The organism is Sphingomonas sp. P4_G3 (genome assembly GCF_056401105.1).
In genome coordinates this window covers 111,848-169,518 of sequence record NZ_JBFUJZ010000010.1, presented here as the reverse complement: position 1 = coordinate 169,518, position 57,671 = coordinate 111,848, and the positions used below count along the sequence as shown (strand labels likewise).

Annotated in this window: 41 protein-coding genes (2 of these 41 running past the window's edge); 12 read left to right on the top strand and 29 right to left on the bottom strand. The window is 64.4% G+C overall.

Going from position 1 to position 57,671, the window contains the following annotated elements:
• On the top strand, positions 1–2,450 hold the 3' portion of the coding sequence (locus AC1DQQ_RS19665) for a bifunctional acetate--CoA ligase family protein/GNAT family N-acetyltransferase (RefSeq protein ID WP_478046475.1). It extends 232 nt beyond the left edge of the window; only the last 2,450 of its 2,682 coding nucleotides appear in the window; its start codon lies off the left edge, out of view; it ends in the stop codon at positions 2,448–2,450.
• Entirely contained in the window at positions 2,447–3,025 is a 579-nt protein-coding gene (locus AC1DQQ_RS19660) for an NAD(P)H-dependent oxidoreductase (RefSeq protein ID WP_478046473.1), read from the top strand. The genes AC1DQQ_RS19665 and AC1DQQ_RS19660 overlap by 4 nt, the downstream gene beginning before the upstream one ends.
• 26 nt (positions 3,026–3,051) lie before the next feature.
• On the opposite strand, the gene AC1DQQ_RS19655 is transcribed toward AC1DQQ_RS19660, so the two are convergent.
• From AC1DQQ_RS19655 to AC1DQQ_RS19625, 7 genes are all read right to left on the bottom strand, one after another.
• Positions 3,052–4,302: an MgtC/SapB family protein gene (locus tag AC1DQQ_RS19655; RefSeq protein WP_478031819.1), complete on the bottom strand. Its 1,251-nt coding sequence runs from the start codon at positions 4,300–4,302 to the stop codon at positions 3,052–3,054.
• Between the two features lie 2 nt (positions 4,303–4,304).
• Positions 4,305–5,126 carry a universal stress protein gene (locus AC1DQQ_RS19650; RefSeq protein ID WP_478031818.1) on the bottom strand — a complete coding sequence of 274 codons (822 nt, stop codon included), beginning with the start codon at positions 5,124–5,126 and terminating at the stop codon, positions 4,305–4,307.
• 10 nt (positions 5,127–5,136) lie between these two features.
• On the bottom strand, positions 5,137–5,511 hold the full coding sequence (locus tag AC1DQQ_RS19645) for a hypothetical protein (protein WP_478040744.1): 375 nt from the start codon (positions 5,509–5,511) through the stop codon (positions 5,137–5,139).
• A gap of 65 nt (positions 5,512–5,576) precedes the next feature.
• Entirely contained in the window at positions 5,577–6,176 is a 600-nt protein-coding gene (locus tag AC1DQQ_RS19640; protein ID WP_478046471.1) for a Crp/Fnr family transcriptional regulator, read from the bottom strand.
• A gap of 136 nt (positions 6,177–6,312) precedes the next feature.
• Positions 6,313–6,705, bottom strand: coding sequence for a response regulator (locus AC1DQQ_RS19635; RefSeq protein WP_478031815.1), 393 nt, complete (start codon positions 6,703–6,705; stop codon positions 6,313–6,315).
• 53 nt (positions 6,706–6,758) lie between these two features.
• Positions 6,759–7,373: a response regulator transcription factor gene (locus AC1DQQ_RS19630; protein ID WP_478031814.1), complete on the bottom strand. Its 615-nt coding sequence runs from the start codon at positions 7,371–7,373 to the stop codon at positions 6,759–6,761.
• The gene (locus AC1DQQ_RS19625) at positions 7,366–8,886 is read right to left on the bottom strand and encodes a PAS domain-containing sensor histidine kinase (protein WP_478031813.1); all 1,521 of its coding nucleotides are present in this window, start codon (positions 8,884–8,886) and stop codon (positions 7,366–7,368) included. The genes AC1DQQ_RS19630 and AC1DQQ_RS19625 overlap by 8 nt, the downstream gene beginning before the upstream one ends.
• Positions 8,887–9,026: 140 nt before the next feature.
• On the opposite strand from AC1DQQ_RS19625, the gene AC1DQQ_RS19620 reads away from it, so the two are divergent.
• Positions 9,027–9,674, top strand: coding sequence for an OmpW/AlkL family protein (locus tag AC1DQQ_RS19620; protein WP_478040742.1), 648 nt, complete (start codon positions 9,027–9,029; stop codon positions 9,672–9,674).
• A 49-nt stretch (positions 9,675–9,723) separates the two neighbouring features.
• Here AC1DQQ_RS19620 and AC1DQQ_RS19615 read toward each other — a convergent pair whose 3' ends face one another.
• The 4 genes from AC1DQQ_RS19615 to AC1DQQ_RS19600 form a co-directional block, all read right to left on the bottom strand.
• The gene (locus AC1DQQ_RS19615) at positions 9,724–10,536 is read right to left on the bottom strand and encodes a universal stress protein (RefSeq protein WP_478046469.1); all 813 of its coding nucleotides are present in this window, start codon (positions 10,534–10,536) and stop codon (positions 9,724–9,726) included.
• 73 nt (positions 10,537–10,609) lie between these two features.
• Complete coding sequence (hemN, locus tag AC1DQQ_RS19610) at positions 10,610–11,953, bottom strand: oxygen-independent coproporphyrinogen III oxidase (RefSeq protein ID WP_478046468.1); 1,344 nt, start codon at positions 11,951–11,953, stop codon at positions 10,610–10,612.
• Positions 11,954–12,329: 376 nt separating this feature from the next.
• Complete coding sequence (locus tag AC1DQQ_RS19605) at positions 12,330–12,998, bottom strand: NAD(P)H-dependent oxidoreductase (protein WP_478046466.1); 669 nt, start codon at positions 12,996–12,998, stop codon at positions 12,330–12,332.
• A gap of 16 nt (positions 12,999–13,014) precedes the next feature.
• Positions 13,015–13,797: a universal stress protein gene (locus tag AC1DQQ_RS19600; protein ID WP_478046464.1), complete on the bottom strand. Its 783-nt coding sequence runs from the start codon at positions 13,795–13,797 to the stop codon at positions 13,015–13,017.
• 350 nt (positions 13,798–14,147) lie between these two features.
• Between AC1DQQ_RS19600 and AC1DQQ_RS19595 the strand changes: the two genes are divergently transcribed.
• Positions 14,148–16,166 (top strand): TonB-dependent receptor plug domain-containing protein, encoded by a 2,019-nt coding sequence (locus tag AC1DQQ_RS19595; protein ID WP_478046462.1) that lies wholly within the window; start codon positions 14,148–14,150, stop codon positions 16,164–16,166.
• 88 nt (positions 16,167–16,254) lie between these two features.
• Here the strand turns inward: AC1DQQ_RS19595 and AC1DQQ_RS19590 are convergent, their stop codons facing one another.
• A complete protein-coding gene (locus AC1DQQ_RS19590; protein ID WP_478046460.1) occupies positions 16,255–19,083 on the bottom strand; it encodes a TonB-dependent receptor in 2,829 nt (942 codons plus the stop codon).
• A gap of 306 nt (positions 19,084–19,389) precedes the next feature.
• Here AC1DQQ_RS19590 and AC1DQQ_RS19585 point away from each other — a divergent pair, with 306 nt between their 5' ends.
• A complete protein-coding gene (locus tag AC1DQQ_RS19585) occupies positions 19,390–20,706 on the top strand; it encodes an MFS transporter (protein ID WP_478046458.1) in 1,317 nt (438 codons plus the stop codon).
• Positions 20,703–22,532 (top strand): DUF8034 domain-containing protein, encoded by a 1,830-nt coding sequence (locus tag AC1DQQ_RS19580; RefSeq protein ID WP_478046456.1) that lies wholly within the window; start codon positions 20,703–20,705, stop codon positions 22,530–22,532. Before AC1DQQ_RS19585 ends, AC1DQQ_RS19580 begins: the two co-directional genes overlap by 4 nt.
• 3 nt (positions 22,533–22,535) lie before the next feature.
• On the opposite strand, the gene AC1DQQ_RS19575 is transcribed toward AC1DQQ_RS19580, so the two are convergent.
• From AC1DQQ_RS19575 to AC1DQQ_RS19525, 11 genes are all read right to left on the bottom strand, one after another.
• On the bottom strand, positions 22,536–24,083 hold the full coding sequence (locus tag AC1DQQ_RS19575) for a carboxylesterase/lipase family protein (RefSeq protein ID WP_478046454.1): 1,548 nt from the start codon (positions 24,081–24,083) through the stop codon (positions 22,536–22,538).
• Positions 24,080–24,970: a LysR family transcriptional regulator gene (locus AC1DQQ_RS19570; RefSeq protein ID WP_478046452.1), complete on the bottom strand. Its 891-nt coding sequence runs from the start codon at positions 24,968–24,970 to the stop codon at positions 24,080–24,082. The genes AC1DQQ_RS19575 and AC1DQQ_RS19570 overlap by 4 nt, the downstream gene beginning before the upstream one ends.
• 17 nt (positions 24,971–24,987) lie before the next feature.
• A complete protein-coding gene (gene kdgD / locus AC1DQQ_RS19565; RefSeq protein ID WP_478046483.1) occupies positions 24,988–25,920 on the bottom strand; it encodes a 5-dehydro-4-deoxyglucarate dehydratase in 933 nt (310 codons plus the stop codon).
• Positions 25,921–26,169: 249 nt separating this feature from the next.
• Positions 26,170–27,720, bottom strand: coding sequence for an alpha-N-arabinofuranosidase (locus tag AC1DQQ_RS19560; protein WP_478031798.1), 1,551 nt, complete (start codon positions 27,718–27,720; stop codon positions 26,170–26,172).
• 247 nt (positions 27,721–27,967) lie between these two features.
• A complete protein-coding gene (locus tag AC1DQQ_RS19555) occupies positions 27,968–28,735 on the bottom strand; it encodes a FadR/GntR family transcriptional regulator (RefSeq protein WP_478031796.1) in 768 nt (255 codons plus the stop codon).
• Between the two features lie 80 nt (positions 28,736–28,815).
• Positions 28,816–30,366 carry an MFS transporter gene (locus AC1DQQ_RS19550; RefSeq protein WP_478046451.1) on the bottom strand — a complete coding sequence of 517 codons (1,551 nt, stop codon included), beginning with the start codon at positions 30,364–30,366 and terminating at the stop codon, positions 28,816–28,818.
• Between the two features lie 85 nt (positions 30,367–30,451).
• A complete protein-coding gene (bglB, locus tag AC1DQQ_RS19545) occupies positions 30,452–31,567 on the bottom strand; it encodes a beta-galactosidase BglB (protein WP_478046449.1) in 1,116 nt (371 codons plus the stop codon).
• A 101-nt stretch (positions 31,568–31,668) separates the two neighbouring features.
• On the bottom strand, positions 31,669–34,722 hold the full coding sequence (locus AC1DQQ_RS19540; protein WP_478046447.1) for a beta-galactosidase: 3,054 nt from the start codon (positions 34,720–34,722) through the stop codon (positions 31,669–31,671).
• Positions 34,715–35,029 carry an L-rhamnose mutarotase gene (locus tag AC1DQQ_RS19535; protein WP_478046445.1) on the bottom strand — a complete coding sequence of 105 codons (315 nt, stop codon included), beginning with the start codon at positions 35,027–35,029 and terminating at the stop codon, positions 34,715–34,717. The genes AC1DQQ_RS19540 and AC1DQQ_RS19535 overlap by 8 nt, the downstream gene beginning before the upstream one ends.
• Positions 35,030–35,100: 71 nt before the next feature.
• Complete coding sequence (locus AC1DQQ_RS19530; protein WP_478046444.1) at positions 35,101–36,621, bottom strand: rhamnogalacturonidase; 1,521 nt, start codon at positions 36,619–36,621, stop codon at positions 35,101–35,103.
• Between the two features lie 150 nt (positions 36,622–36,771).
• Positions 36,772–39,858, bottom strand: coding sequence for a TonB-dependent receptor (locus AC1DQQ_RS19525; RefSeq protein WP_478046442.1), 3,087 nt, complete (start codon positions 39,856–39,858; stop codon positions 36,772–36,774).
• 13 nt (positions 39,859–39,871) lie between these two features.
• Between AC1DQQ_RS19525 and AC1DQQ_RS19520 the strand changes: the two genes are divergently transcribed.
• Both AC1DQQ_RS19520 and AC1DQQ_RS19515 read left to right on the top strand, forming a co-directional pair.
• On the top strand, positions 39,872–40,180 hold the full coding sequence (locus AC1DQQ_RS19520) for a hypothetical protein (RefSeq protein WP_478046440.1): 309 nt from the start codon (positions 39,872–39,874) through the stop codon (positions 40,178–40,180).
• 87 nt (positions 40,181–40,267) lie between these two features.
• Positions 40,268–42,202 carry a rhamnogalacturonan lyase gene (locus AC1DQQ_RS19515; protein ID WP_478046438.1) on the top strand — a complete coding sequence of 645 codons (1,935 nt, stop codon included), beginning with the start codon at positions 40,268–40,270 and terminating at the stop codon, positions 42,200–42,202.
• A gap of 48 nt (positions 42,203–42,250) precedes the next feature.
• Here AC1DQQ_RS19515 and AC1DQQ_RS19510 read toward each other — a convergent pair whose 3' ends face one another.
• Genes AC1DQQ_RS19510 through AC1DQQ_RS19500 form a run of 3 tightly spaced genes read right to left on the bottom strand, consistent with a single transcriptional unit; the run spans position 42,251 to position 45,263 of the window.
• On the bottom strand, positions 42,251–43,240 hold the full coding sequence (locus tag AC1DQQ_RS19510; RefSeq protein ID WP_478046437.1) for an alpha/beta hydrolase: 990 nt from the start codon (positions 43,238–43,240) through the stop codon (positions 42,251–42,253).
• Entirely contained in the window at positions 43,240–44,472 is a 1,233-nt protein-coding gene (locus tag AC1DQQ_RS19505) for a rhamnogalacturonan acetylesterase (protein ID WP_478046435.1), read from the bottom strand. The genes AC1DQQ_RS19510 and AC1DQQ_RS19505 overlap by 1 nt, the downstream gene beginning before the upstream one ends.
• On the bottom strand, positions 44,463–45,263 hold the full coding sequence (locus tag AC1DQQ_RS19500; RefSeq protein ID WP_478046434.1) for a rhamnogalacturonan acetylesterase: 801 nt from the start codon (positions 45,261–45,263) through the stop codon (positions 44,463–44,465). The genes AC1DQQ_RS19505 and AC1DQQ_RS19500 overlap by 10 nt, the downstream gene beginning before the upstream one ends.
• A 355-nt stretch (positions 45,264–45,618) precedes the next feature.
• On the opposite strand from AC1DQQ_RS19500, the gene AC1DQQ_RS19495 reads away from it, so the two are divergent.
• Both AC1DQQ_RS19495 and AC1DQQ_RS19490 read left to right on the top strand, forming a co-directional pair.
• Positions 45,619–48,333 carry an exo-rhamnogalacturonan lyase family protein gene (locus AC1DQQ_RS19495; RefSeq protein WP_478046432.1) on the top strand — a complete coding sequence of 905 codons (2,715 nt, stop codon included), beginning with the start codon at positions 45,619–45,621 and terminating at the stop codon, positions 48,331–48,333.
• 28 nt (positions 48,334–48,361) lie between these two features.
• Positions 48,362–50,272 (top strand): hypothetical protein, encoded by a 1,911-nt coding sequence (locus AC1DQQ_RS19490; RefSeq protein WP_478046431.1) that lies wholly within the window; start codon positions 48,362–48,364, stop codon positions 50,270–50,272.
• A 59-nt stretch (positions 50,273–50,331) separates the two neighbouring features.
• Here AC1DQQ_RS19490 and AC1DQQ_RS19485 read toward each other — a convergent pair whose 3' ends face one another.
• On the bottom strand, positions 50,332–51,117 hold the full coding sequence (locus AC1DQQ_RS19485) for an IclR family transcriptional regulator (protein ID WP_478031779.1): 786 nt from the start codon (positions 51,115–51,117) through the stop codon (positions 50,332–50,334).
• 137 nt (positions 51,118–51,254) lie between these two features.
• On the opposite strand from AC1DQQ_RS19485, the gene AC1DQQ_RS19480 reads away from it, so the two are divergent.
• Positions 51,255–52,196 (top strand): 2-dehydropantoate 2-reductase, encoded by a 942-nt coding sequence (locus tag AC1DQQ_RS19480; protein WP_478040724.1) that lies wholly within the window; start codon positions 51,255–51,257, stop codon positions 52,194–52,196.
• 56 nt (positions 52,197–52,252) lie between these two features.
• Here AC1DQQ_RS19480 and AC1DQQ_RS19475 read toward each other — a convergent pair whose 3' ends face one another.
• A complete protein-coding gene (locus tag AC1DQQ_RS19475; protein ID WP_478046429.1) occupies positions 52,253–53,605 on the bottom strand; it encodes an oligogalacturonate lyase family protein in 1,353 nt (450 codons plus the stop codon).
• A 116-nt stretch (positions 53,606–53,721) separates the two neighbouring features.
• Positions 53,722–56,757 carry a TonB-dependent receptor gene (locus AC1DQQ_RS19470; protein WP_478031774.1) on the bottom strand — a complete coding sequence of 1,012 codons (3,036 nt, stop codon included), beginning with the start codon at positions 56,755–56,757 and terminating at the stop codon, positions 53,722–53,724.
• Positions 56,758–57,175: 418 nt separating this feature from the next.
• Between AC1DQQ_RS19470 and AC1DQQ_RS19465 the strand changes: the two genes are divergently transcribed.
• Positions 57,176–57,671, top strand: the 5' end (the start) of a protein-coding gene (locus tag AC1DQQ_RS19465) for a PepSY-associated TM helix domain-containing protein (protein ID WP_478031773.1). It continues 713 nt past the right edge of the window; only the first 496 of its 1,209 coding nucleotides appear in the window; it begins with the start codon at positions 57,176–57,178; its stop codon lies off the right edge, out of view.

Genomic DNA, 57,671 nt, shown 5'->3' with positions numbered 1-57,671 from the left:
CCGCCGCGACCATTCCCGCGATCATCGGACAACTAGGAACGATCGGCACGCGAGTCGTGACCGTCATTTCGTCGGTCCCCCACGACGCCACCGCGCGCCAAGCGATGCTCGACGCCGCGCGGCCGCACGACGTTCGCCTGATCGGGCCCAATTGCCTGGGATTGCTGCTGCCGCATGCCCAGCTCAACGCCTCATTCGCACCGCGCAATGCGACCGCTGGACGGCTCGCTTTTCTGTCGCAAAGCGGCGCGCTCGTCTCCGCCATGCTCGACTGGGCAGCCCATCGTCATGTCGGCTTTTCGGGCGTGGTATCACTGGGCGACATGGCCGATGTCGATCTCGGCGACCTGATCGACTTCTACGCCGCCGATCCGCGCACCGATACGATCCTGCTCTATGTCGAGCAGGTTACCAATCCTGCCAAGTTCATGTCGGCGGCGCGCGCGGCGTCGCGCATCAAACCAGTGATCGCGATCAAGGCCGGGCGCACCGCGGGTGCTGGCAAAGCGGCGTTCTCACACACCGGCGCGCTGACCGGCTCCTACGACGTTTATGCCGCCGCCTTCCACCGCGCCGGCATCATCCTGGTCGATACAATGGGTGAATTGTTCGATGCGGCGCAGATCCTGTCGCGCTATCGCCCGCCTTACGGTGATCGCCTGGCGATCGTCTCGAACGGCGGTGGCGCTGGCGTGCTTGCGGCCGATGCGTTGCCCGGTGCGGGCGCGAGCCTTGCGACCTTGTCGGGAGCAACGATCGCCGCGCTCGATCCCGACCTGCCGGCAGGATGGTCGCGCGCCAACCCGATCGATGTCGTCGGCGACGCGCGGGCCGAGCGTTTCTCGGTCGCCACGCGCGCGGTCCTCGCCGATCCGGCGGTCGATGCGGCGTTGATCATCCATTGCCCGACCGCCGTCGCGACGGGCGAAGAGATCGCCAGGGGTGTCATCGCCGCACGAACCGACGCGGGCGCGGCTAAGCCGGTGATCGCCTGCTGGATGGGACCCCGCAACACCGAAGCGGCGAGAATGCTGTTCGATGCCGTCGGTATTCCCGTGTTCGACAATCTGGACGATGCCATCCGCGCCTTTGGCTATCTCGCCAAGGCGAGTGCGGCACGCGAGGCGCTGATGCGCGCGCCCGCGCATCAGCTCGTCCCTGCCAGCGATCGCGCCCGGGCGCGTGCCGTCATCGTCGGGGCCCGCAATGCGGGCCGCCAGCAACTTTCGGCAACCGAGGCCAAAGCCGTGCTCGGCGCTTATGGCATTCCGGTGGTCCAAGGCATGCTCGCCCGCGACTGCGATACCATCGCCCGCGTCTGCGCCGACCTTCCGCCGCCTTATGCTGTGAAGGTGGTCTCCCCGCAATTACCGCACAAGTCCGATGTCGGCGGTGTCGCGCTCAACGTCGCCACCATCGAAGACGCGCAGCGCGTCGCGGCGGATATGGCGACCCGGTTGGGACACGAACATCCTGAAGCGTCGATCACCGGATTCGAGATCGAGACTATGGTCAATTCCCCCTCCGGCCGCGAATTGCTGATCGGCGTCGCGCGCGATCCGACCTTCGGGCCGGTGATCGCCTTCGGCGCCGGCGGCAAGGCGGTCCAGATGACACGCGACGTCGCCTTCGGGCTGCCCCCGCTCGACAGCGTGCTGGCCGGGGAAATGATCGAAGGAACGCGCGTGGCGACCCTGCTTGGCGCCTATCGCGACGTGCCCGCGGTCGACATCGACGCCGTCTTGCGTGTGCTCAACGCGGTGTCGGCCCTGGTCATCGACCTGCCCGAAATCGCCGAGCTCGACATCAATCCGCTGCTCGTCGACGAGCATGGCGCGATCGCGCTCGACGCCCGGATCGGCCTGTCGCTCGACGACACCGGTTCGCGGCTCGTCATCCGGCCGGCGCCGATGGAATGGACCGCCGATTTGACGACGCGCGACGGCGTGACGATGCACGTGCGGCCGGTCCTGCCCGACGACGAGGAAGCGCTGGCCGATCTCTTCCACCATGTCACCACTGACGATTTGCGGTTCCGTTTCCTGACTGGCCTGCGCGATGTCGGCCGCGACCGGCTCGTGACGATGACCCAGATCGATTACTGGCGGACGATGCACTTCCTGGCCTTCGCCCCCGATGGCACCGCGATCGCGTCGGCGCTGCTGGCGTGCGATCCGGATCGCGAACGCGCCGAACTGGCGGTTTCGGTCCGCAGCGATTTCAAGGGCAAGGGCGTCAGCTGGACCCTGGTCGAGCACGTCGTCCGCTACGCCGAGGCCGAGGGTATCGGCGCGATCGAGGCGGTCGAGAGCTGCGAGAACCGGGCCGCATTGACGCTCGAACGCGAAGCGGGCTTCGCGCCGGTGCCCGGCACCGACCTTGGATCGGAAGTATTGCTGCGCCGCACGTTGCGGCAGCCTGACGCGGCGGAGATGGAACCGGCCGAATGAAGCGCCGCATCCTGGTGATTGACGGTCATCCCGATCCCGATCGGGCCAGGCTGATCCATGCGCTGGCCGATCGCTATGCCAAGGGCGCCCTTGCCTGGGAGCATGAGGTACGCCGGATCGATCTCGCCACGGCGGACATCCCGATCCTGCGATCGAGGGAGGAATGGGCAAAACAGCCGCCCTCGCCCGCGATCGTCGACGCCCAGGCGTCGATCGCCTGGGCCGACCATATCGTCTTCTTCTATCCCCTCTGGCTCGGCGACGTGCCGGCGCTGCTCAAGGCGTTTCTGGAACAGGTCATGCGGCCGGGATTCGCGCTGAATGACCAGGGGTCGCTGGGCGGTGGTCTGTTGCGCGGCAAGTCGGCCACGGTGGTCGTGACGATGGGGATGCCGGCAGCCTTCTATGCCCTGTGGTTCCGCTCGCACAGCGTGAAGAGCCTCGAACGCAACATCCTGAAGTTCGTCGGGATCGGCCCGGTCCATCACATTCTATACGGTGCCGTCGAACAGAATGCGGCGAAGCGCGAGCGGTGGCTCGACAACATGTTCGTTCTGGGAACGGGCGGAGGCTGAAGCGAGTTCGTGACCCCGTGCGCCGATCAGGCACGGAACCAGATGACCGTTGCCGCGACCACGATGACTGTAGCGCAGGCGAAGAGCGGTAACGCGGCCACTGCGCCAGCCCGATTGCGCGACAGGACAATGGTGACGATTGCCTTCAACACCATGTTGGCAGCGACAGGGGCAGCCAAGGCCGGACCCGCCAACATCGCCTGCTCACCGACCGTCAATGACGAGAAAGCTAGAACCGCGGCATCCACATCGGCCATGCCGGTCGCGGTATACACGATCAGCGAGCCGGAAGAGCCCAACGCGGACGATGCCAGTCGCGCGCCAAGAGTCGCGACCGCGGCGATCGCGGCGAAGGTCACCGCCGCGCCGAGTTCGAGCGGGTTGCCGACAGGCGTCCATTCCTCGCCGGCGGGTACACCGCCCTTGCCCGCCCAAACCGCCGCCGCGGCGAGTACCGCCAGGCCGGGCAGTATCGCATAGGCAGAATTGGCGAACGCTGCCGGCGCCAGAACGGCAATCAGCACCAGGACACGCAGCCCACCGACGATCGAGGCGATCAGCAAGGAGACCCTGAGGGGACCCGTTTCACCGAGATTGCTCCGCATCCGCCGGGCAAGAGCGGCGGTTACCGCGGTCGACGATACCAGCGCCCCGACGGCTGCGGTCAGCATCGGGCCTTTCCCGCGCGAGATATGGTGGCCGGCAAGATAGGCGGCGAACGAAATGCCGCTCACCAGCACCACGACGAGCAGCAGATGATGCGGATTGATCGCGCCGAACGGTCCCATGCCGCGATCGGGCGCAAGCGGGAACAGGACCAGCGCGACGATGGCAAACTCCGCTGCCGCGCGCATCTCCTGAGCAGTAAGATCGCCGACTAATTTGTGAAGCCGCTGGCGCGACGACAGGAGGAACATGACGACCGCGGCAGCGGCCAACGCCGCCTCGGGCTGGCCGGAAGCCGCCAGCGCACCCAGGCCCAGGACGAGCAAACCGGCGATCGCGCTGGTCGCGCTCTGACCGTCGCGTGCCCGCGCCTGACGCGTATAGCCGACGATCAGCACGATGCCGCACAACAACACGAGCGCTACCCCGATCGGTTCGGTGACGAGCGCGGCCGCGCCGCCTGCAATCCCCAGCAACCCGAAAGTCCGGATGCCTGCCACACGGTGACCGTCATCGGCATCGCGCCCGGTCCAGCCCCTTTCCAGGCCGACCAGCAGGCCGATCGCCCCGGCATAGCCGAGGGACAGCAGCGATTGAGCGGGGTCGGGCATCGCTATCGCGACAGCAGGACGGGGATCCGTGTCTGGTTGATCAGTCCTGCGGTGACGCCGCCGAACACCAGTTCGTGCAGTCGGCTGTGCGCGAACGCGCCGGCAGCGAGCAGATCGGCCCCCAGTTCGAGGGCATGGGTCTGGAGTTGTTCGGCGACATCGTGACGCCGTTCCAGCCACACCGATCCCACTTCGAACCCACGATAGCCGAGATAAGCGGCAACCGCTCCGTGCCCATGCGGGTCATTCTCGCTCGCCGGCCGGTCGCCGCAGCTTACCACATCGACGCGAGCGCCCGGCGCGAGCAGGCCCACCAGATCGTGGAGCGCGCGAACGGCTTCGGGGCAGGATTTCCAGGCCAGAACCGCATGATTGACCGTGGTCAGCGAGCGCCCCGGTGGCAGAATGAGCAATGGACCGCCCGAGGCTAGCGCGAGCATTTCGGTGACACGGCGGTACAGATAAGGGATTGCCCAGGTCTCGTGCGAACCGACAACGGACAGGTCGGAAATTGGTCGCGCCCGTCGAACGTCGCCGGCGAGCCAGGCAACATCGTCGAACATACCGCGTATGTCGACGTCGACCGTCGTTCCACCCAGCATGGCACGAAGCTTTTCGACCTGTTTCTCGGAATCGGCCTGCAGAATCTGGTCGGGGAGATACAAAACGCCAAACGGCGCGAGATCGGGCGCGGCGAGCGGCCCGGGCGTCAGCAGATAGACGACCAGGCGCGCATCCATGCGCTCCGCCTGGGCCAAAATGGTGCGGACGAACCCGGCGCCACTCTCGACGTCATCCAGCACCGCCAACATCGTTCCGGTCATGGCATCATCCTTAGGCTGGAAGGGAAATCTCGTCGCGTCGCGTCACTTTGAAACAGAGATCCTCGCCGTCCTGCTCGCGCACCGTCAAATAGGCCCCGACAGCGAGCGGATGCGTTTCGAGATGGAAGATCGGTTCGTCGTCGGCGTCGCCCGGAGCATAGGAAAAACGCCAGCTCGCGCCGTTGTGGATCAGATACCCGTTCCGCTCAGGCTCGTCCGGCCAGGATCGCAATATGGTCGTCCGATCGGGGTGAGCGCGCATCGCCGCAGCGTCGATGGTTCCGTCATCGCAAAGCGGGGCGCGGAGGAGATAGCAATGCGCCGCCGATCCGTCGGGAAAGGCTTGGCTGCGGGCGAGGTCGAGGCGGATGGTGTACCAGGTCATGCCGGCGACTCTGCACCTGCCCGGCGGCCGCGACGATGCGTAGATTCCCGGATTTAGATCATTCTTCAGGCGGCCAATCGGGCCAGTCCGACATCGTCGAGCACCTGGAACAGACGGGTCCCGACGAGCTGGATGATGCCAGCCCGTTCGAACCGGCGGATTTTCCGGCTCACCGTCTCGATCGTCAGGCCGAGCAGGTCGGCCATTTGCTGGCGGTTGAGCGACATGGGGGTAGCCCCGGTCATATCGCATGGCGTTGATCGACGCATATCGACCAGCAGTGATGCGACACGTTCTTCGGCAGTCTTGCGGCCTAGTGAAAGGATCGATCGTCGCGCGGTGTCCAGGTCGTTCGAGAATCGCCGCAAGAGTGATGTGGCGATCTCGGGATAGCAGACAGCCAAGGCATGCAGATCCGCGCTCCGGTAGACGCAGACCGTCGTGCTGGCCAAAGCGGTCGCGCGATGGGTCCATTGGTCGGCAAACAATTCACCGACGAAGGAACCGGGCCAGGCAACGCCCAGAATCTGCTCGCGTCCGTCGCGCAGCGAAGCGGTGAGCTTGAGCGCGCCGTCGCGCACATTGCCGACGTCATAGGTCTCGTCGCCTTCCCACGACAGCACCTCCCCGCGCCGCAATCGGCGCACGCGCCCGATGCGTGCCATCTCGCCCAGGACGTCCGGCGGCAGGTCGGCGCAGATCGATTGCTGCCGGCCGGCGCATTGCGCGCAACGCGATTCCGGCGCCGGGACGGCACGGCTCCGCGTGTCGGGCCAAGCGAGCGCAACGGCCGACATGGCGTTAACCTGCCAGCACTCGGATGAGTTCGTGTTGGCGCAGCGGCTTTTCGAGCACCGCGTCGAATCCGGCGGCGCGCGCCGCTTCGGCCAGCGTCGGTGAAGGAAAGGCGGTGATCAGAATCGCCTTGCCTTTCCAGTCCGCCCGGCGAAGCGCACGCAGCACGCTGATCCCGTCGCCGTCCGGAAGACGATAGTCGGCGATCAGCACGTCGGCATCGTCCATCATATTGCCTTCGAGCACGGGAGCGGCGCCGGCGAACGAGCGCACATCATAGCCGCGCCAATGGAGCAGCATCTGCAGCGAGCGGCGGACGGCCTCGTCGTCTTCGATCAACAATACGACACGCTGGGCTTCGACCGCTGGGTCTGGTTGTGGGAGTGCGCCATTGCTCATGACGCTCTCGTCGCACGGCCGTTCAGGTGCGTCGTTACGTAATGATCCGAAGATCAGCTCTCCAGGCCCGCTGCGAACGCGATGCGCAGCGCTTCCGACAGACTGCGCACCTCCAGCTTGGTCATCAGATTGGCGCGATGCACCTCGACCGTGCGCGGCGAAATGCCCAAATCATAGGCAATCGTCTTGTTGGGATGCCCCCGCGCCAACCCCTGCAGGACCTCCTGCTCGCGCGCGGTCAGCGCGGCGATCCTGACTTCGGCGTCGTGCGCGGTCGTGGTGGCGTCTTCGCGCCGTTCCAGTTTGGCGAAACCCGCATCGAGCGCGACCATCAGCTGGTTTTTTTCGAACGGCTTTTCGAGGAAGTCGACCGCACCCGCCTTCATTGCCTGCACAGCGATCGAGATGTCGCCGTGGCCGGTCAACACGATCACCGGGAGCACGATGCCGTGCTCGTTCAATTCGCGCTGCACTTCCAGCCCGTCCATACCGGGCATGCGGACATCGAGCAGCACGCAGCCGGGGTCGGCGTGCTTGGCTTCCTTCAGGAACTCGACGCCCGACTGATAGGTGCGCGTATCGAAGCCGGAGGTACGCAGCATGAAGCTCGCTGAACGGCGGATCGCGTCTTCGTCATCGACGATATGAACCAGCCGTCTGTCACTCATCTTCGGGTTCCCCGCTCTGGATGGTGAAATGGAATATAGTGCCGCCCCCGACATTGTCTTCTGCCCAGATGCGACCGCCATGCGCTTCCACGATCGTGCGGCAGATCGACAGCCCCAGGCCCATCCCGCTTTCCTTGGTGCTCGCGAACGCCTGGAACAATTGGGGCGCGAGCGCCGGATCGAGTCCGCCGCCGGTGTCGGCGACCGACACGCGGATCATGCCATTGGGCTCGGAGACGGTCGACACCGTGATGTCGCGAACGGCGCGATCGGCGATCGCGTCCACGCCGTTGCGGATCAGGTTCACCAGCACCTGTTGGATCTGGACGCGGTCGACAAAGGCTTCGCTCGCTCTCGGATCCAGTTTGAAGAAGGCGCGGACGCCGCGCTCGCGCGCGCCCGCCAATGCCAGCCGGCTGGCGTCCTCGATCATCGCGGGAAGGTTTTCGATATGCTGCGCGACTTCGCCCCGCGCCACGAAATCGCGTAGGCGCCGCACGATCTGGCCGGCGCGGAGCGCTTCCTTCGCGGCTTCCTCGACCGCCTCTCTGACGAACTCTTCGTTCGTCTGATCGTGCCGGTCGAGCAGCTCGCAGGCTGCCTCCATGTAATTGGCGATCGCGGTCAGCGGCTGGTTGAGCTCGTGTGCCAAAGTCGACGCCATCGTCCCCATCGCACTGACCCGCGACACGTGAATCAGCTCGGATTGCAGTTCCTTGAGCCTGAGCTCCGCCTCCTGTTCGGCGGTCAGATCGCGGATGAACCCGGTGAAGATGCGGTGCCCGTCGGCATTGGCCTCGCCGACCGACAATTCCATCGGAAACGAGCTGCCGTCGCTACGCTGCCCAACGACGATCCGTCCGATGCCGATGATGCGGCGCTCACCGGTCGCCTTGTAGCGCGCGATATAGTCGTCGTGCCGGTCATGATCCGGATTGGGCATGAGCATGCTGACGTTGCGGCCGGCAACCTCTGCCTCAGTATAGCCGAACAGCCGCTCCGCAGCGGCGCTGAACGACACGATCACCCCCATCTCGTCGATCACCACCATCGCGCTCGGCACCGTCGCCAGGATCGACCGGACGTGCATCTCCCGCTCGGCGAGGCCCTGTTCGATCGCCTTGCGCGCGGTGATGTCATGAACGCTCTGACCGAAGCTCCTGATCGATCCATCTTTGTTGCGCAGCGCGAAGATGGTGACGTCGGCGAGGAATTCGGACCCGTCCTTGCGGATGCGCCATGCCTCCATCCGCCGAGGGGCAGAGGCCGCCGCCGCGGCAGCCCGATCGCTCATCGGCCGGCCAGCCGCAACGTCCTGCTGCGTATAGAGGAGCGCCACCGATCGGCCCTTGACCTCGTCCGCTTGCCATCCCGTCAACAGTTCGGCGCCATGATTCCAACTTGCGATTATGCCATCGGGCGACGTCAGAAAGAGCGCGCGGTCGGTCGCGCCTTCCACGAACAACGCGAGTTCGAAGTCGAGCGAGGCGTCGCGCGATTGGGGGTCGATCATATGCATATCGTGTTGGTCCCCTAATCGATCATGCCGCCAATGGTGGCCATCCGGAGATTTACTTAGCCGACTTTATTGCGCGCGATCAAAGTGTCCGCGCGCATTCGTCCCTAGCGACACAGCCCCAACAGGAGGTGTGTATGACGAAGTTGATGCTACTCGCCGGGATGAGCGCCGCAATGCTCGCGACCCCCGCTTTCGCCAAGGAAGGTGATGTGCTGGTTCGCGCCCGCGCGATCGTGGTCGCGCCGAACGAACGCTCCGGCTCGGTCTCCGGCATTCCCGGTAGCAAAGTCGGGGTCGGCGACAGCGTCATGCCCGAAGTCGATTTCACCTATATGGCGACCAATCATATCGGCGCGGAGCTGATCGTGGCGACGACCAGGCACAGCGTGTCGGGCCGCGGGACGATCTCCGCCCTGGGGGATGTCGCCAACACCTGGGTGCTGCCGCCGACCCTGACGCTGCAATATCACTTCGCGCCGGATGGCAAGGTGCGGCCTTATCTAGGCGCCGGCATCAATTATTCGGTCTTCTATTCGTCGAAAGCGACGCCCTCGCTCAACGCAGCTCTGGGCACGACCAAGGTCAAGCTCGGCGACAGCGTCGGCTACGCGCTGCAGGCCGGCGTCGACGTTCCGGTGAGCGAGAAGGTCTTCGTGAATTTCGACATCAAATATATCGACATGAAGACCACCGCCCGCCTGACCAGCGGCGCCACCGTCCGCACCGCGCGCGTCAAGATCGATCCGATCGTCGCCGGCATGGGCATCGGGGTCCGGTTCTGAGCGGGTCGGAAGAAGGGGGCGATAGCGTCGCCCCCTTTTCTATGTCACGTCACGGTTGGTGAACGATGAAAATCGGCACCGGGCTTTCGCTCAGCATCCGCTGGGTGGCACCACCGAAGGCCGCTTCGAGGAAGCGCGACCGGCTGAATGCGCCCATCACCACGTAAGCGGCATGTTCGATCATCGCTTCGGCCATGATCACCGAACCCGGCCGGTCCATCAGGCACTTCTCGCTGCGGATTGTCGCATGCACGCCGTGCCGTGAGAGATAGGTGGCGGCTTCCTCGAGCGGCAGCGCCAACGACCCGTCCTCGGCATGGAATAAGGTGACCGAGCGCGCGAGCTTGAGCAACGGCACTGCCGCTCGCAGCGCCGCGGCGGCATGGTTCGATCCGTCCCAGGCGACTACCGCTCGTCCCTGAAGATCGATCGACCGCGCCTTTTCGGGTACCGCGAAAACCGGTGTGCGGCCCTCGAGGACCATGTCGCCGGCGAGATCGAACATATTGGGATAGGCCGACTTGTCGTCCAACCCGCGATTGACCACCACCAGATCGGCGAGCTTTGCTGCACGGCGCAGACAGGTCGCAGCGTCGCCGGTAGCGTCAACCACATTGTGGGGAATATCTTCCCTGCCGAGCCGCGCTTTCAACGCGGCGCTATTGGTAGCCTCGGCCTGCCGTTCCTCCGCTATGATAGCGGTGCCGGTATAGGTGCCGGTGAAGTCGGCGGAGGCCAGCGTAGTCATCGCCACATCAAGACAGGTCAAATGCCCATCGATCGCTCGCGTGATGTCGATCGCGACCTGCAGCCGCGCTTCCTGGCCGCAATCGTCATGCGCCAGGACCAGGATGTTCTTCATGACCGCCTCCATCGTCGGGATGGAAGCACGCTATGCTGGTCAGCGAGGCCGCAATATCGGGATAGCTACGTACTCAAACCGCTTTGCTGAAGCGCTCGCCGGCTGCCGTCCTGAAGGCATCGAACGCGACTGCGGCGAGCCGCGCATAGGGCTCGCCATCCGGCAAAATGACCAGCCCCGTGTCGTGCCGGCGGATCAGCCCCCGCTCCTCCATCGACGCCAGCTTCGGTGCGGCGTCCGCCATGACTTGTGCCGCGACGGCGAGCGGCCAATCGAGCTCGATCAAATCGACGCGACCGTCGCACAACAGCCGCTCGATCACCGCGCCCCGTCGCTGATCGTCGGCCGAACGCCGGATTCCCCTGATCGTACCAAGACAGCCGTTTTGGACCTTCATCCGGTATCGCCCGACATGCTTTTCAGTCTGGGCGATCAGCCCCGGAAACAGGCTGATCGAGGATGCCCCGAGGCCGATCACCGCGTCGGCGTCATCGTCGGTGAACCCCTGGAAATTGCGCCGCAACGTGCCGTTGGCCGCAGCGAGCGCGAGCTTGTCGTCGGGCCGCGCATAATGGTCGAAGCCGATCGGTTGAAGGCCTTCTTCGAGCCACAGGTCGCGAGCCAGGATGCTTTGCCAGAAACGCGCTTCGGCGTCGGGCAATCGGCTGTCCTCGATCATCCGCTGGCGCGGCAGCATCCGCGGCAAATGGGCATAGCCGAACATCGCCACGCGGTCGGGCGCCAGATCACGCGCCAGCCTGATCGTTCGCGCGATCGTGTCGAGCGTCTGACCAGGCAATCCGTACATCAGGTCAAGGTTGATGTGGTCGATACCCGCGCGCCGCAGATCCTCGACGCAACGCGCAACGATGCGAAACGGCTGCAGTCGGTTGATCTTCACCTGAATACCGAGGTCGAAGGTCTGCGCGCCCAGGCTGACTCGCGACACATTGTTTGCCGCGAGCATCCGACAGAAATCGGCATCGAGATGCCGCGGATCTAGCTCCGCCGCCCATTCGGCATCCGGCAGGATTTGAAAGCTGTTCCGGACCGCGGCGGCGACGCGCTCGAACTGAGCGGGCGACAAAGCATTGGGACTGCCGCCACCAAAATGGACGTGGCTGACGCTGCCCTTGGCGCGATCCGCAACCATGCCGATCTCCGCAACCAGAGCCTCGACATAGACGTCCAGGCGCGACGCACGACCGACCGGGCCGGTATTGCAGCCGCAATACCAGCAGATCTCATGGCAATAGGGAATGTGCAGATAGAGCGAGATCCGATCGCGCGGCCGCAACGCATCCAGTGCTGCCCGATGCTCGGCCGCGCCTACCGTTTCGGTGAATTCCGCGGCGGTGGGATAACTCGTGTATCGCGGCACCGAGCGAGCGGCGAGGTCGGCGTGAAAGACGGCCATCAAAACTTCCTTGGCTACATGCCGATCTGCGCATTCATGACGGGATCCGTTCTGCCCGGCTTCATGCGAACAAATCCTGTTCCTCGGCGCGCGCGATAGGATCCGGTACGACGAAGCGGTGCCCCGTCGCTGGCGAATGCGTCCGGTAGTGCGGCACGCTTAGGGTGAGCCAAGCATTCCACCACGCCGTCCACCATTGCACGGGCTGCAGCCAAAGCTCGTGGCTACAGAGCCAAAGCTCTTCGGCGGCTTCGCTTGGCGGTGTTTCCGGTGTGACTTGCTCCATCGGTCTTCTCCTCGTCGAGCGATGCCGGGATAGGACGCGCCTCGCTGCCCGGCCTATCGGGGATCATACGTAGACGCGCGACGCCGGCATTCAGGCTGCGGGGGCGGCGCCCTGCCCTGTTCCCCCTTCGGCAAGCCGTGCCATCTCCGCGCGGCGCGCCGCGTCGAGCACGGTCGCGCAAGTGCTCCGCGCCGCCTCGCGGACACGCTCCAGCTGCTCGGCGGCATATTGCTCGCTCAGCCCTTCGACGACCGCATCGATATGGACGTGTTCGGTCGCGGCGAGCTGGAAGATCGTGCCGAGATAGCGGTCGAAGCTTTCGCGAAGCGATGTCAGCTGACCCTGTTCGCCAAGCCAAGCCTGGGTCGATGCCGAGGTCGAGAAGCTGATCATATGACGTCCCTTGAGAAAGGGATTGTGCGCCTGGGCATGGTCATGGCTCGGTTTGAACCCGGCACCGAGGACGCGATCGACATAGCCCTTGATCATCGCGGGCGGTCCGCCGAACCAGATCGGATAGACGAAGACTATCACATCGCAGCGCCGGATTTCGGTTAGGTCATAGACGACCTCCAGCTCGGGAGCTTCGCCAAGATATTCGAGCACCGGATCGAAGCGGTTCAGATAGAGGTCGCGCAGGAACGGCCTTTGACCGCACGCCTCGACCGTGTCGCAATAGGCCTGCGCGATCTGGTGATTGAAGCTCCCGCGACGCGGATGGGCGAGCACTACCAAATGTCGGATAGGGTCGATCGCCATGACCTGTCTCCCGGCGTCAGTGTTTGAGAAAGAGCGGCACGGGGCTTTCCTGCAGGAGCCGCTGGGTCACGCCGCCGAAGATGCTTTCGACCAGGCGCGAATGACCGAACCCGCCCATCACCACGTAATCGGCCTTGAGCAGAGCGATCTGCTCGAGGATCGGGAAAGCGGCTTTCTCGCCGAACGCGAGGTCCGAGCGAACCTGCGAGGCGATGTTGCGCTGCGCGAGCAGAGTTTGCGCCTGGCTGGCAGGAAGCTTCAGCGAACCATCGTCGATCTCGACGATCGTGACGGTCGAAGCGCGCCGCAAGAGCGGGATTGCCGCCACCATGGCATGATGCGCCTCGCGCGATCCGTCCCAGCAAATCAGCACCTCGCCGTTCAGGCATATGCCCGGCGACTCCGGCGGCACCGTTATGATCGGCGTGTCGGCGCTGACCAGCAGTTCGCCGATCGTGGCATAGGTGGGAGGAAAGAGGTCCGCGCGCGGCGCGCTCATCACGATCAGATCGGCCAGTGCGGCCAATTCGGATAATGCCGGGAGCATGTCGTCGCGGCGCTCGATCCACTGCGCCGAGAGCCCACTCGCCTCGACCTGATCGCGGACCGTGGTAAGCGGCGCGAGCTCGGCTTCCATCACCAGCGATCCGCCGCGTGCCGCCCCCGCCCCTCCGACATCCGGCTCGGCCAGATCGACGCAAAGAAGCCTGCCCTGGCTCGCCCGAACGAGGTCGAACGCCGCCTGCAGTCGGGATTGCTGTCCGACATCGTCGTGGATCAGCACCAGCACGTCGCGCATGACTTTCTCCTGTATTCGGGCATCGCCGAAGCGGCCCGGGATCGGTCATGATGTACCAACCGCGCAGGCGCGCCGGATATACGCGTTATCCCCGATACGGGTGTTCGGCGGCTTAGCTTGTTGGTTCGCCACGGCAGATGTCGACGGGCACCAAATCCTGACCCGACCAGTCCACGCTCTTCGCCAACCTTGCTCGTCGCTTTTGTCCGTTTGTCGAGCGATGTCACGCCAGCTGCAGGACATGCAATGCAACCGCCGCCGGCGCCATCCTGTTCTTCTAGTGCCGCTTGCAAAGGGCGGCGTCCGGGGCCACCGCTCCGGTCGCCGCTCCATCCTCATAGGGTCAGCCGATGTCGTTACGCACCGCGCGCCTCGCACTCATCGCTTCGATCGCCTGGCCGATCGCCGCACAGGCGCAGAACGCCCCCGCCGCCCCGGCCGCGGCGGATGACGATATAGTGGTGCTGGGTACCGGGCTCGATCTGCCGCCTGGCACACCGGCTTATGGCGCGACGACGATCGACCGCGATCGGCTGACCAACGACGCCTCGGGCCGCGTCGAGGACGTGCTTGCGGACGTCGCCGGTTTTCAACAGTTTCGCCGCTCGGACAGCCGCTCGGCCAATCCGTCGGCGCAAGGCGCGACCCTGCGCGCGCTGGGTGGCAATGCCTCGAGCCGGACATTGGTGCTGCTCGACGGCGTGCCGATCGCTGATCCCTTTTTCGGCTATCTGCCGTTCAATGCGCTGGTGCCCGATCGCCTCGCCGGTATTCGCGTGACGCGCGGCGGCGGGTCGGGGCCGTTCGGCGCCGGTGCCGTCGCGGGCACGATCGAACTGGTCAGCGCCGGGCGGCGCGACTTGCCGCTGCTGAACGCGGAAGCATTGTACGGTAGCCGGGAATCGGAAAGTATCTCGGCCAGCGTCTCGCCGAGCCTCGGCGGCGGCTTCGCGACTTTGTCGGGCCGGTTCGAGCGCGGCGACGGTTTCTATACCACGCCCGACGATCAACGCGTCGCGGCGAGCGTTCCCGCGCGGTACCGCGACTGGTCTGCATCGGCTCGCGCGGTCGCGCCGATCGACGCCGATACCGAATTGCAATTCCATGGCCTGCTGTTCGGCGACAACCGAACGTTGCGCTTTCGCGGCGCCGATTCGAGTTCGGAGGGCGAAGATGCGAGCGTCCGGCTGGTCCATCGCGGCGGCTGGCAGGTCGACGCACTCGCCTATGTTCAGGCACGCAATTTCTCCAACAAGGTGATCAGCGCGACCAGCTTCAAGCTGACGCTGGACCAGCGCAACACGCCCGCGACCGGCATCGGCGGCAAGATCGAACTGCGCCCGCCGGTCGGCCACGACCAGGTCGTGAGGATCGGCGGCGATGTCAGGCTGGCCGATGGCGAACTGTTCGAGGACGCCTATAACAGCGCCGGCGCGGTGACCGCGCGGCGCAACGCCGGCGGCAATTCGAGCGTCGCGGGATTGTTCGTCGAGGATGACTGGACGCTCGGCAAATTGGTGCTGACCGGCGGCGCACGGCTCGATCATTGGACATTGACCCGGGGCTTCTTCCACGAACGCAACAGCGCCGGCGCTGCGACCAGCACCAAATCATTCCCCGATCGCAGCGGGACCGAATTCACCGGGCGCGCCGGCTTGCTCTATCGTCCTGTTGCCGCGGTCGCCTTGCGCACCGCGGGATATACCGGTTTCCGCCTGCCGACGCTCAACGAGCTCTATCGGCCGTTCACCGTCTTTCCCGTTACCACCCAGGCCAACGCCGGCCTGAAGCCGGAGCGGCTGCGCGGGGTGGAAGCTGGAATAGACATCACCCCCCTACCCGGTCTGACGGTTTCAGGCACCTTGTTCTACAACAAGCTGGCCGATGCGATCGCCAACGTGACGATCGGTACCAACCTGCGCCAGCGCCGCAATGTCGACGCCGTCGAGGCGAAAGGAGTCGAGGCGAATATCGTCTGGCGGCGCGGCGCGATGATGATGTCCGCCTCCTATGCTTATTCGGACAGCAAGGTCCGGGCGCCGGGCAACGCGTTCGACGGATTCGTTCCGGCGCAAAGCCCCCGCCATGCGGCCAGCGCGACGATAGCCTGGTCCCCCAAGGCCGGCCCCATATTGTCGGCGACGTTGCGCTATGTCGGCGACCAATATGAGGACGATTTGCAGACCGACAAATTGGCCGCGGCGACCACCGTCGACTTGTTCGGCAAGCTGCCGATCACGCGTGGCTTCAGTGCGGTCGTCCGCGCCGAAAATGTATTCGATGCTCAGGTCATGACTCGCAACCAGGCCGGATCGATCGACCTTGGCACGCCAAGAACGCTGTGGATCGGTGTTCGCTTCGGGGGATAGGATGGACGAACTGAGGTGCCTTCCTCGCCGCCCCAAAAAAAGGAGGCCGCCCGTTGCGGGGGCGGCCTCAGCGTCGCCTTTCAGGAGGTTAGAAGGCGAAACGGGCGCCGAAATTGAACTGCCGCCCGCTATGGGTCAGCACATTGAGGCGATTGGTGGAATCGACAAATTGATCGTTGAGCTCGTCGGTCAGATTGATCATCTCGAGGCTCAGTTTCAGTCGATCGGTAAGATTGTACGAAATCTGCGCATCGACGTTCAACGTCGAGTTGGTGCCGTTATAGCTATTGCCTTCGGTCCCCGGCACCGCGGTCAGATAGCGAGAGCGATACGCGACCGAGCCGCGCACCGACAGCTTCTTGTCTTCATAATAAAGCGTGCCGTTGGCAGCGTATTTCGACAGGCCGACCAACGGCGCGGTGACAAAGGCGGATCCGCTCGTCGAGATCAGATATCGAATATTCGAATCGACATAGGTGAAGTTCGCCAGCACGCCGAAATGGCTCGCCCAGCCGCCGAGAAAGGTGAAGGGCTGCTGGACGTTGACTTCGAACCCGCGCAACTTGCCGCCGCTGGAATTTATCGGCTGGGTGACGATGAAGGAATCGCTCGGCGACGCGGTGGTGCCGGCCAACAGCGAGTCCGGCAGACCGAGTGACGAGAACGGAACGGTGACGCTCAACGTCTGAACGAACGTATCGATATTCTTCTGGAACGCCGACACGGCGTAGATCGCGCCGCTCGACGGATACCATTCCACGCTGGCGTCGAAATTGGTCGATGCCGTCGGCACCAGATCGGGATTGCCCGAGCTGAAGCTGCGATTGCCGCCCGACACGTTGAGGTTGCCGCCGGGGGTGATCGCCGAGATGCCGGCACGCGCCAGCGTCTTGGCCGCGGCCAGACGGACGAGCAGCTTGTCGGTCACGTCGAACACCAGATTGCCCGACGGCAGCCAGCGATCGTAATTGCGCGTCGCGGTCACCAGGTTGATCGCCGCTCCCTGGCTGGCATAGCCGGTCGAGACCTGGTTGGTGCGCACATAGCGCAAGCCGATATCGCCGCGTAGCGGCAGGCCCGCATCGGCGAAATTGAACTCCGCCATGCCCCAGGCACCGAGGTCCTTTTCGACCACCGTGACATAGGATCCGCGGGCCGTCGCATTGGCCACGCCGCCAGTCGCGTAGAGCGGATCGCTGTAGATGCCATAGAGGCTGGCAAAGGCGTTGAGGTCGGGCACGACGAACGCGGTCGGCGTGCCCGCTGGCACGTCGAGCCCCTTGCCGAACCCAGTGAACACCTTGGTCGCCGCGGCGATCTGCGCGGGTGTCAGCGTCTGGACGACGGTCTCACCCGACAAGCGACGATGCTCGGTCGAATCGTACGAGAAACGCCGCCAGTCGACCCCCGCCTTGATCTTGACCTCGGGCGTCGCGGTCCATTCGAGGAAGCCCTTGGCATTGGTGAAGCTGTTATCGACCGTTTGCGGGCGTATCCGCACTTCCGACGTGCCGTTGGTAAAGGCGAAGGTCGCCGGATTGGTGACGTCGACGCCCGGCTTGATGGTCGGGAAACGCGTCGAGAAATCGTAGTAGAAATTGCTGGTGTTGGCCGCGTCGAGCGTCACCGTGGTCTGGACCGGATTGCTGAACGCGGAATCGGCGTACCCCACGACCGCGCCGAATTTCAGCTTGTCGCCGAACTTCTGGTCGAGCGTCGCGGTGACCTGATAGAAATCGGTCTCGAGCTCGTCGTAACGCGACTGCACGCGCAGATCGACATTGTCGAACGTACCACTGATGATGTTGCGATTGGCATCGACCGTCGCCGAGCGGATGATCGTCTGCGGCTTGCCGCTGCCCGAGCGACTGAAGCTGATCGCCTGGAATTGCGCTTCGCTCCGCGTGCCGTCGAGACGCGAGAACAGGCCGTCGATCGAGATCAACGTACGGTCGGTCGGCCGAAACTGGATCGACCCCGCCGCACCCAGGCGCTTCTGGAAAATGTCGTAGCTGACCAGACCGGGAATGCGCGGATGATACAGAGCGGTCGCCGGATTGGCGTCGTTGATCTGGGCGAGCGTATAGCCGTTGATCGTCGAGGCGGCGTTGAAGCCGCCGTTGAACCCGCCATAGGTCCAGCGCGTGATGTTGGCGCCCTCCTCGATCAGCCGGCGCTCTTCATAGGCGAACGACAATAGCACCCCGAACCGCCCGTCCCGAGTGGACGCCGTGACCAGCCCCGACAGCCGCGGCGTCACGCGCTTGCGCAGATCGTTATAGCTGCCCTGCACCGAAATGACCGCGGTCGGCTTGTTATAGTCGAACGGCCGCGCGGTCTGGAGGTCGACGGTTCCGCCGAGCGATCCTTCCTCGATATCGGCGGTCGCGGTCTTGCGGACCGTCAGGCTGTTGAACAGGTCGGACGAAAAGATGTTGAAGTCGAACCCGCGACCGCGATTGACGCCGCCCGAATTGTCGGTGCCCCCGGTGGTGCCGATCGCTTCCATGCCGTTGATCCGCACACGGGTGTAATCTGGCCCGAGGCCGCGCACCGAGATGTTGCGGCCCTCGCCGTTGACGCGGCTGATCGCCACGCCGGGAATGCGCTGGAGCGATTCGGCGAGGTTGAGGTCGGGGAATTCGGCAATGTCCTCGGCCTTGATGGCGTCGACCGTGGCGGTCTCCCTGCGCTTGATGCCCAGCGCGCTGTTCAGGCTGGCGCGGAAGCCGGTGACGACGATATCCGCCGGTGGCGCCTGATCGTCCACGCCTTGCGCGCCAGTCGGCGTCGGCGCGGCGACTGGCTCCGCCGCCGACGCTGCCTGCGCCCAGGCGGGCCCTGCTGCCATCAGACCAAGTGCCGCTGACGTGGCGCCAAGCCCGATCTTCAGCCCATGGATGCCGGTGATTGCCATTTTCAGTAACTCCCCAACTCGCGGCACATGCGCCGTCATTGTGTCCGGCCTCATCGACGGGCCGGTTCTCGATACATTGGGGTAGTCCGGCGTTGGCCGGTCAGGCCAACCCCAATACGGCATGAATCATTGCGGAACCTGCACCAATCGGGCGGGACCATGCTGACTGCGCCGCGATCTAGCCACGGATTGGCAGGATCATGCCGCTTTTCGACTTGGACCGCTTTCGCCGTTGCCGCTAGCGTTCGGGATGAAGTTGCGGTGATCGACCGGCCAAAGGCGCGGCGCCGACTGGGAGAGCGCTGGATGGCAACCGACACCGACCGACCGACCTGGGTACGATACCGCATCATCGCGCTGATCTTCGTCATCACCGCGATCAATTATGCCGATCGCGCGACCTTCTCGATCGCCGGCAACGCGGCATCGAACGAGCTCGGCCTCACCCCAGTCCAGACCGGTTTCATCCTCTCGGCCTTTGCCTGGGCCTATGCCCTCGCGCAAATTCCCGGTGGCGCCCTGCTCGATCGGTTCGGCACCAAACGCATTTATGCCGGCGCGATTGCCTTGTGGTCGGTGATGACCGCGATGCAGGGGCTGGTCGGATGGGTGCCGGGGGTCGCCGCGCTGACGATGCTGTTCGCCTTGCGCTTTCTCGTCGGGCTCGCCGAGGCACCGTCCTTTCCCGGCAATGCCCGGCTGGTCGCCGCGTGGTTTCCCGGACCCGAACGCGGCACCGCTTCGGCGATCTTCAACAGCGCGCAATATTTCTCGCTGGTCGCGTTCGCGCCGCTGATGGGCTGGCTGGTGCACAGTTACGGCTGGCGATCGGTGTTCTGGGTGATGGGCGCGCTGGGCATCGTCGCGACGCTGGCCTTTGTCGGCTTCATCCATAGCCCAGTGCGCCATCCTGCGATCAACGCGGCCGAGCTCGATCATATCGAATCCGGCGGCGGGCTGGTGCGGATGGAGGAAAAGCAGCCGTCGCGGACGCCGACCTTCACCTGGGCGAACCTCAAGCCGCTGCTCGCCAGCCGGATGATGCTGGGCATCTATCTGGGCCAATATTGCATCAACGTGCTGACCTATTTCTTCGTGACCTGGTTCCCGATCTATCTGGTCAAGGAGCGCGGGCTGAACATCCTTGAGGCCGGGTTCGCCGCAGCGGCGCCAGCCTTGTGCGGGTTCGTCGGTGGGCTGGTCGGCGGCTATGCATCCGATCGCATCCTGGCGCGAACCGGCAATCTCGATCTCGCGCGCAAGGGTCCGCTGGTCGTCGGGATGCTGCTGGCGACGCTGATCATCGCTTGCGTCTGGGTCGATGCCGAATGGCTGGTCGTGCTGCTGATGGCGGTCGCGTTCTTCGGCAAGGGCGTCGCCTCGCTCGGCTGGGCGGTCATGGCGGACGTCGCGCCCAAGCAGCTCGCCGGGCTATCGGGCGGCGTGTTCAACATGTTCGGAAATATCGCCGGCATCGTCACCCCGATCGCGGTCGGCTATATCGTCGGCGCGACCGGATCGTTCGACCTCGCTCTGGTGTTCGTCGGCGCGCACTGCCTGCTGACGATCTTCGCCTTCCTCGTCGTGGTCGGGCCGATCCGGCGGCTGGAGCTGGCGGCATGATCGTCGATCGCCGCGTCATGCTCACCGGCGCCGCGGCGCTGGCAGCGCTCCCCGCGGCGGCGCGTGGACGGCCTGGACCGGTGTTGGTCGACACGCCGATGGCACCGCCGCGCTGGGCCAGTCTGCAGCGCCAGTTGCTCGACGCCAACATGGCGGCGTGCGAGGCGTTCTACGGCAAATATGTCGATGCGGACGATGCCTTGCGGGTGGCCGCTCGCTGGGGCGCCAATGATGGCCCGGACGACGCGGCAGAGGCTACCAACGATTGGGTGACACTCCACGCGCTAGGGGCGCCCGACCGCCTGCTGACGCTGGCCCAGCGGTTTTACGAGGGTCATTTGCGGCAATATACCGCCGCGCGCACGACCGAAGTCCCGATCGCGCGGCGCGGCATGTATTACCGCGAATTCCCGGTCCAGATGGACTGGCAGCACAATGCCGAGGGGCTGACCACGTTCAACGTGATGGGGCTGAGCGCGCCGCACGACCCGCGGCTGTTCGCGCGTACCCGGCGCTTCGCCGATTTCTATACCGGACACGATCCGACCACCAGCAATTACGATCCGGCGCATCGCGTCATGCGCAGCCTGCTCAACGGCAGCCGCGGGCCGATGCTGCGCAGCGCGACCCCGCTCGACTGGGCGGGCGATCCGTTCGACCCGCGGCCATTCCATATGGAGCATGGCGAGCAGACCTATCGGCAGACGCTCGACCATTATGCCGCTTATGGCGACGTCGTCGGCGACAATCCGCTCAACCTTCAGGCAACCACGCTAGGCCTCAATGCTTATGCGCTGGGCGCCGGGGAGCGTTTCCGACGCTGGGCGCTCGACTATCTTGATGCCTGGGCCGATCGCGCCCGCGCCAATCGCGATATCCTGCCGAGCCGGGTCGGACCCGATGGCACCGTCGGTGCCGATTGGTGGCGCGGCGTCTATGGCTGGGGATTCTCGCCGATCGTGCCCCAGACCGGCAAGCGCGAGGACCGCAACCGCGTGCCGCGCGCAATCACAGCGTTCCTCGGCGCGCTGCTGCTGACCGGCGACCTCGACTATATCCGCCTCTGGCGGCGGCAGAATGCGCGGATCAACGACGCGGCCAAGTCGATCGACGGTCGGGTGTCGGYGCCAACCATGTACGGAGCAGATGGCTGGTACGGCTGGAAACCCGGTCCTTATCGCACCAACGGATTCGAGATCTGGTACGCGACGCAGGATCCGGCGGACCGCGCGCTGGCCGGCGACCATCCCTGGATCGCTTTCCTCGAAGGCCGCGATCCGGGCTATCCCGAGCGAGCGCTGACCGGCGACCTCAAGCTGGTCGCGGATCGCGTGGCGGCGCGTCTCGCGGATCCCACAACCCCGGCGACGCGGCTTGCCGACTGGCCGATCGATATCAATCCGGCGAGCGCGGGCGCGCTGGTCGCGACGATGACCGGCGGGCTGCATATCGCCCGCCCTCCCTGGTCGCCGACCAGCCCGCCACAGGGCGGCGTGCCGCTGCATTGTCGGCTACGCTATTTCGACGCCGACCGCCGCCGCGCCGGCGTGCCGGAGGATGTCGGCGCGTTGGTCCATAGCCTCGGCGACCGCTCGACCGAGGTGAGCCTGGTCAATCTTGGCTCGCGCTCGCGTACCGTGATCGTGCAGGGCGGCGCTTATGGCGAGCATCGCATCGATCGCCTGACCCTGGACGGCGTGACGCGGACGGTCGGTGGACGCGATGTCACGATACGACTGGCGCCGGGCTGCGGCGCTCGGCTCATGCTGGCGATGACGCGCTATGCCCACCGCCCGACGCTGGCATTCCCCTGGGACCGTCGCTGAGACTCAGCCGCCTGGCTTGATATAGGGCGCCACCGCGAACAGCAGGCGCTCGTCGCGACGCGGATCGGCGACGACGCGGCACTCGCAGTCGAAGATCATCGTCTCGCGCCGCGCCAGGTCGTAGCGCGGCCAAGGCGGCAAACCCTGGCCATTGGGATCGCCGATCCGCGCCAGTCGGATGAACGCATCGGCCATCTGCCCGGCGAGGCGGCGCGCATCGGCGCCGTTACCGGTCCTCGCGCTTGCCAATTGGGAGTTGTCGAACACCAATCCGATGTCGAGCGTGTGGAACGCGCCGAGCACGCCGCCAGCCTCGGGCGACGGAAAATCGAGCTGGTACATCCAGGTCGGCGCGCCGATCTTCGCACGCTCTTCGGCCTGGATGAGATGCCCTGGCCAGGACCGCCCCGCGGTCGAGGCGGCGAGCAGAATCTGGCCGGGCGTGCGATCGGGATAGAGCTGCCGGTACCGCGCGATGACATGGTCGACGCCGACATCCTTGACCATCTCGCGCGCCAGTCGCGCGGACAGATTGTCCCAGGTCGTATCGCCCCGCCGGAGCGTGTCACCGAGCCAATAGCCCGTCTCGTCATGCGTATTGCCGACGATCAGCGGGATATGTCCCGCTTCTCGTGGCGCGTCGGGGAAAAAGGGGTGACGCGGCAACACGCCGTGATCGAGCGTCGAGGTGAAGCTGATCTCCCCCTTGCGTTCGATCGGGTCGATCATCGCCATGCCCTCGACCAATCGCTCGACCGGCAACGTCGCGAGTTCCGCGGTGTCGCGCGCGCCCGCTTTTGCCATCCAGGCGCGGGTACGCTCGGTTGCGTGATTGGGGCCGGCCGCGGTGACGTGCTGGCCGCTCATCGTCGCGGCGGCGTGGAACAGGGGTCGCGCCTCGGCCATCGCCATCAGCGTCACTACCTTGGCGCCTCCGCCGGACTGGCCGAACAGCATCACGCGCGCAGGATCGCCGCCGAAGCGGACGATATTGTCGCGCACCCATTGCAGCGCGAGGACGATATCGAGATTGCCGACATTGCCGGATTCGGCCGGGCCGCCGAGTTGCGCGAGATAGGCGTAGCCCAGTCCGGCCAGTCGGTGGTTGAGTGTGACCACGACGATGTCGCCGCGCCGCACCAGGTTGCCGCCATCATAGAGCGGATCCGATCCCGATCCATGGCTGTGCGCGCCGCCGTGGAGATAGACCATCACCGGCCGCCGCGCGGTATCGAGCGCGGGCGTCCATAGGTTGAGGAACAGGCAGTCCTCGCTGATCGGCTCGCTCGCCTTGGTCTGGGGCGCAGCAGCGGCGAAGCGCGTCGCGTCGGCAATGCCGGACCATGGGGCTGGCGGCAACGCGCGGCGGAACCGACGTGGCGCGGTGTCGGCGCCATAGCGGATGCCACGGAAGACCAGCACGCCTTGCTCGCGCGTTCCGCGCACGCGGCCATGACTTGTGGTGCCGATTGGGTCGCCGGGAGACGGCGAGGCGCCGACCAAGGCCGGGGCCGCCGCCATCGCCGCGATCAACGCACGCCGGTCGATCACGTCCGCACCGTCTCCGCGCACAATTGGCGCATCGGGGCCAATGCCGGGTTGGCGTTGTCGCGGCGCCACGCCATGTGGAGTTCGACGGGGCGTTCGGGCCACGTGGTCAGCTGGCGAAATTGCACGTCCATCAGGTGGAGCTCGGATGCCGATTGTGGAACGATCGCGGCGGCGAGTCCGGAGCGCACCAGCCCGAGCATCGAATGGATTTGCGTCACGTGCTGGACATAATCCGGCATCACGCCCGCTTCGTCGAACAGACGGACCAGCATGTCGTGGAAATAGCCGGCGCCCTGGCGCGCATACATGATCAGCGGCTGGCCGTCGAAATCGGCGGGATCGAGCACCGACTTGCCGGCACGGGGATCGCCCGCAGGGAGCGCCGCCATCAGCGGCTCATYGAGCGCCAGCGCCGTATCGAATTCGTGACGCGTAACCGGCGGCCGGACGAAGCCGATATCGATCAGCCCGGTGAGGAGCGCGTCGACCTGATCGGTCGTCACCATCTCGCGCAGTTCGAGCTCGATATTGGGCAAGGCCGCCCGCGCCTGCGCCACGATCTGCGGGATCAAGCTATAGCCCGAGATGGCGGTGAAGCCGATCGCGACCTTGCCAGCGTCCCCCCGCGCGACGCGGCGGGCGGACAGCTGCGCGCTTTCCGCCAGCCGGACGATGCGGCGCGCCTCGATCAGGAATACCCGGCCCGCCGGGGTCAACGCGACATTGCGACTGGTGCGTTCGAGCAACGTCACGTCGAGAATGCGTTCGAGCAGCTGGATTTGCCGGCTGAGCGGCGACTGGGTCATGTTGAGGCGCTGCGCCGCGCGGCCGAAATGAAGCTCTTCGGCGGCAGCGACGAAACAGCGCAGCTGGCTGAGTTCGAACATGCCCCAGCCTAGCGCCGTCAGGCCGCCGCGGCGAGAGCCCCGGGCTGGACCCGCGCGATCAGCTGGCGCAGCTCCTCCTGCTCGGCGTCGCTCAGGTCGGTGAGCGGGGATCGCACCGGGCCGGCGTCGCGCCCGACGACGCGGCACCCCGCCTTGACGATCGATACGGCATAGCCCCGGCCGCGGTTGCGCAGCGCGATATAGGGGAGCACGAAATCCTTGAGCCGCTGGAGCACTTCGGCCCGCTCGTCCGCGCGGACCGCCTTGTAAAAGGCCAGCGCCCATTCGGGCAGGAAATTGAAGATCGCCGACGAATAGGTCGTCACGCCCATCGTCAAGTACGGCATCGCGAAAGTCTCCGCGGTCGGCAGTCCGCCGATATAGGTCAACCGATCGCCCATCCGCGCATAGACCCGGGTCATCAATTCGATGTCGCCGACGCCGTCCTTGAAGCCGACCAGATTGGAATTGCGATCGCACAGCCGCGCCAGCGTCTCGTCGTCGACGATCGCATTGTCGCGATTATAGACGATGACACCGAGCCCGGTCGCTTTGCATACCGCTTCGATATGCGCGGCAAGCCCCTGTTGGCTCGATCCGACCAGATAGGGAGGCAGCAGCAACACCCCGTCGGCGCCGGCTTTTTCAACGTCGCGCGCGATGCCGGTCGCGATCGCGGTGCCATAACCGCAACCCGAGATCACCGGCAGCCGCCCGTTCGCTTCGCCGACCGCGGCCGCGACCACCTTGGTCACCTCATCGGGAGTCAGCGAAAAGAACTCGCCGGTGCCACCGGCCGCGAACAGACCGCTCAGCTCGTGTTCGAGCATCCAGCCGCAATGCGCGCGATAGGCCCCTTCCTGAAAGACGCCGTCGGCATCGAAATGGGTGACAGGGAAGGACAGCAGACCGCCGCCCAGCTTACGCGCCATCTCACCCGGGCCCATCATCGTCACAAGCATCTCCTACACTCGACGGCGATCCGATGTGCCGTGGGTCTCGAAGGACTGCTAGAAAGCTGCGACAGGACCGTCCAACCCAAAGCGCCACTTGATCGATGCATGGGTTGGCTCGATGGCGACAATGTCGACCGGCGGTATTTGAAAGAACCGTGTGGAGAAAGATCCGGCCACCCTAGGGGGTATCGCCTGCGTTGCGGACAAGCGGCAAATACCCCCGGTGTGGCCGGCAATTGCCGATCAGCGCAGATCCAACATCACGATCGATTTGGGCGGCAGCGAAACGCTCAGCGTCCCATCACTGATCCTGGCGCCGGCGAAAGGCGCCGGCCTGACCGTATCGGGAGCGCCGAATGTGTTGTGCGCATCCATGGCTGTGGCGGTCAGGATGCGGCCGGACACCCGCGTGACGTTGAGGCCATCGAGCTTGACGCGAACCGTTTCGGCACGGTTCGGATCGACGTTGGTGAGGCCCATGTGCACGACCCCGGCCGCATCGCGAACGGCGCTGGCGCTGATCGCCTTCAGGGTGGACCCGTTCTTGCTGTACGATCGGGAATCGACGTCGACGGTCAGGACAGTCGCGTCCTGATAGTCCTTGTACATGTCGAACACCCAATAGGTCGGGGTCTTCACCATCTTGTCGCCTTCGGTGAGGAGCAGCGATTGGAGCACGTTGACCATCTGGGCGATGTTGGCGCCGCGCAGACGATCCGTGTGCCGCGCGAAGATGTCGAAGTTCAAGCTGGCGACGATCGCATCGCGAAGACTGTTCTGCTGATACAGGAAGCCGGGATTGGTGCCCGGCTCGACGTCGTACCAGGTCCCCCATTCGTCGACGAGCAAAGCCACGCGCTTGCGGGGATCATATTTGTCCATGATCGCCGCATGTTCGGTGATGATCTTGTCCATCCGGATGGTTGCGGCAAGCGTGCGGGCCCATTGATCCTCGTCAAAGCCGGTTGCCGCGCCCTTGTGATCCCAGTCGCCCGGTACGGTGTAATAGTGCACGCCAATGCCGTCGATCTTGTCTCCGGCGATGCGCATCATGGTGTCTGTCCAATCGGTGTCGCCCGAATTGGCACCGCTGGCGATCTTCATGACATGCTGACCCGCCGGCATCTTCACGAACGTGCCGTAGCGACGCGTCAGGTCTGCGGCATATTCGGCGCGCATGTTTCCGCCGCATCCCCAAAGCTCATTGCCGAGCCCGACCATGGGAACCCGCCAGGGTTCCTTGCGGCCGTTCGCCGCACGTTCGTTGGCCAGCGTCGATCCGACCGGCGAGGTCATATATTGGACCCAGTCGGCCAATTCCACCGGAGGCGCCGAGCCGATATTGCCCGAGACATAGGCGTCGGCTCCAACGAGCTCAGAGAAGTCCATGAACTCGTGTGTGCCGAACGCATTATCTTCGGTGACACCGCCCCAATGAGTGTTGATCGAGACCTTGCGGTTTGCCTGCGGTCCGATGCCGTCGCGCCAGTGATATTCGTCGGCGAAACACCCCCCAGGCCAGCGGATCTCGGGCACCCGGATCGCCTTGAGCGCCTCGAGCACATCCTTGCGATAGCCCTTGATGTTGGGAATCTTGCTGCGCGGTCCGACCCAGATTCCGTTGTAAATGCCATGGCCAAGATGCTCGGCGAACTGACCAAAGATATGCCGATCGAATTTCGGCGCAGGCCGGTCGCCATGAACGACGACCACACCAGGGTCCTCGTCGCCCATCGCATAGGAACTCGAAGGCACGGCAACGCAAATAGCCAAGGCGGCGAGCAACAAGCGCATTTCCATCTCCCTTGGAACCGGGGCGCGGGTCGCCAGGAACGTTGTCCCAGCCGGTTCGCCCCTTTTTAACTCAGACATAATATAGCGCAAGAGAGATATTGCGGGCCCGGATCGGTCGACTACGGCCGCTCGTTATCGCGGCTGGCTCGGTACAGGATTTGCAGCCACACATTTGCCGAACGCCGGTCGCAGTCGGGCGATCGGCGTCGGCCGGCATGGAGTTGTTTCGGCGCTGCCGAAATCGAAGCTAGGATTGTCCCGGCCGCCGGCGATTCGGCTTTGTCGACATTTCACCGACCTCCCCGCCGAAGGCGATCATGTCGGTCATCAGCCGAGACGCACGGTCGCCGTCATGATCCACGATCGCCTCGAACAGCTCGGCATGTCGCCGTACCGCTTCGCTGCGAAGCTGCTCGTCTTCGAGTGGAAGAAGCAAGGTCGCGCACACCAAGGCGGTCTCGACGATCGCCGAGAAGGATCCCAGGATGAAATTGCCGGTGCTTGCGGTCACGGCGCGATGAAACTTGAGGTCCGCTTCGGCAAACAGCTGCCGGTTGCCGATCGCCTCGTCCATCAACCGCACGCTCGCCTCCATCTCGGCGAGGTCGCTGATCGATGCTCGTTGCGCGCTCAAGCGGGCAGCGAACGGCTCTACGGCGAGGCGAGCCTCGCGAAGCGTCTGGAGCAGATCGGGATCGAGCCCGACCGCGATGCGCCACGCCAGCACTTCGGGGTCCAGGAAATTCCAGTTCTGGCGATCGCGGACCCGCGTGCCGACCTTGGGTTTGGCGGTGACGAACCCCTTGGCATCCAGGATCTTGATCGCTTCGCGCAACACCGTCCGGGATACGCCGAAACGCTCGAGCGATTCCTCTTCACCCGAAATCCGGTCGCCCGGTTTCAACGTGCCGCCGATGATCTCCATCGCGATGGCGCGCGCGATCCGTGTCGTCGATGGAATGTTGATCGACCGTATTCCGCGCGCGGCATTGATCGCCTGTTCGGAGATCAGCACTCTGGGTGACGGTGGCTTGGAAATAAGGAACCTCGTAAACTACAAAAAGGAAATGACAGCGACCGCCTGCGTGGAGCGCATCACCCGCCGAGACGCTCGTTTGGACTACGGCCAGCTACCTGATTGTTACCCCACAGGCTATCATAGGGCCAACCCGACAGATCCTCCACCACCTTGGCATGAAGCGCATCGGTCGGGCTGCGCGCGCCGCCGCGGAAATGCTCGATCTCGTCGAGCAGGACGGCGTGGGTATGCGGATCCAACCGGAAACGCGCGGCGACGAACACGCCGAACGCCAGCACCACAAGGGTCCCTATGCCAAGCACCGCAGCGATTGCGATAACCGTCTGCGGGCTCTGCGTCGTGGCCTTCGGTACGAAACCGGACGCCTCCATGACCTGGCCGACCAGGATCACGGCAAGTGCCTGGCTCAATTTGCGCACGAGAGTCATGACCCCCGCAAATGCCCCCTCACGACGCCGGCCGGTCACGATTTCGTCGACATCGGCCATGTAATTGTACGTCGCCCACGGAATGTAATTGAGCGCACCCCGGCCCAGGCCGACGAACACTACCGGCAGCCAGAACAGCGCCGAAGTCGCGGTATAACCGGCCCAGTACATAACCAGGAAGATGACGACGCCGATCGCGAAGCTGCCGGCGGCAAGGCGGTAGGCCGCGGACGGCGACATGCGCAACGCGAAGTTGATCGCCAGCGCCACCGCGATCAGCTGGACGATATAGGTCACGCCGACCAAATTGGCGACGATCGTGGTCGACCCGGCCAAGGCGAAGATCACGAAATAGGTGAAGGCCGCATTGTAGATGTCCTGGCTGATATAGCCGCCCAGATACATGCCGAGATGCAGGCGGAATGCCCGGATGCGCAGCGTCGAGAACAGGTTCATGTAGAGCGCCGCGAATGCGGCACCCAGCGACGGCCGCGCCGCGGCTTCCGCTTCTTCGAGACCCGGCGGCCGCTGACGCTCCCAGCTGAAGGCGTAGAGCAGACCGGCGGCTGCCATGAACAGCACCGAGAAGATGATACCCATGTAGAGAAAGGTCTGCGGCGAGCCGGGGCCGAGATAATTGATCAGCTGGCCCGGAAGGAATGCGGCAGCGATCGCGGAACATTGTCCCAACAGGATGCGCGCGCCGGCGAACTTGGCCTTGATCCGATAATCGGTCGCCATTTCGCTGGCGAGAGTCTCGTACGGGATGATCTCCATCGCATAGACCATCTCGAACAACACGTAGGTGACGAGATAATACCAGAAGCCCTGCCCCGCGACCCACATGATCGCGAACGAGGGAAGAAGCGGAATGGCCGCCAGGATGAAGAACCGCCGCCGGCCGAATGTCTTGCCCAGCCAGGTGCGGCCGAGATTGTCCGACAAATGGCCGATCACCGGGCTGGTAAAGGCGTCGAGGATGCGCGCCACGCCGAAGATGATCGTCGCCTCCGCCGCCGACAGGCCGCAAAAGCTCGTATAGAAGATCAGGATCCACGTGCTGATGACGGCCATCGACCCTGCGCCCAGGATGTCGTTCGACCCGTAGAAAAGCAGGTTGTACCAGCGGACAGGCCGCATCGGCGCAGTCGGGTTCTCCGCGATTGGCGCGCTGGCCATCTTTATCGCCCCTTGAGTGCAGTGGAAGCGATGCCGCAGCGACAGACCATGCCGTCGCCGTGCCGGAAATGCCCGACCGCCGCCATCAGATGTACGTGCGCAGGAATTCGCCCAGCGCGATCACCGCCAGGCTTTGTCCATAAGGCATCGAGGTGAGCGCGATGTCCTTGTAGAATTGCTGCGTGTCACCCATCGCAGTGCCGAAAGAGACCTGCTTCAGTTCGCCCGCCGCGTCGATATTGGCGAGCACACCCTTCACCGCTTTGATCCCGACCGCCTCGTAATGGCGTGGCAGATAGCCCTTACGCACCCCTTTCAGAATGCCGTAAGCAAAGCCCGCAGTGGCCGATGCCTCCAGATAGCTGGTCGGATCGACGATCAGCGTGTGCCACAGACCGGTATCGGCATCCTGCGTCTCGGCCAATGTCTTGACCTGCGCCGCCAGCGTGTCGATCAGGAAGATGCGAAAGGCGTCGCCCGGCGGCAGATCGAGGATTTCGATGATCTCGGGAATCGCGATCGTCACCCAGCAATTGCCGCGCGCCCATAGCGCTTCGGCGAAATTGTGCCGGCCGTTGAAGTTCCAGCCGTGGAACCACAGCCCGGTCTTCTTGTCGTAGAGATATTTGATGTGGACGAGGAACTGGCGCTTGGCCTCCTCGACATATTGCAGGCGATCGAGCAACAGGCCGATCTTGGCCAAAGGCAGGACCGACATCATCAACGTGTCGTCCCACAATTCGCCCGGATTCTCGTCATTGTAAACGAGGTGCTGGAACGCGCCTTCCTCGGTCTTGGGGAGGCCGTCGGGCGCCATCAGCCATTCGGCCCAGGTGTCGAGATAGGAGACGTAGCGCGGATCGGATTCGTATTCGTAGAGATAGGCCAGCGTCAGGAACGGGGCCATGGTGTTGATGTTCTTGGTCGGCGTGCCTTCGGCGAAGCGATCGTCAAACCATTGCTTGATCACCGCCAGCGCCTTCTTGTCGCCGGTCTGCTCGAACAGGCGCCACAGGCCGAACAGGCCGACGCCGTGGGTCCATTCCCAACCGGCCCAGCCCTTGGTGTCGATAACCCGCCCATCCTCGAGCCGGAGCAGAAACTCGCCCGTCTCGTCCTTGATGTTGAGCAAATTGTCGATCAGCTTATCAATCGCTGTGATAACGTCGCCGTGCGGCACGTCATGGGTAACGGCGGCCAATCAATTTCTCCTGTTGATGAAGCGCGCGACCGGCAGAGCCCGGCCGCGCGCCTTGATATGATGGCGGCCGGACAACCGGCGCCGGATGACGATGTCGCCGATCATTTCGCGGCGACCGAATTGAGCTCGGCGGGATGCGCGGGCGCAGGCACCATGCGCACCGGCACCCCGCCGGCGACATTGCGCAGCGCCACCAGCTTGACCGCTTCCAATGCGTCGCCCGGCGCGCCGTCGGAAGTGACCGCCAGCGCGACCGTGTTGCTGCCGCGATGATTCAGGATTCCCTCGGGGATCGGGAACACGCGCTGCGGCCCGACATGGGCGATGAATTGTCCCATGTTCCAACCGTTGACGAAGAGCAGCACGCGATAGCGCGCCTTCGATCGCGGCACATCGGTATCGCCGAACGCGAGGGCGATCGTGGCGTCCTGCCCTTTCGGCACGGCGAGATTGAAGCGCGTGCGATACCAAATCGTGCCGGCCGATGGTGCCGCCGCGGGCACCGTCGCTGCTGCCCATTTCGCGTCGTCGAAGCCGGGAAGGTGCCAGCCCATGCGCTCGCCATATTGGCCACCGTTATTGGCGGGGCCGCGCGCCGGATCGGGCAGCGTTTCGCCGCCCGCCTTGCCCTGGATCTTCCAGGCGATCGGCACCGCGAAGCTGCGCCCGGCCGATGCCTCGATCGAGACCGAGACCAGCCCACGTGCCTCTTTGTGGAATTCATCCGCGCCGAGGTCCCAATTGTGGCCGTTGTTGCGCACCATGATCGCCAGCACGTGCTCGCCAGGTGCCCGCGCGGTCTCGGGCAACGCGAAGCGCGCCAGTCCGGTAGTGATCGGCCGCGGCAGGCCGCTGGCCAATTCGTCCTGGCCGACCAGCTTGCCGTCGAGGAATAATTGCACCATTCCCGCGCCGCCCGCGCCGTAGAACAGCGCGATCTGCTGCGCTTCCGGGGATCCGGTGAAACGGCCGCGATACCAGACATCGCCGTCGTGGAAGCCATAGGAATCCATGACCAGGGTCGGCTGACCGTCGGGCTTGGCGGTGATCGTCGCCGCCTCGCGATTGTCGACAGCCTGCCACTTGCTGTCGTCGAACGTGGGATCGGCTTCGGGCGACCCCGCCGCCATCCGCCAGGCGGTCAACGCGGGAAGCGCGAAATCCATGGGCCCGGCCAGCGGCCGCGTCGCGAGGCGGTTGCCGACCGCGCCGGATTTCAACGCGACGGCCGCGCCATTCCAGCGCATCTGCTTGATTGCCGCCGGCGCCCAAAGCTCGAGCGGTGTCTCGGCCTTGGTATCGCCGGTCAGCATCAATGTGTCGCGGCTTGCATCGGCCCGGCGAACGAGCGCGGGGCCGCGTACGAGAACCGAGCCGGCGGCGGTATCGCGCTGCCAGTAGCGCACAGCCTCGGCTTCGTCGGCCAGTAGGAGCGTGAGCGGCGGACGCCCGCCGCCGGTCACGCGGACTACCGTTCGGCCGTCATGCGCGTAATTCAGCCGAAGGTCGCCCTTCGCAGCGTCGAACGCGCTCGTCGCCTGCCCCTCGAGCAATTCGACTTTGGGCGCGGACGCATAGCGCAGGACGGTCTCTCCGCCCTCGCCATGCCGGCCATAGAGCAAGACCAGATCCACGCCGTCGACGGTCTGACGCGACTGTAGCTCGGACGTCGAATAGACCAGCCGCTGCGCGCCAAGATCGACTCCGGCGAGCAGCCATTTCGCATCGAACCCGTTCAGCTGCATCGGCGCGGCCTGCGGGAAAGTGTAATGCCCATCGGGCAGGTCGGCGGTGATCGTGAAGCGGTCGTCGGTCTGGCCGTTCGACGGCCGGTGCGTGACCATCAGGAAGCGCGCGCCGCTCTCGGGGCTCTTGTCGTGATAGACCTGGATATTGGAAGAGGAGGCTGTCGCGGGCCCGGCCGGAACCATACCGGCGAGAGCGGGGACATTGGCGATCAGGCCGCCCAGCTGTTTCAGCTCCTCGGCCTTGTCGCGCAGCTCGCGCGCTTCGGAAATCGCTGCGCCATAATCGTAGCTGGTGAAGACTACGGGCGCGGGCAGCCAGCCCCAGCTCGTCCCGCCAAAGCCCATATAGAAGCTCTGGATGTCGATGCCGTTCGCCAGGTTGGTGCCATAGAAGACACGCTGGAACCGCTTGCCGCGCTGGATCGCGTTGCACTCATAGCCGCCATTCGACCCCCAATAATCGAACCAGCCGCCGCCGAATTCGGCGAGGAAGGCGGGAGTGTCGGGCGAAGCCGAGGCCCCGCCTCTCGCGCCGCCGGGACCGTAAAAGCCCCAATCGGGCGCAGCCGACCCGCGCGTGACCTTCCCGGTCGCAGTACAGGTGCCGCCGGGATAGCCGTCGAACGCGTAGAGGTCGTTCGGACCCTTCACCACCTTATCGACGGGCGAGCTGTCGGGCACCCAATAGCCGTTGCGCCCCTGATCGTTATGGAACAGCGGGATGGTGACGCCATCGGCGCGCACCTTGGCATAGAGATGATCCATGTACCGCCGTTGCGCCGACGTGGTCAGCGGCAGCTCGTTCTCGATCTGATAGAGGATGATCGTACCGCGATGCCCCTTGCCATCGCCGTTGATCTGATGCCGCGCGACGATCGCGTCGATCCTGGACATCCACTCGTCGACCGCCGCCAGATAAGCGGGGTCGTCGGTGCGGGCACGAGCCTTCTGGTTGACCAGCCAGCCGGGAAAACCGCCGCGCGACAGCTCGGCATTCACATACGGCCCGGGGCGGGCAATGACGTAGAGCCCCTCCTCCTCCGCCATGGTCAGCACGCGATCGATGTCGCGGATGCCGGTGAAGTCGTATTCGCCCTGTTTCGCACTGTGGTAGCCCCAGTCGAAATACAGCGCGACGGTGTTGAATCCGCTCGCCTTCATCTTCTGCAGGATGTCGCGCCACAGGTCCGGACTGGGCAGGCGAAACGGGTGGAACTCGCTCGACCAGATGACCTTGCGTTTGCCGTCGATCATCAGCGACCGCGCATCATAGGATACGCGACCGAATGTCTTCGCCGGCGCGGTCAGGTTCTCGGTCGGCCGCGCGGTCTGTGCGGGGGCGGCGGTGGCCAGAAGAAGACTGGCCAGCGCGCCCGGGCCGATCGATAATCCCGCGATCCTACGCATGGTGGAAGATCAGCGGAAGCGACCATTCTTTCGGCCGGTTATCGGCTTCCACCTCCATCAGCGGCGCCATGTAATCCCACCACTTCTTCATGAGCGGATGGTCGGGCAGCGCGTCGCGATCATTATCTTCGCGCAGCTTCAGCACCGCGAACAGTGCCAACGTGTCCTCGTCGAGGAAGATCGAATAATCGCAAATGCCGGCCGCGGTCAGCAACGCCGACAGCTCCGGCCATATCTCGTCATGGCGACGACGATATTCGTCGATCACGCCGGGTTTCAGCTGCATTTTGAACGCGCAGATCGACACTGCCTCTCCCCGAACAAACCCATTATGTGGTATGTATGTTCAAAATCTGGTATCCGAGATCGCCTCACGGGTCAATCACGACCGCGCCAAAGCGGCGTCCGGGAGATGGCCGTATCCGGGGCATCGTCGAGCAGGATCGGCGGTCGCGTATCGGGTGCGGAGACCGCGAGTTGGAGGCCTTCGATCGTCAGCCCACGCGCATGCCGCACCCATAGCCCCCAGGCCGGCAACGGGCCGAACATGCTCGGTTCGGGATACGCGCTGGGATGCTCCTCGGGACGGCGCGCGGCGTCGGCCTCGGTGCCTCCGCCGTTATAGGTCAGCCTGATATTCTCGAGCCTCACGTTCTCGATCGGATGATCGACGAGGCCCGCGATCGCCGCGGAATATCGATGGTCGATACCGGTCGCGTCCACGTCGCTAATCGCGACGTCGCGGATGGCACCGATTCCGGTTCCGGGCGGCCCGCGCCGGCGATCACCCAGCCGCAGGAAGATCGGCGCGGTGGTAATGTCGCGCATCGTCAGGCGGCGCGCGACGACATGTTCCATCACTCCGCCGTCGACCGTCTCCAGCGCGAGACCGCGGCAATGGGTGAAGAGGCAATCCTCGATCAGAATATCGCGATAGCCGCCGTTGCTCTCGGTTCCCAGCTTGATCCGGCCGGTCACACGATCGCGATCGGGCGCCAATTGCTGCGTCTTGCGACGAGTGCCATTTAGCATCGTGCCCAGATCGTACCCTGACACCGCGCAACGCCGCACCGTCACGCGTTCGGCGCGGATCGCGCGACCCAGCGCATAGCTGGCCTTGACCACGATCGCGTCGTCATTGGGCGTGTTGACGCGGCAATTCTCGACCAGCGCATCCTGCACGCAGTCCAGGTCGATGCCATCGCGCTCGGTGTCGATCGTGAGATCCTGGATCGTCAGGTCGCGCGTGCCCGTGGCGAGGATCGCGAAATGCCCGCACTTCAGCATCGAGAATCCTGACAAGCGGATGTTGCGGCCGTTGCGCAGAGCGATCGCCTTGTTGCCCGCTCCGCGCATCGCGGTCACATCGGGCTCCAGGGCGGCGATCTGAGCGCCGGTCATGCCCTTCATCGACAGCGGGCGCTCCCCGATCTGGGCCTTCCACCGCGCGCCCGGTCCGTTACGCGTCAAGCCCAGGCCGTGGATCAGGCCAGGGCCGGTGATCGCGGCGTCCTCGACATCCTCTCCCCAGATCAGGCTGTTGCGCCAATGGCTATGCCCGAAATCCTGATAGAGCTGGTCGCCGTCCTCCGGCAGGTCGTACTGCCCGGGGTGTCGCGCCGGATCGGCAGCTTCGATCACCGCGCCTTTCGCCAACTGGATGGTGACGTGGCTCTTCAACTCGATCGAAAAGCAAAGATAGCGGCCCGCCGGCACCAGCACGATGCCGCCCGAGGCGCGCGCGGCCGCCGCGATCGCGGCATTGAAGGCGCCGCTGTCGATGACGCGGCCGTCTCCCTTCGCGCCAAACGCCCTGACATCGAACAGGTGCGAAGCGTGCGCCGGGAACGGAAGCAATGCTCCCGCGATCAGGCCGAGGTTCAAGGATCGGCGCGTCAACGTCGTTTGGCCCTGTTCGTTACAGCCTCGCATGTCGCGCGTCTTTCGGTCGGCGAAATCGTGAGCGATCCATCCCATCCACGACCGCAAAAGGCGACCGGCAACCCGCTGGGCAGCCGGTCGAGGGGAGGAAACGGTGATCCCTCAGCGTCAGAACTTGGCCTGCACACCGACGAAGAAGCGCTGCCCGGGATAATAGACTTCCGAGGTGCCGATGCCCTTCACATAGGACTTCGAATATTCCTTGTTGATGTTCTGCATCTCGGCGAACACGCTGAAATGCCATTTGGGGAAGCGAAGGGTGATCTTGCCGTCCAGATAGCCCTCGGCCTTGCGATAGATCGGGAGGTTGCCGTTGTTCGAATCGGCGATCGTTACCAGCCAATCCGACCGGTAATTGTAGTTCATCCGGACGTTCAGCCAGCCCTTGTCGTAGAAGACGCTGGCATTCCAGGTCCAGGTTGACAGGCCAGGATATTCGTTGAGCGGCGCACCGGTGGCCGAATTGGTCAGGTTGGTGCGGATCGCCCGGGCATAGGTCAGGTTTCCGGACACGCCAAAGCCGTCGAAGGGCTTGGGCAGGAAGCTGAACACCGTTTGCGCGCTCGCCTCGACACCGTCGAGCAACGCGCCGAACCCGTTGACCGGCTGGCGGACGGTATAGGTGATGCCGTCGTGGAACAGGTCCACGCCGCTTCGAGTCACGTTGGGGACGACAAAGCTCGATTCGTATTTCTTGTAATAACCCAGGCTGACCAGCGTATCCTTGTTCGCATACCAGGCCAGATTGAGCTCCCACTGGTCCGCACGATAGGGCTTCAAGTCGGGATTGCCCGCCGTGCAAACGTCATCGGCGGAGGCGACCGTGGCATCGTCGAGGCAATTGATGTTCGGCACGAGGTCGGTCGGCTTCGGGCGCGCCAGGTTCTTTGCCCAATTGGCGCGCAGCACCAGATTGGGCGTGAATTCCAGCGCCGCGTTGAACGCCGGCAGCACATCGGCATAGCTGTTGTTCAGCGTCGCCTGTTGCGCGGCCAGCACCACCGTCTCGGTGCCGCCTGTCGAATTAAAGCGAGTCACGCGGCTGATATTGGTACCGATGCCGCTGTCCTTGGTGAAGGTATAGCGCACGCCGGCATTGCCGGTCAGGCGCATCCCGAACACATGAGTGGCGAAATCGGCCTTCAGATAACCGGCGGCCACCGTCTCGCTGATCTGGTATGCCGGGATTTGCGGCAGGCCATTGGCTTTCAGCACGAGATCCTGGTCGAAGCCCGACAGGTCATAATATTTGCTGAGAATGTCCGAGTTGAAATTGGCGTAGGAGATTCGACCCGGGATCGAGTCCGGGGCACCTTGTAGGCCGGTGAACAACGGCGCGCCGCCGCTCATGGTGCCGAGCGCGTCGATCAAGCCGGCATATTCCGCGCGCGTGATGTAGTAAGTGGTACCGTTCACGCGCTGCGGCACCGTCGCCGCATTGACCACGTTGGTCGTGTAGGAGACGTTGGCGCTGCTTTGATAGACGAGCGGCGTGACACCCGGCGCCGAGATCAGGCGCGAACCGCCGCCAGTATAGGAAATATAATCCTGCCAACGGCCCTGGCCGCCGAATTCGATCATCTTCAGCGGACCGAGATCGACCTGCCAGTCGAAGTCTAGCTTCACCTGCTTTTCGGTGTTGCTCGACTGGGCGGGGCGATATTGCAGGACCGGCCCCGCCTGGCCCACATTTCCGGCACGGTTATAGTCGACATAGATGTTGGGATCGGCCGGATCGACGCTGCTCGGATAGGTCAGCACGGGAATACCCAGCGCGTTGCGCGTATCCACCGACACACCCGCGATCCCGGTGCTCAGCGAGATGAGATTGGTATCGCCGATCGTGCTGCCTTTGGCATAGGATCCCATGCCCTTGACCTTGAGCCGGCCGACATCCCAGTCGAAGCCCGTAGTGAAGTATTGCGTTTTCTGATTGTATTGGAAGTCCCGGCGCTGGACGCCCAGGATGTTGCTCGAGCCGCTATAGACCGGCGCGGCCGCGGTGCCGATATTCACCGAGTTCAAAGCAGTCGTGTAACTGGTGACGACGTGGTTGCCATCGACCGTGGACGTCCCGAGTTTGACCTGTGGCGTCGAGCTTGTGCCCAATGAAGGGTCGAGCTGGAAGCGCTGATAGCGGCCGATATCGAGCGAATAATTGGTGTCCATCAACCGCTGGTCGCGGTTGCTGATCGTCGCCTCGGCATACCAGCGAAGATTGTGCGCGACCTCATATTGGACAGTGAAGTCGCCCGACAGGCGCTTGTCGCGGCGCACCAGGTTGCGATAGCGCGGCACCTGCGCCACCCAATCGAAGAACTGCGTCTCACACGCTGTGCGGCGCGTCGCGAACGTCGCGGTCGACGTGCTGCCGACATTCGCGCAGCTACCATAGGTGTTGAACGCCGAGTAATTGGGGTCGGCGACGGTCTTCTGATCCGAATGATCGAAATCTGCCAAGCGCTTGTAATTGGTATTGCTGGCATAATCCTGGCGCGTCGTGACGTCGTCATAAGTGACGTTGAGCAGTACGCCGAGCCCGTCGATGAACAGATGGGGCGTTCCGATCACGAGGGTCCCGCGCGGCCGCCAATCCTGGCTGGTGTCGAGATGCTGCGCGGAAAGCACGACGCTGGCGAGCGGCTTGGTCAAGTCCAATGGCTTGCGCAGCTCGATCGCCACGGTCCCGCCGATTCCGCCCTCGGTCAGATCGACGGTATAGCCTTTGTAGACGTCGATCGACTTGACCAACTCGGTCGCTAGCTCGCGAAAATCGCCGCCGCGGGTGCCGAGCGCCGACATCTGGGTCACCCCGTTGACTTCGACGCGGTTGAGATCCGGCTCGACGCCGCGGATCGACACCTGCACCCCCTCTCCGAAATCGCGGCTGAGCTGCACACCGGTCACGCGCGCGAGGGAGTCGCCGACATTTTTGTCGGGGAAGCTGGCAATGTCGTCGGCGACGATCGAATCGACCACCGTTCCCGCATTGCGCTTCCGCGCGATCGCCGAGCGCAGCGACGCGCGCGTGCCGACGATCAGGATCTCGCCCTTGGTGCCTTCGGACGACGTGCCGGCCTGATCTTCGGCCTGCGGCGCCTTGGCCGTCTGCGGCTGGGCCGCTGTTCCCGGCGCGGCCGAAGGCGCGGGCGCGGGATCCGATTGCGGCGGCGTGGCAGGCGCAGTCTGGGCCAACGCTGGCGCGGCGGTGGCGCAACCCAGCGTCAAGGCGAGAACGGAAGTAGTGGTTAAGCGGCGCCCCTTCCGCCAGCGATCTGCAGTCATCGATCTCTCTCCTGTACTCGCGTTTTCGCATTGCCCCGGCGCCCTTCCCGGCCGGCGCGAATTACGCGCTTCTGATTATCTGGCGGCGAAAGCGGTGCGGGCGGCAGAGGCTGGACGGCCATGCGCCACGGTGATTCCTGCGGAAAAAAATCGCACTTTCATCGCCATCCCCTCTCGTGACGCGGCCTTTACCGTCGTCCAGCAGCTTTCGCTTTCGATGCCCACATTGTGAGCACTCGTTTCACTCTATGTTGCCAAAACGTGGAATGCAATCCTATTAAGTAGGATAATTGGATGCTGATCCAGCGGGAGAGAGATGATGCGGGGCTTCGGGAGAATATTGGTCGCGACATCCGCGATCGGCACCCTGTTGACGATGGCGAACGCCGTCGGCGCGGCGCCGCCGCGAGAGGCCGAGCGACTCGATCGCGGGCTGATCGCCTCGCCGGCCAAGGGTGGCGGCTGGCTGGTCAGCTGGCGCCTGCTGGACAGCGACGCACGCAATGTCGGCTTCGACGTCTATCGCGACGGGCGCCGCATCAACGCCAACCCGATCTCCGAGACCAGTTCGTTCGTCGATCCCAGCGGGTCGGCCGCCGCGCGTTATACGGTGCGCGTCGCCGGCGCTCCCGTGACAAGGAAGGCGAGCGTCCCGGCGATCATGATGCCCAAAGGGTATTTGTCGATCCCGCTGACCCCGCCACCGGGCGGAACGGAGCCCGATGGAGAGACTTATACCTACACGGCCAACGACGTGTCGGCGGGCGATCTCGACGGCGACGGCCGCTACGAGCTGATCCTGAAATGGGATCCCAGCAACAGCCACGACAATAGCCAGGCGGGTTATACCGGCGACGTTTTCGTCGACGCCTATACGCTGGACGGCAAGCGGCTGTGGCGGATCGATCTGGGCAGGAACATCCGCGCAGGCGCGCATTACACGCAGTTCCAGGTATTCGATTTCGACGGCGATGGCCGCGCCGAAGTGGCGATGAAGACAGCCGACGGAACCGTCGACGGCACCGGTAAGGTCATCGGCGATGCCAAGGCCGATTGGCGCAGTCATGACGGCGAAGTGCCGCAGCCCGATCGTACCGGTGCCAAGCTGCTCGCCGATGGGACCAAAGTGGCGCCGCTCAAGGGCCGCATCCTGAAGGGCCCCGAATATCTCACCGTGTTCGACGGCCGCACCGGCCGGGCGCTGGCCACCACGCCGTACGACCCGCCCCGCTATCCCGGCGGCAATCCGACCTTCGAGCAACTGCGCGACACCTGGGGCGACGGCTATGCCAATCGCGCCGACCGCTTCCTGGCCGGCACCGCCTATCTCGACGGGCGGCATCCCAGCATGATTTTCGGCCGCGGCTATTACGCCCGCACGGCGATCGCCGCTTGGGATTTCCGCAACGGCAAGCTGACCAAGCGCTGGTTGTTCGATTCGGCGGCGCCCGGCAATGGCGACTATGGCAATCGCGGCAATCACCAGCTCAGCATTGCGGATGTCGACGGCGACGGCCGAGACGAGGTGATCTACGGATCGATGGCGGTCGACGACAATGGCAAAGGGCTATGGACCGACCCGCTCTATCACGGCGACACGATGCATGTCGGCGACCTTGACCCCCTGCGTCCGGGGCTCGAGAAATGGGGCGTGTTCGAGGAAGTGAAGGCGAATGGCGGGCTCGGTTCGGGCCTGCTCGACGCGCGCACGGGCGAAGTCCTGTGGACCAAGCCGGCCGAGACCGACACCGGGCGCGGCGTCGCCGCGGATATCGACCCGCGCTATGTCGGCGACGAACTCTGGGGGTCGAACAGCCGCGACCTGTTCGACGTCCATGGCAAGGCGATCGGCCCGGCGCCGCGCCAGACCAACTTCGCGATCTATTGGGACGGCGATTTTCTGCAGGAGCTGCTCGACGGCACGACGATCAGCAAATGGGATTGGAAGAGCGGCATCGCCGTCACCCTGCTGCATCCCGACGACGTCGCGTCGAATAACGGCACCAAGGCGACCCCAGCCCTTCAGGCCGACATCCTGGGCGATTGGCGCGAGGAAGTGGTGTGGCGCTCGGCCGACAATCGCGAGCTCCGCATCTACACAACGCCCTATCCGACGACGCATCGATTGGTCACGTTGATGCAGGATCCGGTCTACCGCGCCGGCGTGGGTTGGCAGAACACTGCCTATAACCAGCCTCCGCATCTCAGCTATTTCCCCGGCGCGTTGAAACCGAGCGAGACGGCGGCGCAATAACGGTTGCGCCGCCCTTCCCGCTTCATGGGGTCTTCCGCTCGGGGGTCGTCAGCCGGGCCAGCCGTGATCGCGGCTCCACGCCAGGAACAGGTCCAGCCACGGTACCGACGTGCCGTCCTTATGGTTGGCCGGCGGGCCGTGACCGCCCTTTTCGAACACCATCAATTCGGCCGGGACCTTCGCCGCCTTCAGTGCCTCGAACATCAGCATCGCATTGCGGAACGGCACCACCGGGTCATCGCCGTTGCAGGCGACGAAGCTGGGCGGCATCGACGCCGGTAAATCGCGTTGCGCCGAAAGACGCTGCTGCCATTGCGGATCCGCAGCGTGCGCGCCGAGTAATTCGCGGCGCGACTGGGCATGGACGCCGTCGTCGAGCATCGTGATGACCGGGAAGAACAGTCCCGCCACGACCGGCGCCGCCGACAGGCGATCGGCGGCGTCCTGCGGTTGATAGGTCACAAGCTCGGACCGGCTCGCCAGCCGCGCCGCGAGGTGCCCGCCGGCTGAGAAGCCGGTGACCGCGACGCGCGCCGGATCGACCGTCCAGCGCGTACCCGCGCCGGCGCGGATCACCCGCATGGCGCGCTGCGCATCCTGAAGCGGCGTGTCCGGCCCGGCCGCCCAATTGTCGTGCGGCAGCCGATACAACAGCTCGAACGCGGTAATCCCGCGCGCGGCGAAGTCGCGCGCAATGGCGCCGCCCGTACGCCCCACCGCGACACGGGCATAGCCGCCACCCGGACAAATGAGCACCGCCGCGCCGCTCGGTTTGGCCGGCTTGACCATTGTCAGCATCGGTGAGGCGACATGCGGCCAGGCAATGTCGTCGGCGCCGCCATTGGGCGATCTCTTGACCCATTGCTCGACCACCGCCGGCGTCGGTGCGCCGGGCGGGGCCTTGGGCCAGATCGGGAAGCGGTCGACCGTGACGCCCTCACCCGTTGCGTCTGGCGCATCCGGCGCCGCGCTCAGGGTCGCGGGAAGGGCAAACGATGCGGCGATGGAACCGGCGATCAGCGAGCGGCGCGTCGGCATCAATTGCCCTCCGGACGGCGCGCGTCATGCGCGACGCTGGACGCCAGCCGAAAGCCCGCCGGATCTGGCGGACGAGCCGGATCGAACGGCGGCAGGTCGGTTTTCAAATGCAGCGCCAGCGGTAGCTTCGCATCCGCCAGTCCCTTCGCCACGCACCTCGCCAGCACCCAGGCGCCGTAATTGTCATGATGCGTCGCGTCCTTGCCATTGTCGTTGAAGGCAATAGGCGCCCGATCCGGTCCCAGCGCCTCATAAAAAGCCATGCTCATGGCATTGAGGTCGATCACCGGCACGTCGAGCTCGGCGCCGACCGCCTTCACCGCCGCCGCATAGTCGCTCAGGGTCGGGCGGATTCGCGTACCCGTCCAGAAGCGCCGTTCGGGAGAGCTGACCAGCACCGGCGTGACACCCCGCCTGCGGAACTCGGCGATCCAGGTGCGCAGATAATCGCGATAGGTCGTCTCGGCCGCGGCATAGGTCTGCGGCCAGTTCGCCTTCTGGTCGTTATGGCCGAACTGGATCAACGCCCAATCGCCAGGTTTGGCCAGTTCGAGCACCTTGGCGAGGCGCAATTCGGTCATGAACGACTTCATTGTCTCGCCGCTCTCGGCGTGATTGGCGATGGCGATGTCGGGGGCGAAGAAGGTGGGAAGCATCTGTCCCCAGCTCGCCGCCGGCTCGGCCGGCTGGTCGGTGACGGTCGAATCGCCGAGCAGGAACACGGTGGGCAATGTCACCGGTTCGATCGCGATCGCGGTCACACCAGGATGCTCGCCGAGAATCTCCAATGTCAGTCTGTCGTCCCAACTGAACGAGCCCTGCTCACGCGACTTCAGCAGCACCAGCGATCCGCCGGGTGCATTGGCTGGCGGCGGCACCAATTTGGCATCGCGCACATTGACGATGAAGCTGACGGTCGCGTGCCGTCCGGCCGCAACCTTCAAGGCGTCGACCATCAGGCGGCGCGACTCCGCCTTGATCGTGGTCTCGGTCGCCAGGTTCGGGAGGCCGATCGTCACCGTCACGCGGTAATTGCCCGGTGCCGCAGCGACCGAGAACAGCCGATCGCTGCCCGCTTCATAGCCATATCCGTCCGCATAGGCGCGGCCTAGCGCGACCGCGACGGTATCGGCGGACGTTGACGTAGCGCCCAGCGCGAAGCGGCGGACTTGAGCGGACGCGGGTTGGATCGTCGCGGCGGCGATCATCGCGACGATCGGGATCAGGCGCATGACGGCCCGCCCAGCGGACCGGTGCCGGTCAGCGCGGGAACGTGCGGCGTCACCCGTTTCGAAATCGGCAGGCGCAATGCCTTGAGGCCCATCGCCACCAGGTCCGCGATATGGCGCGCGCCAATCTCGCTGAAATGCGTGTCGTCGGCGACGCCGTTGGGATAACCCGGCGCCCCTGCCGCCCCGTCATAATGCAGATAATAGGGTTTGGCGGCATCCGGGCCCAGCGCCTGGACCATCGCCTGCGAGCTCTTGCCCAGGTCGATCAATGGCGTGTGCGTTTCCTTGGCCACACGGCGCGCGGCATCGGCATAAGCGGGGAAGCTCGGCTGCTCGACGCCGTCCTTGAAATCGCGGCGAGCAACCGGGGTCAGGATCACCGCCCTCGCCCCCGCCTTTTTCGCCACGTCGAGAAAGCGGTGGAGGTTGGCGATATATTGCTCGATCGTCGTGTACCGTTCGGGCTTGTCGATGCTCGCGTCGTTATGGCCGAACTGGATCAACAGGGTATCGCCCTTCCTCAGATCGGCGGCGATCTTGTCGAGCCGGCCTTCGCGGATGAAGCTGTTGGTGCTGCGCCCACCGATCGCGCGATTCTCGATCGTCACTTCCGGACCCACGGCGCACCGCAGCATGGTGCCCCATCCCGACTGCGGATATTTGTCGGGTTTGTAATCCTGTGCGGTCGAATCGCTGGCGATGAAGATGCGCATTGGCGCCGGCGACGATGCCTGCACGCTTGCCGTCACGAACATGGCCAAAGCCCCGATCAGCACGCTGGGCACCCGCATCCTTCTCTCCTTCGTCATCTTGTTCCGCATTATGCAATCACGTCCTACCAGCCGCAACCGGCTGAGATAATTTGCTACAATTTTCCCAACATGTAGACATTGCTTCTATATTTCGGGACATGCTAGGCGAGTAATCCTGATCCGATAGGACAAACGCGCGGCAACAGCGCGGGATGGGAAGAAGGGGTGACGAGGCAATGGGCATAATCCGGCTGGCTGGCATGCCTTTCGGCATGCACCCCGCGACCGCCACCGACACTAGCCAACATGCGGACGTCCGATCCGAGGTACGGATCGCTCGGAACCCGTTGCCTGTCCGCCGGTCTGCCGGCCCCTGCCGTTGATGGAGAGAGAGATGCACCTGAGCCGTCGCGACGCGCTGAAGGCCGGCCTGTTGGCGGGCGTGACAACCATGCTTCCGATCAGGCTGGAAGCCGCGATGGTCAGCTTCGTCCCCGCACCCGTGCACTGGATCGACGGCCAGGCGCCCGCCCTGCATGGCGGCCAGACCTTTGGCGTCGCCTGGCCACGCGACACCATCAAGCGCGACACGCCGCTGACCGTTCTCGATGGCGCAGGAAAGCCGGTGCCGTCGCAAGGCTGGACCACCGCGACCTGGCCCGACGGGTCGGTCAAATGGACCGCGCACGCAATTCCCGCCGACCTGTCGCCGGACGCGCTGACCGTCACGCGCGGCCGACCTTTGGCGCCAACCCAGCCGGTCGCGGTCGCGGAAAACGCCGCCGCGATCACGATCCGCATCGGCGACCTCGCTTGGGAAATCGCGAAGAGCGGCGACGCCCTGATCCGGTCTGCGACGCAGGGCGGCAGGCCGGTGCTCGGTCCCGTCTCGCTGGTCGGGTCGTCGCGTACCGAACCGATCCATGGCGCCGACACGCCGTTCACCGGCCGGATCGATACGGCGACGGTCGAGCAGCGCGGGCAGGTCCGTGCGGTGGTGCGGATCGACGGTCACCATGTGTCGGGCGAGCGCGCCTGGATGCCGTTCACCGTCCGCCTCTACGCTTATGCCGGCTCGACCGGTCTGCGTATCGTGCACTCGGTCGTGTTCGATGGCAGCGCGAGCCGCGATTTTCTTTCCTCGCTCGGCATCAGCGCGACGGTGCCGATGCGCGGCGAGCTTCACGATCGTCACGTCCGCATTGCCACAGGCGGCCAGATGTTCGCCGAAGGAGTCCGCCCGCTGACCGGGCTGCGTCGCGACCCCGGCAAGGCGTTTCGCGACGCTCAGATTGCCGGCCGCGCAACACCCCCGCTCGACCGGATGGCAAATGCGGTCCGCGCGACGCTGCAGCGCATTCCCGCCTGGGGCGACTTTCGCCTCGAGCAGCCGACCGCCAACGGCTGGGCGCTGACCAAGCGCACCGGTGGCGATCAGGGATGGATCGACGCGGCGGAAGGGCGGCGCGCGCCTGGCCTCGCTTATGTCGGCGGACCGGATGGAGGCGCCGCGATCGGCGTCCGCTATTTCTGGCAACGCCATCCGACCGCGCTGCACATCGACGGCGCGACCGGCGACGCCGCAAAGCTGACCGCCTGGCTGTGGTCGCCTGAGGCGCCCGCCATGGACCTGCGCCCCTATCACGGCACGATGGGAATGGAGGGGTATGACGCGCAGAATGAGGGGCTGTCGGTCACTTATGAGGATTACGAACCCGGCTGGGACGACGCCTCGGGCATCGCACGCACCAGCGAATTGATGCTATGGGCGCTGCCCGCCACGCCCGATCACGACAGGTTGGCGGCGATGGCCACCGCTCAGGCGCAACCGCCGCAATTGATGGCCGCCCCCGCGCACCTCCATGCCGCCGGGATATTCGCCGATTACGGTCTTCCCGACCGCTCGACTCCCAACCGCACCGCGATCGAAAACCAGCTGTCCAATCTGGTCGATTTCTATGCCGGTGAGGTCGATCGCCGCTCCTGGTACGGTTTCTGGAACCATGGCGATGTGATGCACACCTATGACGCCGACCGCCATCGCTGGCGCTACGACATTGGCGGTTTCGCCTGGGACAATAGCGAGCTCTCGACCGACTTGTGGCTATGGTATCAGGCACTCCGCACCGGCGACGCGCAAACCTGGCGCCTGGCCGAAGCGATGACGCGCCACACCAGCGAAGTCGACGTCTATCACACCGGGCGTTTCGCCGGTCTCGGCACGCGCCATGGCGTGCAACATTGGGGCGACAGCTCGAAACAACCGCGCGTCAGCAACGCCACCTACCGCCGGATCTATTATTACCTGACCGCCGATGAGCGGGTCGGCGATTTGATGCGCGCGCTGATCACGTCCGACCATGCGTTGACCGGCGTCGAGATCGGACGGAAGGTCCCCGGGGCGAAGAAACCGCAATTGCCCCCCGGCACGATCGAGATGACGTTTGGCACCACCTGGTGCCCGCTTGCCGCCGCCTGGCTGACCGAGTGGGAGCGGACCGGCAACACCAAGTGGCGCGATCGGATCGTCGCCGGGCTGGAGACGATCGGCCGCCTGCCGCATGGCTGGATGACCGGGAGCGCGCCGTTCGAACTGGCGACCGGCCGCTTCATCGACCAGAAACGCGGCATCGGGCTGTCCCATCTCAATGCCGTGTTCGGCGCGGTCGAAGTCAGTTCGGAGCTGCTGCGCCTGCTCGATGTTCCGTCCTATCGAGCCGCATGGCTGGAATATTGCCGTTGGTACAACGCGCCGCAGGCGGATTATCTGGCCAAGTTCGGGCCTCCGTTCGGACCGCGTAACCTGCGCGAGGGGCATTCGCGGCTCACCGCCTATGCCGCGTTCCAGGAGAAGGATGCAGCGCTGGCGACGCGCGCGGCCGGCGAGTTCCTGTCGGGCGATGCCGGGCTCGGGACCTGGCCGCGCGACCCGCGGCACATGGTCGATAACGTGCTCGAATGGCCGGGCGTATCGACCAACGCCTCGGCGCAATGGGGGCTGGCGGCGATCCAGTGCCTGGCCTTGATACCCGAAGCGCTCGACCAGGTGCCGATCGTCGCGCCCGACGCTCCCGGGCGCAAACGACTGGGCGATTCCGGCCGTGACTAGGTCGCCGCCGCACGATCGGAGTAAGTATATGAGACGTCTGTCGATGTGGCGCGCCGTAACGATGCCCCTTCTTGCGGTGCTCGCGCCGACGATGGTCGCCCCGCCCGCCATCGCCGCCGGCAAGATCGCCGCCTCCAGCGATAAGTCGGCCGCTGCCTCGATGGCCAGCCGGGATGCCGGCGATCTCGCCGATTTCGACCGCCGGGCCAGGATGGCGCACGAACTGGGGGCGACCGAGGTGGTGGTCACCGAAGGGCTTCCAATCGCCTATTGGGAGCTGGACGCCGACGATCCCTATCCCGCATGGTTCGCGCACCACGCAACCCTGTTCAAAATGTTCCCGCCGGCGGCGGTCCGTCCGTTCATGGACGCGGCATATGCGGCGCGGGTCCAGCGCATCGTCACGCAGCGCTGCCGGATCCTCGGCAAATACGATCTGAAGGCGATCTGGAGCGCGAACGAGCCCGGCGTCCTGCCCGAGGCCTTCTTCGCCGCTCATCCCGAATATCGCGGCCCTCGCATCGATCAGGTCACGCGATCGAAGAAGGTCTATTTCGCGCCGAACGTGACGAATCCCGATGTGCTGGCCATGTATCGCGAGGCGACCAATGCGCTCGTGTCGGCATGCCCGCAGATCGAGACGTTTCTGTGGGTCACGACCGATGCCGGGTCGGGCTTCGATTGGGCACCCGGCCTGTACCCCGGCGCGAATGGCGCGTCGGAAAACCGCGGCGTGCCGCTCGCCGACAGAGTGGTCGGCTTCATGACCAACATCCAGCAAGCGGCCGCCGCGTCGGGTCATCGGATCCGCATCAACATCAATCAGATACCGCCACGGCCGTGGATGATCGCGACCTTCGGCCCGGACGTGCTCGAAAACATCCAGCGCAAACTTCCCGCCGATCTCGCCGTCAACGGCAAGGAGGGTCCCGAGGGGCGCCCGTTCGAGACCGGCATCACCCGTATCGATGACGGCGCCTTCTCACCGGTGGTCGGCCTCGTCGTTCCGAGTTTCGATCCCGTCACCAGATCGAGCGGCGCTCATAAGGCCTATCTGCTCGGCGATCGCGAAAGTGAGGATTTCACGTTCCGGCTGCTCAGCTCGACGCGGGATCAGCCGATGGCGACGGCGGTCGATCGGCTCGCCGCGCTGCGGCGGTTCGCCGTAGCGGAAGTGGGTGACAGCCAGGCCGACACATTGATCGACGCCTGGAGCGCGCTCAACGATGTGCGGAAGTATCTCGACGTGCTCGACTTCGGTCCAATGCTGCGCATGGGTCATGTGCTCAATCGCTGGATCGAACGGCCGATGGTGCCGATTCCGGCCGAGCTGAGCGATGCCGAAAAGGTCGGCTATCGCCGCTTCCTCTTTCAGGCCGGGACCGAAGAATCGGCATCCAATCTGGCCGACATCCAGGCAATGCGGATGTACGAAGGATGGGGCGCGCACCTGCTATTCCAACGCGCCATCGAAATATCCCTACCGCGCGTCCGGCGCGCGCAGAAGGATTTCGATGCCCTCGCGGCCTCGGCGAGCACGCCCGATGCGGCGGACTATTGGCGGCTAACGAGCAAGCGCGTTCAGGCGCTGGGCTATTTGTTGCAGTCGGCCGACAACATGGTCGGTTACCAGGCGCAGCTCGACCGCATCACCGCGCTGGGCGTGAAACCGGAAGCCCATCCGGTGCTGGGCGTGCAGAACGATTGGGCGCGCGCCGACATGATCAACACCGCCCGACGCGAGATCGATACGGCGGTGGCGCTCGACACTCTGATGTCGGGCAGCAGCCGTCCCCTGCTCGATCTTGCAGCCAGCGAAGACGAGGAGACGATCATGAAGCTTGGCCCCAATTTCCAGTCCGTGCTGCGGCAAAAGGTCCGCACCATGAACGCCCATTGGCGCGACTATGACCGGCTGTTCACGATGCCGAACCCCTAGTTGGGCGACGATTCTTCAGGATCGCCGATCGCTGCCGGCACGCGGCGACAGCGATCGGTTTAGTCGGAAGTGGATGCCCGATATCCGAGCGTCGCACCGATGCTGGCCGCTGCCGCCTTCACAGGATTGGCGAGTTCGTCGAGAACCTTGTCGGTCAGATAGGCGGACGCTCCAGCGATGCTGATGGCAACCACGATCTGGCCTTTGTCGTTCCTCACCGGCGCCGCGACGGATCGCACGAAGTCGCCGGCGTCGCTCTCGTGAAGCACCACGCCTCGCGCCCTGTTCTCGCGCATGGCGTCGAGCCACTCTTTCAGCTTCTTCGCGCTGGCCTGGGGTTTTTCGGCCTGGAACAATTTGGTCAGCGCATCTTCCGATTGGTCGAGCAGCAGCGCTTTTCCGATGCCGGTCTCCACGATCAATCGCCGATCGCCGGGCGCCGTCGCCACCCGCAGGCGCTGCCGCCCGGTCACGCGGTCGAGATGGCGAGACCAGTCGCCCTCGCGCTTGCCGAGGAAGACGCAATAGCCGGTTTCGGCCGACAGCGCCTCGAGATGCGGCCTGGCGAGCCGCACATAATCGGTCTGCTCCTGCGCCATCGATCCGAGCTGGAGAAGCTTCGGACCGAGCGAATAGCCGTCCGGCGTGATCGCAAGGTAATCGCGTGCCCTCAGGGCCTGGGCAAGTCGATGGGTGGTCGATCGCGTAAGATCGAGATTGCGCGCCAAGTCAGCCGATTTCACCGGGCCGTTGATTACTTGATCGAGAATGTCCAACGCGCGCATCAGCGATTGCGCGCCCTTCAACGAAGCGTATGGATCCTTGACGTCGGTATCTTTCGGCATCGAATTCTATCTCCGCGCTAGCGCCAGCGCACTGGTGAATATCGTTTGGTTTCCGTGAGGGTCGCGAGACGAGATAGTTTCCTCCCCGCCCTTTCACTAGCGGTCCGAGGGAGGAAACGGAAGAGAAAGGGGTCGGCGTGACTGACGATAGGAAGGATGACGACGCCTTGCCAACCGACCATCGATCGCGACCGACCGCCGCTGTTGTCGGGCCCGGTTCGATTGGCGGCACCGTCGCTGCTTGGTTGGCGTCATCCGATGCGATCTCCGTAACCTTGTGCGTTCGCACGCCGTTCGATCGCCTGATCGTCGAGACGCCGACAACGCGTCTCGACATCGCGCCACGTCAGATTTCGCGGCCCGATGCCGCGCAACCGGTCGACTGGGTTCTCATCGCGACAAAGACCTATGACGTCGCCGGCACCGTCGCGTGGCTCGCGAAGCTCGTCGACCCGGAAACGCGCGTCGCCGTTCTGCAAAATGGGGTCGAGCATGTGCGTCGTTTTGCCGACTATGTGCCAACCGATCGGCTTCTGCCGGTGATGGTCGATATTCCGGCCGAGCGCGATGCGCCGGGTCGCATCCGGCAACGGCGGCGCGGCACGATGGAAGTACCCAAGGGCCCAGCCGGGCGTGCCTTTGCGGCATTGTTCGACCGGGCCGAGATTGATGTCTCCGAGAGCCCGGACTTTGTCACGGCGATTTGGCGAAAACTGTGCGTCAACAGCGCGGGTGCCGTATCGGTCCTGAGCAACGAACCGGGCGGCGTCGCGCGGCGCGAGCCCGCGGCCGAAATCATGCGCGCATTGATACGCGAGTGTATCTCGGTCGGCCGAGCGGAGGGCGCCGATCTCGACGACTCGCTGATGGATTCGATCGTCCAAGGCTATCGCGATGCGCCGGCGGATTCGGTCAATTCGATGCTCGCGGACCGGCGCGCGTCTCGTCCGATGGAATGGGATGCCCGCAACGGCGTGGTCGGTCGGCTGGGCAAAGCGCACGGCATCGCAACCCCGGTCAGCGATACCATCGCCGGCTTGCTGGTGACGATCGACGAAAGCGTCCGATCGAAGCGCTGACGTCGGCCAAGTGCAGCAGGCGCCGCCTCGCGGCGCGTCGCCGGCACCGCGGAGAGTCATGAGTGTCGCTTCACGGCGCCCTGGCGCGCGATCTCGACCGCGTAGATGCCCGGCTCGCCTTCCATGTTCGACCGGAAGATGAGCCATTTACCGTCGGGCGAAAAACGGGCGTTGGGTTCGAGGCGATAATCCTGTTTGGACATGTCGACCAACTTTTCGCCGTCCAGCGTGCCGGGTGCGATCAATGCCTCCGACCCCGGCGCATGGATGCCCGCGACATCGGGAATCGCTTTGGGACGGAACAGGTACAGCCATTTGCCGTCCGGCGCGTGCGCGACCATTTCGCTATCGCCGCCGTCGCCGGAGAACACATTCTGGTCGGGCGAGATATTGTAATGGACCGACCATTGGTTGCGGTCGACCTTGTACCAGCGCCGCTTGGCGGTCGCGAGGTCGTATCCAGCGAGCCAGAAGACCTCGCCGCGCGGCGTTTGCAGATCGTACCAGATGGTCTTGCCGTCGGGCGACCAGAATTCGTGTCCGGCGATCTCCATATTCATCGTGCGAACATGGATCTTGGTCAGGCCGCTACCGTCGGTCCTGATCGTCCAGATCCGATCGACCTTGTGCCAGGGCCCCTCGTGGCAAAACATCAGCAGGCCCGGATCGGTGGGCGAGAATTGAAGGTGGTTGAGCCAGTCGGTCGACGCGATCACGGTCTTGCGCTGGCCGGTGCGGATATCGATGGTGAATATCTCCATCGGAATCTTGGCTTCGAGCCGTTCGTTGAGCCGCACTTCCTTGGCCTCGGCGAAGGTCAGCGGCTTACCGTCGGGGCCGTTGGCGGCATAAGGAGCTTGATCGAACCGGGCATCGCGACCCGCCGTGCCCGGCTGAAGCGGCATCGCGCGTTGGGTCACAGCCCCGGCCAGCAAGGTTTCGTCGGCGTTGATCGTCGCGATGCCGCCAGCCGGCACATCGGCGATCTTCCGCGGTCTTCCGCTGTCGATGTCCGCTGCCCACACCTCGATCGCGCCGGTCTGGCCATCGCGGTCCGCCGCACCCGTGCCGTCGGCCGAGCGGGCCCGCGTCGAGTAATAGACTGTGCGCGTCTTGCGGCCAGTGAAGAGCAATTGCAGTCCCTTGCCGGTCACGACGCGAGTAATTTTCCACGTCTTCAACTCGACGGCAGCGATTCCCTCCGCCGTCGAGATGACCATCTTGTCCCCTTGCGGGGTGAAGCTCTGCTGGTGGAAATAGAGGCTCGACATGCCGGGGCCGGTCGATATCCGAACGACACGATGACCGGTCTTTGCGTCGATCCATTCGCGCGGCGTATCCGCAGCGGGCACCGCGGTCGACCCCGCGATGGCGGTCAAAGCGAGCAGCGCGGCAGCCATCAGCTTCATGTCTTCCATCTCTCCAAAACGGGCCGCGTTCTGCCGCGCGGCCGATTACTCACTTTTACCTTTTGGTCTCGTTCTCAAATTGTCCCCGACAGTGGCAGAATAACCGTCCGGCTCGATCAGAAACTATAGGCCGCCCCAAAAAACACGGAGCGCCCGGTCGTGCTGAAGACGCGCTGCGCCTTGCGGTCCTTGCCGCTATATTGATCGCCTTTCTGATCGGTGAGATTCAGGAAATCGCCGGTGATCTTGAACCGCTTGGTGATCGCGAGCGACATCGAGGCGTCGATGTTGGTGGTGCCGTAGCTGTAATAGCCATCTTCTACGCCGGGCTTGAACGGCATGCCGATTAGATAGGCGCTCCGGTACGCCGCCGAGACATGGGCAGAGAACCGTCCGTCATCATAAAACAGCGTCGCGTTGACGGCGTGCGGCGAAACGTTGACGAACTGATCGTGCGTTGCCGGCGCGTTGGGCGCTGTCGACAGGTAGTAGAGCACGGACGACTTCACATAGGTGTAGTTCACCGCTGCCCCGAAATGCCCGAGGAAGCCGGGCAGGAAGGTAAAGGGCTGCTGGAGATTGACCTCGACACCCTCGATATAGCCGCCCGGCGTATTGCGTGACCGCGTGACGGTATAGATCGTCGTCGCGTCTTGTCCCACAGGCAGGAGGTTGAGCGGTAGCCCGGTGTTCCCGTACGGCTCGAGCGAAGCCGTTGTCTGGATCGTGCTGCCGACATCCTTGTAGAACAAGGCGATGCCGTAAAACGCGCCCTTTTGCGGGTAATATTCCAGGCTCAAATCGTAATTCTTCGCCCGATACGGTTTGAGCAAGGGGTTGCCGATCGACGCGCTTTGCGCACCGAAATTCGTATTGATCGATCCGCCGGGATTGAGATTGCCCAGGCCAGGACGCGCCATGACCTTGGCCGCCGCGGCGCGTAAGATCAGACGGTCGGTGACGTCCAGCGACACGTTGGCCGAGGGCAGGAAGTCGTCATATCCGTTGGGCACGCTGACGCGCGTACTGCCGGTAAAGCCGGCCGACACGACATCGGTGCGAACATAACGCAGGCCCAAATTGCCCCGCAGCGAGCGACCGTCCAGTACGTCGAAGTTGAAATTGACCTGGCCGTAAAGCGCTTTGTCTTCCTCGCGCACGTCCCTGTTCTGACCAAGCGCAGCGGAACTGTTGACGGTGAAATCGCCATATTTGTTGACGCAATTGCACAACAGATCGAGCTTGCTGATGAAGGCGTTGACGTCGGGCACCACCCAACTGCTGACCGAACCCGTCGGGAGGCCCAGCCCCTGGCCAAAGCCGGTCACGCTGGTGCTGAGCGCCGAGAGGTTCGGGAAGTCAGCGGCAAATTGGGCAAAGCCGAACTTGGTCAGATCGGGCGTATTGTTGCCGCTGGCCGCGGGACGCTGATTCTGACGCGCGTTGAAATTGAATCTCTTATATTGGGCGCCGGCCTTGAACGACAAAGCGCTGTTGGCGCGATAGGTGAAGCTGGCGGCGGCGGTGAACAGATTGTTCTTCACGCGCGCATTCACCAGCCGGATATCCGGCGTCAGGCCAGTTCCGGCGTTGGTGAAGGTGACGTTCGCGGCGTTGTTGACGTCGTAGCCATAGTTGATCAGCGGGCGCCGGCTGTCATTTCGCGCGTCGTAGATATAGCCGTTCTTGTTGAAGCCGTCATAGGAAATGAAGACGTCATAAGGCTGATTGAAATCCGACCCGGCCGCACCGATTTTCGCATCGAAGGTCAGATCGTCGGACAGATCCTCCTTCAGGGTAAGGCCGAATTCGTAAGTCTTTGTACGAGTCTTGCTGACCTCCTGGATCTGTTTGATGTCGACATTGTTGAGCTTCATGTAATCGACCTGCCCGGTCGGATCGACATTGACGTCGATCAGCTGCGTATCGACGCGTCCGGCGAACAATGGAAATGCGGCGGTCGCGCCGTTGACGTTGCGGTTATTGGACGCCAGCGACAGGGCGAAATCCTTGCGATTCTGGTCGAATTGCGAATAGACGCCGTCCAGCGTGATCTGCGTTTTCTCGGACGGTTTGTATTGCAGCGCGACCGTTATGCCGAGCCGCTTTTGGTCGAGCGTGAACCGCCCCAGCCCGGGATTTCTCGGCAGGAAGACGTTCGGCTGGTTGACCTTCGAATAAGCGGCGTCGTTTGACGGGAGGCCGGAGAAACACTGATTGGCCGGCCGATTGCCCGTTCCGGAAAGCGGATTCACGTAAGGGATCGGCGTATTCACGACCTGGCTACCGGGTTGGTTGGGATCGTCGGTCGCGCGTCCGCAAAAGCCGTTGAGCGCGTCCGAATAGTCTGATTGCGACGTATCGCTATAGCCGTCTTCCTGCGCCTTCCGCGTACTGTAAGCGACCGATACCAGCGCGCCGAAATCGCCGAACGTATCGCTGATCAGTCCAGCGACGCGCGGAGCGAAGGTCTTGTTATTGTCGTAATAGGCACCCTGCCCCGACACCGCGAAACGGAAACCCTTCTTGTCGAACGGACGCGCGGTTTGAAGATCGATCGTCGCGGCCAGCGATCCTTCGTCCATCTCCGCCGATTGCGTCTTGCTGACGGTGACGCTGTTGAACAATTCCGACGCGAAAGTGGAGAAATCGAAACCGCGCGTGCGGTTGATGCCGGCGACCTGGCCCAAGGTGGATCCGGTGGTCGCGGAATAGGCCTCGATACCGTTGAGCAGGGTGCGAACGAAATCGCCGCCGAGCCCGCGAACGGTCACGTTCCGTCCCTCACCGCCGTCTCTGGTGATCGAAACGCCCGGAATGCGCTGGATCGACTCCGCCAGATTGGCGTCGGGGAAGCTGGCCATGTCGTCGGCCTTGATGACATCGACGATATTGACCGCGCTGCGCTTGCTGTCGATCGCGCTTTCGAGCGAAGCGCGGTAGCTGGTCACGACGATATCGTTGGGGGCGCTCGTGTCCTGGTCGCTCGGCGCAGCCTTTTCAGGCCCCTTGTCGGCGGCGGAACCGGCCGGCGGCGTCGCTTGCGCATAGGCAGCGCCGGAAAAACCGATCGACACCGACGCCGTGGCCAGCGCCAGAAGCGACGGCCGCAGAATCCGCGCCCGACTGCGACCAATGCTCTTCGAAATCATCCCCATTTCCCTCTCCCGATGAGGGCAGCTTCGGCGAGCCGCCTCTCTTTTCATTTCGGATGCGCCATCGACAGTTGAGCCGCCCCCTCCAGAGCGAAAACACTGCGAGGGCTCGCATCACCTCCCATGCGCCATCACGCGCAAACCGATTGTCCGACAGATTACGTCGCGCTGTAAAGACCAAATATTGCGTGCACGTTCCATATTGTGGGAAAATGAGAGATTTTCTCGTTGAAGCGTTTTCCGAGGCTCCATGATTCTATTTCGGCAAACCTGGTGTGAGGGTGGCGATTCGGTCTCAACTCTCGCGACCAGTCGGACGCACGATCCGCAAATGGACCCATTCCGATCTTAGGATTGGAGGTGTCGCGACGGGCGCCAAGAGGGCACTTGCGGTGGCTGGCTGGGGGTTGAGGCGATGACGCAGATCGAGCGGCGACAATTCTGGACGGCGATCCATCGCTATTCGGGGTTGGCGATGCTTGCCTTCCTGGCCATCGCCGCCGCCACCGGCTGTCTGCTCTGCTTCGAAAAGCCGCTCGATGCGTGGCTCAACCCCGAATTGTTCGCGCCGAGCAGCCCCGCGCTGATCCAACCGCTCGCCGCGGTCGAACGTCTCGAACGCGACCATCCAGAGCTCGTCGCGACCTATTTTCCGGTCAATGCGAAGGCGGGCCGCAACCTCATCGTTGCGGTCGAGCAAGCCCCCGGCAAGCCCGCGCTCGATTATGATCAGGTCTTCCTTGATCGCGCGACCGGAACGGTCGCTGGCACGCGCAGGACTGGCCCAGGATGGGACCGCCCGCATCTGATGCAGGGCGTCTACCAGCTCCATTTCACGCTGCTCGCAGGCGACTGGGGCCGCTGGCTGATGGGCCTGATCGCGCTGACCTGGCTGATCAGTAATCTGGTCG

Coding starts and splice junctions, on each gene's coding strand:
- AC1DQQ_RS19660 (WP_478046473.1), top strand. CDS start 2,447: ATGAAGCGCCGCATCCTGGTGATTGACGGTCATCCCGATCCCGATCGG.
- AC1DQQ_RS19655 (WP_478031819.1), bottom strand. CDS start 4,302: ATGCCCGACCCCGCTCAATCGCTGCTGTCCCTCGGCTATGCCGGGGCG.
- AC1DQQ_RS19650 (WP_478031818.1), bottom strand. CDS start 5,126: ATGACCGGAACGATGTTGGCGGTGCTGGATGACGTCGAGAGTGGCGCC.
- AC1DQQ_RS19645 (WP_478040744.1), bottom strand. CDS start 5,511: ATGACCTGGTACACCATCCGCCTCGACCTCGCCCGCAGCCAAGCCTTT.
- AC1DQQ_RS19640 (WP_478046471.1), bottom strand. CDS start 6,176: ATGGCACGCATCGGGCGCGTGCGCCGATTGCGGCGCGGGGAGGTGCTG.
- AC1DQQ_RS19635 (WP_478031815.1), bottom strand. CDS start 6,705: ATGAGCAATGGCGCACTCCCACAACCAGACCCAGCGGTCGAAGCCCAG.
- AC1DQQ_RS19630 (WP_478031814.1), bottom strand. CDS start 7,373: ATGAGTGACAGACGGCTGGTTCATATCGTCGATGACGAAGACGCGATC.
- AC1DQQ_RS19625 (WP_478031813.1), bottom strand. CDS start 8,886: ATGATCGACCCCCAATCGCGCGACGCCTCGCTCGACTTCGAACTCGCG.
- AC1DQQ_RS19620 (WP_478040742.1), top strand. CDS start 9,027: ATGACGAAGTTGATGCTACTCGCCGGGATGAGCGCCGCAATGCTCGCG.
- AC1DQQ_RS19615 (WP_478046469.1), bottom strand. CDS start 10,536: ATGAAGAACATCCTGGTCCTGGCGCATGACGATTGCGGCCAGGAAGCG.
- hemN (WP_478046468.1), bottom strand. CDS start 11,953: ATGGCCGTCTTTCACGCCGACCTCGCCGCTCGCTCGGTGCCGCGATAC.
- AC1DQQ_RS19605 (WP_478046466.1), bottom strand. CDS start 12,998: ATGGCGATCGACCCTATCCGACATTTGGTAGTGCTCGCCCATCCGCGT.
- AC1DQQ_RS19600 (WP_478046464.1), bottom strand. CDS start 13,797: ATGCGCGACGTGCTGGTGCTGATCCACGACGATGTCGGACAGCAATCC.
- AC1DQQ_RS19595 (WP_478046462.1), top strand. CDS start 14,148: ATGTCGTTACGCACCGCGCGCCTCGCACTCATCGCTTCGATCGCCTGG.
- AC1DQQ_RS19590 (WP_478046460.1), bottom strand. CDS start 19,083: ATGGCAATCACCGGCATCCATGGGCTGAAGATCGGGCTTGGCGCCACG.
- AC1DQQ_RS19585 (WP_478046458.1), top strand. CDS start 19,390: ATGGCAACCGACACCGACCGACCGACCTGGGTACGATACCGCATCATC.
- kdgD (WP_478046483.1), bottom strand. CDS start 25,920: ATGATGGGCCCGGGTGAGATGGCGCGTAAGCTGGGCGGCGGTCTGCTG.
- AC1DQQ_RS19560 (WP_478031798.1), bottom strand. CDS start 27,720: ATGCGCTTGTTGCTCGCCGCCTTGGCTATTTGCGTTGCCGTGCCTTCG.
- AC1DQQ_RS19550 (WP_478046451.1), bottom strand. CDS start 30,366: ATGGCCAGCGCGCCAATCGCGGAGAACCCGACTGCGCCGATGCGGCCT.
- AC1DQQ_RS19540 (WP_478046447.1), bottom strand. CDS start 34,722: ATGCGTAGGATCGCGGGATTATCGATCGGCCCGGGCGCGCTGGCCAGT.
- AC1DQQ_RS19515 (WP_478046438.1), top strand. CDS start 40,268: ATGCGGGGCTTCGGGAGAATATTGGTCGCGACATCCGCGATCGGCACC.
- AC1DQQ_RS19510 (WP_478046437.1), bottom strand. CDS start 43,240: ATGCCGACGCGCCGCTCGCTGATCGCCGGTTCCATCGCCGCATCGTTT.
- AC1DQQ_RS19505 (WP_478046435.1), bottom strand. CDS start 44,472: ATGCGCCTGATCCCGATCGTCGCGATGATCGCCGCCGCGACGATCCAA.
- AC1DQQ_RS19500 (WP_478046434.1), bottom strand. CDS start 45,263: ATGCGGGTGCCCAGCGTGCTGATCGGGGCTTTGGCCATGTTCGTGACG.
- AC1DQQ_RS19495 (WP_478046432.1), top strand. CDS start 45,619: ATGCACCTGAGCCGTCGCGACGCGCTGAAGGCCGGCCTGTTGGCGGGC.
- AC1DQQ_RS19490 (WP_478046431.1), top strand. CDS start 48,362: ATGAGACGTCTGTCGATGTGGCGCGCCGTAACGATGCCCCTTCTTGCG.
- AC1DQQ_RS19485 (WP_478031779.1), bottom strand. CDS start 51,117: ATGCCGAAAGATACCGACGTCAAGGATCCATACGCTTCGTTGAAGGGC.
- AC1DQQ_RS19475 (WP_478046429.1), bottom strand. CDS start 53,605: ATGAAGCTGATGGCTGCCGCGCTGCTCGCTTTGACCGCCATCGCGGGG.
- AC1DQQ_RS19470 (WP_478031774.1), bottom strand. CDS start 56,757: ATGATTTCGAAGAGCATTGGTCGCAGTCGGGCGCGGATTCTGCGGCCG.